This window comes from Citrobacter sp. wls826 (assembly GCF_005281245.1).
Lineage (GTDB): Bacteria > Pseudomonadota > Gammaproteobacteria > Enterobacterales > Enterobacteriaceae > Citrobacter > Citrobacter braakii.
This window is the reverse complement of the sequence record NZ_SZWS01000024.1, coordinates 1-42,993: the sequence shown is the minus strand read 5'-3', so window position 1 is coordinate 42,993 and position 42,993 is coordinate 1. Positions and strand designations below refer to the sequence as shown.

Below are 42,993 nucleotides of genomic sequence, written 5' to 3'. Positions count from 1 at the left end.
CCGCAACGTGTTGCGGGGCTTTTATCCGTTACCGGGACGCGAAAAACTTATTCAGCAACGATGCTGATGAATTTACGGTTTTTCGGGCCTTTCACTTCAAATTTCACTTTACCGTCTGCTTTAGCAAACAGAGTGTGGTCTTTGCCGCAACCAACGTTGGAGCCAGCGTGGAATTTAGTACCACGTTGACGAACGATGATGCTACCAGCCAGAACTGTTTCACCGCCGAAGCGTTTTACGCCCAGACGTTTAGCTTCTGAATCGCGACCGTTACGAGTCGAGCCGCCAGCCTTTTTATGTGCCATTTAATCTGCTCCCCTTAACTTAAGCGCTGATGCCAGTGATTTTTACATCAGTGAACCACTGACGATGGCCCTGCTGCTTACGGTAGTGTTTACGACGACGAAACTTAACGATTTTAACTTTCTCGCCACGACCATGAGCAACAACTTCAGCTTTGATAACGCCGCCATCAACGAAAGGAACGCCGATTTTGACTTCTTCACCGTTTGCGATCATCAGAACTTCTGCGAATTCAACAGATTCGCCAGTTGCGATGTCCAGCTTTTCCAGGCGAACGGTCTGACCTTCGCTTACTCGGTGTTGTTTACCACCACTTTGGAAAACCGCGTACATAAAAAACTCCGCTTCCGCGCACACCTTTTTGATGATTCAGAGTGCGCTATAAATATTCACAATAGGGCGCGAATATTACGCAAAACGCGAGCCTTTGACAAGTGCTACGTCAATACATGAAGAAAAAAAACACAACACGTACGGTAACGTTTATCTATGGCGTTTTTTCAGTACAATCAGCATATATTTATAACCCTAAACCCGACGTTACCTTCCGATACAGTGAGGTAATCGGGGCGAGAAGCCCGGCTTTTGCGATGAATTTAGAAAAAATCAATGAGTTAACCGCGCAAGATATGGCGGGGGTCAATGCGACAATCCTTGAACAGCTCAATTCCGACGTGCAGCTGATCAATCAACTGGGGTACTACATCGTTAGCGGCGGCGGAAAACGCATTCGCCCAATGATCGCCGTACTCGCCGCGCGTGCAGTTGGCTACCAGGAAAATGCGCACGTTACGATTGCAGCCCTCATCGAGTTTATCCACACCGCGACCCTGTTGCACGACGATGTTGTGGATGAGTCCGACATGCGCCGCGGAAAAGCCACGGCGAATGCGGCGTTTGGCAATGCGGCCAGCGTGCTGGTCGGCGATTTTATCTATACCCGCGCTTTTCAGATGATGACCAGCCTCGGTTCGCTGAAAGTGCTGGAAGTCATGTCGAAAGCGGTCAACGTTATCGCCGAAGGTGAAGTCTTGCAGTTGATGAACGTCAACGACCCGGACATCACTGAAGAAAACTATATGCGCGTTATCTACAGTAAGACCGCGCGTTTGTTTGAAGCGGCTGCCCAATGCTCTGGCATTCTGGCTGGTTGCAGCGAAGAACAAGAGAAAGGGTTGCAGGATTATGGCCGTTATCTCGGTACCGCTTTCCAGTTAATTGACGATTTGCTGGATTACAACGCGGATGGCGAGCAACTGGGTAAAAACGTCGGTGATGACCTCAACGAGGGTAAACCCACGCTGCCGCTGCTGCATGCCATGCGCCACGGCACCCCTGAACAAGCACAAATGATCCGCCAGGCTATTGAGCAGGGTAATGGCCGTCACCTTCTGGAGCCTGTTCTGGAAGCGATGAACGCCTGTGGTTCCCTGGAGTGGACTCGCCAACGTGCAGAAGAAGAGGCTGATAAGGCCATCGCTGCGCTGCAGGTACTGCCTGATACGCCGTGGAGAGAAGCGCTGATTGGTCTGGCGCATATCGCCGTACAGCGCGACCGTTAATACCCTGCGGCATCTTTCATCATCCCGTGCCCTGCACGGGATGCTTTTATAAATTCCAATAAATACTTCCCCCTCTCCAGCAATCTTCGCATAAATTTGGCATATTCTGAATATTCTCACACTTTACATGAACATTTTAGAACATTCGTTCTCCGGGCGTTATAGTGTCTCCACAACCGATCGTGGAACCATATAAGTCGATAACCAAAGGAGAGATGAGTTTATGGAAAACAAGCTGATTGACTGGCATCCGGCCGATATCATCGCCGGACTGCGCAAGAAAGGGACCTCAATGGCCGCTGAATCACGTAAAAATGGATTAAGCTCATCAACGCTGGCCAATGCGTTAACACGCCCATGGCCAAAAGGTGAGTTGATTATCGCCCGATCGTTGGGAACCGACCCGTGGGTGATTTGGCCGTCACGCTATCACGATGCAAAAACACATGAGTTTATCGACAGAACGCGGATGATGAGGGGACGCAAAGAGAAACAGAATCCTGAATGAACACTGATGAGTAGTAACCCCCGGCTCACAGAACTGGGGGTTACAAGAGACGTAGACGATTACTCGCCTTTCACGCGCTCAATGTTTGCGCCCAGCGCGCGCAGTTTATCTTCGATGCGCTCATAGCCGCGATCGATGTGATAAATACGATCGACTACCGTCGTACCTTCAGCAATACACCCTGCCAGCACGAGGCTTGCAGATGCGCGCAGATCGGTCGCCATAACCTGTGCGCCGGAGAGCGTTTCCACACCGTGGCAAATCACGGTATTGCTTTCGATTTCTGCGTGAGCGCCCATACGGCTCAGCTCAGGCACGTGCATAAAGCGGTTCTCAAACACGGTTTCCGTGATGAAGCCCGTCCCTTCTGCCACCAGGTTCAGCAACGTGAACTGGGCCTGCATATCGGTAGGGAACGCCGGGTGCGGCGCCGTGCGCACATTGACCGCTTTCGGACGTTTACCGTGCATGTCCAGGCTGATCCAGTCGTCACCGACTTCGATATCCGCTCCCGCATCACGCAGCTTCGCCAGAACGGCATCCAGCGTGTCAGGTTGTGCATTGCGGCAGATAATTTTGCCGCGAGAAATTGCCGCTGCGACCAGGAAAGTACCGGTTTCGATGCGGTCAGGCAGAACGCGATACACACCGCCGCCGAGGCGCTCAACGCCTTCGATGGTAATACGATCGGTACCCTGGCCTGTGATTTTTGCGCCCAGCGCAATCAGGAAGTTCGCGGTATCCACGATCTCCGGCTCACGCGCGGCGTTTTCGATGATGGTAGTGCCTTCGGCAAGCGTTGCTGCGCACATGATAGTGACCGTCGCGCCGACGCTCACTTTGTCCATGACGATATGCGCGCCTTTCAGGCGGCCATCAACGGACGCTTTCACATAGCCTTCTTCAAGCTTAATAGTCGCGCCTAACTGCTCCAGACCAGTAATGTGCAGGTCAACCGGACGCGCGCCGATGGTGCAGCCGCCCGGCAGTGAAACCTGGCCCTGGCCAAAGCGGGCAACCAGTGGCCCAAGCGCCCAGATGGATGCACGCATGGTTTTGACCAGATCGTACGGCGCACAGAAGACGTTCACGTCACGCGCATCAATGTGCACAGAACCATTACGCTCAACTTTCGCCCCCAACTGGCTCAGCAGCTTCATTGAGGTGTCAACATCCTTCAGTTTCGGGACGTTCTGGATCTCTACAGGTTCTTCCGCCAGCAGCGCCGCAAACAGGATCGGCAGCGCGGCGTTTTTAGCGCCTGAAATTGTGACTTCGCCCTGGAGCTTGGTTGGCCCCTGAACACGAAATTTATCCATTATTCTGTTCTCTGTTAAGAATTTATCTTCGCTACCGGCATATCACCCGTAGCTCAAAAACCGTTAAGTTTGCGATCGCGCGCCCATTCCGCTGGAGTAAACGCCTTAATCGACACGGCATGAATGCGGTTGTCCGCAATGTACTCCATCAACGGGCCATAGACCGATTGCTGTTTCTTGACCCGGCTCATGCCTTCAAACATCTCACCCACGGCAATAACCTGAAAGTGACTGCCGTCGCCAGAAACGTGGACTTCCTGGAGGGAGAGTGCATTCATCAGCACGCTCTGAATTTCATTATTTTCCATGGGCTCTTCATTCGTCAGATAGTGAAAACAGCCCAACATCTTAGAGCAAAGTGGCGCTGTCATAAATAAGCAAAAAGCCCCGCTGATAAATCAGACAAGGCTTTAGTGGCAGATCCCCCGCAGAGGAGTTGCCGGATGGCGGCACAAGACCTTATCCGGCTTACAAAAATTAACGCGGAAGAACGTCGTCAGGCAAATTGTAAAGCTGCGCCAGCGTGTACACTTTATCGTTAACGCCAGCGAGCGAAACGCTGTTCCCCTGCTGCTTGCCCTCATTAATCAGGTGCAGCAGTAATGCCAGACCACCGGTATCCACCCGGGAAATCTGGTTCAGGTCGATGCAGGATACCCCTTTCATCGCCTCAACTCGCGCATCCCATAATGGGTTTAACACGTCCTGATCCAGCTCTCCCACCAGCACCAGCTTGTCGCCTTCACGCATCCAGGTGAGTGACTGCGTCATTATTTTTTCTCTTCCAGCGTGATTTTCTGCTGAGAAATAGATTTCAGCTGTGCCGTCAGGCCATCAATACCTTTCGTACGCAGCAGGTCGCTCCACTCATTCTGTTTGGTGGTGATCATACTTACGCCTTCAGCAATCATGTCATACGCCTGCCAGTTACCCGTCTGGGAATTTTTACGCCACTGGAAATCCAGACGTACCGGAGGACGACCGTTTGGATCGATGATGGTTACGCGGATAGGCACGATGGTCGCATCACCCAGCGGCTGCTCAGGGGCAATCTGATAGGTCTGGCCGTGGTACATCGCCAGCGCCTGACCGTAAGCCTGCTTCAGATATTCACGGAATGCGGCGAAATAGGCGTCACGCTGAGCCGGGGTCGCATCTTTGTAGTAGCGGCCCAGTACCAGTGCGCCTGCATACTTAACCTGCACGTAAGGCAGCAGTTCCTGATCGACCACCTGACGCAGGTAATCCGGGTTGGAACGGATTTTAGGTTGCTCGTTCTTCAGACGGTCAAACGTCTTCTGCGCCGCCTCATCCATCAGTTTGTACGGGTTCGTCTGGTCCGCTGCGGTTGCCGCGCTAAGTGGAGCAATCACCAGCATAGCCACCATCATCAATCGTTTAAACATACGTCGATTCTCCTGAGATTATTTCGTTGCGCCCGCAGGCGTAGTGGCTTCATTATTGCCTTCAGTTGCGGCTGGCGCATCGCCAGAATTCTTATTGTCATCACCTTTACTGTTGCTGTTGTAAAGGAACTGACCAATCATATCTTCCAGCACCATCGCAGATTTCGTGTCCTGAATCGTACCGCCATCTTTGAGGATAGACGTTCCCAGCTCAGGATCTTCAAAACCTACGTTCAATGCCAGATACTGTTCGCCCAACAGACCGGAAGTACGGATGCTCAGAGAACTGGTGTCAGGAATATGGTTAAAACGCGATTCAATTTCCAGCGTCACGCGCGGCAGGTACGTTTTCTGATCTAACGAGATGTCCGATACGCGTCCTACCACGACCCCGCCAATCCGCACCGGAGAGCGCTCTCTCAGACCGCCGATATTATCAAAGGTCGCATAAATCGTATAAGTCGGTTCAGTACGCATTGAGGTGACGTTCGCCGCCTTCAGGCAGACAAACAGCGCGGCCAGCAGCGCAACCAGCAGGAATAACCCGACCCAAATTTCATTTTTTTTCGTTTGCATGAACTCAATTCCCAAACATCAGTGCGGTCAGCACAAAATCCAGCCCCAGAACGGCAAGAGAGGCGTGCACTACGGTGCGTGTCGTTGCCCGGCTAATCCCGGCAGAGGTCGGGATAGCATCATAACCATTGAACAATGCAATCCATGTGACCGTAATGGCAAACACCACGCTCTTAATCAGACAGTTGACCAGATCCAGACGCCAGTCGACGGCATTTTGCATAGCCGACCAGAAAAAGCCTGCATCAATACCTTTCCAGCTTACGCCAACCAACGACCCACCCCAGATCCCCACCGCGACAAATATAATCGTCAGCAGCGGCAATGAAATCACACCGGCCCAAAAACGTGGGGAGATCACTCGGCGCAGTGGGTCGACGGCCATCATTTCCAGGCTGGAAAGCTGCTCGGTCGCCCGCATCAGGCCAATCTCTGCGGTTAAGGCCGATCCGGCCCGCCCGGCAAACAACAGCGCCGCAACCACCGGCCCCAGCTCACGTAGCAATGACAGCGCCACCAGCATACCGAGGCTGGTTTCCGCACTGTAGGTCGTCAGCACCAGGTATCCCTGCAACCCCAGCACCATGCCGATGAACACGCCAGAAACAATAATGATCAGCATCGATAAGACACCGACATTATAGAGCTGGCGTATCAGCAGCGGCGCATGTTTGCGAAACTCCGGCTTGCCGACAACTGCATTGAACAACATTAATCCGGCTCGCCCGAACGTCCTGAGGGTTTTTATTCCCCGATGTCCGAGTGATGCCAGCGCATTTAACAACATGGGTGGCTTAACTCCCTGTTTTGAGTAAATCGATGTGGTAGTCGCCCGCCGGGTAACGGAACGGAACCGGTCCATCGGCAATGCCATCGAGGAACTGACGCACACGCGGATCGGCATTTTCTTGCAGCGCCTGAGCACTACCGTAGGCCACTATTTTTTTATCCGCCATAATATAGGCGTAATCCGCAATACTCAGCACTTCTGGCACATCATGGGAAACCACCACGCAGGTGACGCCCAGCGCGCTGTTCAGTTCAGAAATCAGCTTCACCAGCACGCCCATGGTGATGGGATCCTGGCCGACGAACGGCTCATCAAACATAATAAGGTCTGGCTCCAGCGCGATAGCACGTGCTAACGCGGCACGACGCGCCATCCCACCGGATAATTCAGAAGGCATTAATTTTGCCGCGCCCCGCAGGCCAACGGCCTCGAGCTTCATCATTACCGTGCTTTTCAGCAGCGGCGCAGGCAGCGTTGTATGCTCGCGCAACGGGTATGCAACGTTGTCAAACACATTCATATCAGTAAACAGCGCACCAGACTGGAATAGCATGCTCATGCGCTTACGCACGGTAAATAAACGCGAACGGGACATGGCCGGGACATTTTCGCCGTCAAACAGGATCTCGCCCTTATCGGGGGAGATTTGTCCGCCGATCAGACGCAACAGCGTCGTTTTGCCGATGCCTGATGGCCCCATGATCGCCGTCACCTTACCACGCGGCACCGTCAGGGAAATATTATCAAAGATGCAGCGGTCGCCTCGGGAAAAGCTGACATCGCGCATATCGATTAGATTCGCCACAGACTGACCCATTGATTCATCCTTTACTATTGCCTCGTTGATCGAAGAGCTTGGCGCTCAATTTAGCCCTGAACCCAACATATTTACAGATTATTACCTGTCCTGGTTAGCGAAAGCTGGCATTTGTTTTACTTTTTAGCCGCATAAAGTCAAAATTAAGAATTCGTGACGGCTTCCAGAAATCCTTCAAGTGGACCGGCGAGTATACCTGAAGAAAGGACTTTAGATGCTTTTAGCGACGGCGCTGTTAATAATTGGTTTACTTCTGGTGGTCTACGGTGCCGACCGACTGGTATTTGCCGCATCCATTTTATGTCGAAACTTCGGTATTCCCCCCATTATCATCGGGATGACCGTGGTCAGCATTGGTACATCGTTACCCGAGATAATTGTCTCCGTTGCCGCATCGATGAACGGGCAGCTTGATTTAGCCGTCGGTACCGCCATCGGCTCTAACATTACCAACATTCTGCTTATTTTAGGCCTGTCGGCGCTGATTCATCCTTTTACCGTGCATTCTGATGTTCTGCGTCGTGAATTACCGCTAATGTTGCTGGTAAGCATCTTAGCCGCATCGGTCCTGTATGACGGGCAATTGAGTCGCAGCGATGGTTTCTTTCTTCTGCTTCTGGCCGTGCTATGGCTGTTATTCATTGTTAAAATCGCCCGTCTGGCTGAGCGACAAGGTAACGACAGCCTGACCCGCGAGCAGATCGCGGAACTGCCGCGCGAAGGCGGGTTACCGGTCGCGTTTTTGTGGTTGGGTATTGCGCTAATTATTATGCCAATGGCAACGCGTATGGTGGTAGATAACGCAACCGTACTGGCGAACTACTTCGCCATGAGCGAACTCACCATCGGGCTGACGGTTGTCGCCATTGGTACCAGCCTGCCGGAGCTGGCAACGGCAATTGCGGGTCTGCGTAAAGGCGAAAACGATATTGCCGTCGGCAACATCATCGGCGCGAACATTTTTAATATTGTTATCGTCCTCGGACTGCCGGCGCTGATTACGCCGGGGGAAGTTAATCCGATGGCCTTCAGCCGTGACTATAGCGTCATGCTGCTGGTGAGCGTAATTTTTGCACTACTCTGCTGGCGACGTCCGCGCCAGATTGGTCGCGGCGCGGGTGCGCTGCTGACCGGCGGTTTTATCATATGGCTGGCGATGCTGTATTGGTTATCGCCACTTCTCGTTGGATAACTGGAAACGCATTATGTCGCACTTAGAGTTGCAACCGGGTTTTGACTTTCAGCAAGCAGGCAAGGAAGTCCTGGCAATTGAACGTGAAGGCCTGGCGGAGCTTGATCAGTACATCAACCAAAATTTTACTCTCGCCTGCGAGAAAATATTCAGCTGCCCGGGCAAAGTTGTGGTGATGGGGATGGGGAAATCCGGACACATCGGGCGGAAAATGGCGGCCACATTTGCCAGCACCGGCACCCCCTCATTTTTCGTGCATCCAGGCGAAGCCGCACATGGCGATCTGGGCATGGTCTCGCCGCAGGATGTAGTCATCGCCATCTCTAACTCCGGTGAATCCAATGAGATAGCGGCGTTAATCCCGGTGTTAAAACGTCTTCATGTACCGCTTATCTGCATGACCGGTCGTCCGGAAAGCAGCATGGCGCGTGCGGCAGATGTGCATCTGTGTGTTAAAGTGCCTAAGGAAGCTTGCCCGTTAGGCCTGGCGCCGACCAGCAGCACGACCGCAACGCTGGTGATGGGCGATGCGCTAGCCGTGGCATTATTAAAAGCGCGTGGCTTTACCGCGGAAGATTTTGCGTTATCTCATCCCGGTGGCGCACTAGGCCGTAAGCTTTTACTGCGCGTTAACGATATTATGCATACGGGCGATGAGATCCCGCATGTGACTAAAAGCGCCAGCCTGCGTGACGCCTTACTTGAGATCACGCGTAAAAATCTCGGCATGACCGTCATTTGCGATGATGACATGAAGATTGACGGTATTTTCACCGATGGCGATTTACGTCGCGTCTTCGATATGGGCGTTGATGTTCGCCAGTTAGGCATTGCCGATGTGATGACCCCTGGCGGCATTCGCGTGCGTCCGGGCATTCTTGCCGTCGATGCCCTGAATTTAATGCAGTCCCGCCATATCACCTCGGTAATGGTTGCTGATGGCGACCGGTTACTTGGTGTGTTACATATGCATGATCTGCTGCGTGCAGGTGTAGTGTAAGAAACTCAAGGATAAAGAAAATGAGTAAAGCAGGTGCGTCGCTTGCGACCTGTTATGGACCCGTCAGCACAGACGTTATCACCCGGGCAGAGAACATCCGTTTGCTGATCCTGGATGTGGATGGCGTACTGTCTGATGGTCTGATTTATATGGGCAACAACGGTGAAGAGCTAAAGGCTTTTAACGTCCGCGATGGTTACGGAATTCGCTGTGCGCTCACTTCCGGTATCGAGGTTGCCATTATTACCGGACGAAAGGCTAAACTTGTAGAAGATCGCTGTGCCACATTGGGGATCATGCATTTGTATCAGGGGCAGTCAGACAAACTGGTCGCCTTTAACGATCTCCTTAGCAAACTGGCGATCGCTCCTGAAAATGTTGCGTACGTTGGCGATGATCTGATCGACTGGCCGGTGATGGCACAAGTGGGATTAAGCGTGGCGGTGGCGGATGCTCATCCTTTGCTGATCCCGCGGGCCGATTATGTCACCCGCATCGATGGGGGACGCGGCGCGGTACGTGAAGTCTGCGATTTATTACTCCTGGCGCAGGGCAAACTGGACGAGGCCAAAGGGCAATCGATATGAGCAAAACCAGACGTTGGGTTATCATTCTACTGTCGCTGGCTGTCCTTGTGATGATTGGTATTAATCTGGCAGACAAAGACGACACCGCTGAGGTCGTCGTAAATAACAACGAGCCAACCTATAAGAGCGAACATACTGATACCGTTGTGTATAGTCCCGAAGGCGCACTGAGCTATCACTTGATCGCGCAAAACGTTGAATATTATTCGGAACAAGCGGTTTCGTGGTTTACTCAACCGGTATTAACCACATTTGATAAGGATAAAGTACCGACCTGGACGATCAAGGCTGATAAAGCCAAATTGACCAACGATCGGATGCTATATCTGTACGGCCATGTTGAGGTCAACGCCCTGGTGCCCGACTCTCAACTACGCAGAATTACGACCGATAACGCACAGATTAACCTGGTGACACAAGACGTCACTTCCGATGATCTCGTCACGTTATATGGCACAACATTTAACTCCAGCGGACTGAAGATGCGCGGCAACTTACGCAGCAAGAACGCCGAGCTGATTGAAAAGGTTAGAACCTCATATGAAATCCAAAACAAACAAACTCAGCCTTAATCTTGTGCTTGCCAGCGCACTTCTGGCCGCCAGCATCCCGGCATTCGCCGTCACCGGCGATACCGAGCAGCCGATTCACATTGAGTCGGACCAGCAGTCTCTTGATATGCAAGGCAACGTGGTGACCTTTACTGGCAACGTGATTGTGACTCAGGGCACCATCAAAATTAACGCCGATAAAGTCGTCGTAACCCGCCCTGGCGGTGAAGACGGTAAAGAAGTCATTGATGGCTACGGTAATCCTGCAACCTTTTACCAGATGCAGGACAACGGTAAACCGGTTAAAGGCCACGCCTCACACATGCATTATGAACTGGCGAAAGACTTCGTCGTTCTCACCGGTAAGGCTTACCTGGAACAGCTCGATAGCAACATCACGGGCGATAAGATCACCTATCTGGTGAAAGAGCAGAAAATGCAGGCCTTCAGCGATAAAGGCAAACGCGTCACCACCGTTCTGGTACCGTCGCAGTTGCAGGACAAAAACAAGGCTCCGGCAGAGAAAAAAGGTAACTGATTCGTTATGGCAACATTAACTGCAAAGAACCTTGCAAAAGCCTATAAGGGCCGCCGTGTGGTGGAAGATGTCAGTCTGACCGTCAACTCCGGGGAGATCGTCGGTCTGCTCGGTCCTAACGGTGCGGGCAAGACAACGACCTTTTACATGGTGGTCGGCATTGTCCCACGTGATGCGGGCAACATTATCATTGATGACGAAGACATCAGCCTGCTGCCTCTGCATGCGCGCGCGCGTCGCGGCATCGGCTACTTGCCGCAGGAAGCGTCTATTTTCCGTCGCCTGAGCGTGTTTGATAACCTGATGGCGGTGCTGCAAATTCGTGACGATCTTACCAGCGAGCAGCGGGAAGATCGCGCCAACGAGCTGATGGAAGAGTTCCACATCGAACACCTGCGTGACAGCATGGGACAGTCGCTCTCCGGTGGTGAACGACGCCGCGTGGAGATCGCCCGCGCACTGGCCGCGAATCCGAAATTTATCCTGCTGGATGAACCGTTTGCCGGTGTTGACCCGATTTCCGTTATTGATATCAAACGGATCATCGAACATCTGCGCGACAGCGGGCTTGGGGTGCTGATTACCGACCATAACGTTCGCGAAACGCTGGCAGTGTGTGAGCGCGCCTACATCGTGAGTCAGGGCCACCTGATCGCGCATGGCACGCCAACAGAAATACTGCAGGATGAGCACGTTAAACGCGTATACCTTGGGGAAGACTTCAGACTCTGATAGGGTAGAAGACTTCACGTCACCGCAGGAGAGAACAACTCTGAACATGAAGCAAGGTTTGCAACTCAGGCTTAGCCAACAACTGGCGATGACGCCTCAGCTACAACAGGCTATCCGTCTGTTGCAGCTGTCCACGCTGGAACTTCAGCAAGAACTTCAGCAAGCGCTGGAAAGTAACCCACTGCTCGAGCAAACCGATCTTCACGACGAAATTGATACCCAGGAAAAACAGGACAGCGAATCCCTCGACACCGCAGATGCTCTCGAACAAAAAGAGATGCCAGAGGAGCTGCCACTTGACGCCAGTTGGGATGAAATTTACACCGCCGGTACGCCTTCTGGCACCAGCGGGGATTACATCGACGACGAACTGCCTGTGTATCAGGGTGAGACCACGCAATCGCTGCAGGATTACCTGATGTGGCAAGTGGAGCTGACCCCGTTCTCGGATACCGATCGCGCAATTGCGACATCCATTGTTGATGCGGTAGACGAAACCGGTTATCTCACCGTAACCCTGGACGATATTCTCGAAAGCATGGGCGATGACGACGTCGGCATGGACGAAATCGAAGCCGTGCTTAAACGCATTCAGCGTTTTGATCCCGTGGGCGTGGCGGCCAAAGATCTCCGCGACTGCTTATTGATCCAACTTTCACAGTTTGATAAAGCCACGCCGTGGCTGGAAGAAGCGCGCCTGATCATCAGCGATCACCTCGATCTGTTAGCCAACCATGACTTCCGCACGCTGATGCGCGTAACCCGGCTGAAAGAAGATGTGCTGAAAGAAGCCGTCAATCTTATTCAGTCCCTGGACCCCAGACCTGGGCAGTCTATCCAGACCGGGGAGCCAGAATACGTTATTCCGGATGTACTGGTGCGTAAGCATAACGATCGCTGGGTGGTCGAACTCAACGGCGACAGCATTCCACGGTTGCAGATTAACCAGCACTACGCCGCCATGTGCAACAGCGCGCGCAACGACGCTGACAGCCAGTTTATTCGTAGCAATCTGCAGGATGCAAAGTGGCTGATTAAAAGCCTGGAAAGTCGCAATGATACGCTGCTGCGCGTCAGTCGCTGTATCGTTGAACAGCAGCAAGCCTTCTTTGATCAAGGCGAAGAGTTTATGAAACCGATGGTGCTGGCGGATATCGCCCAGGCCGTCGAGATGCACGAATCGACCATTTCCCGAGTGACCACGCAAAAGTATCTGCACAGTCCGCGCGGCATTTTTGAATTGAAGTATTTCTTTTCCAGTCACGTTAACACTGAAGGCGGAGGCGAAGCCTCATCCACAGCTATCCGTGCACTGGTGAAGAAATTAATTGCTGCGGAAAACCCCGCGAAACCGCTGAGTGACAGCAAGTTAACCTCTATGCTGTCAGAACAGGGTATCATGGTGGCACGCCGCACTGTTGCGAAGTACCGAGAGTCTTTATCCATTCCGCCGTCGAACCAGCGCAAACAGCTGGTCTGACCCAACCGATAAGGAAGACACTATGCAGCTCAACATCACTGGAAACAACGTCGAAATCACTGAAGCCTTACGCGATTTTGTTAATACAAAATTCGCCAAGCTAGAACAATATTTCGACCGGATTAATCAGGTCTATATTGTGTTGAAAGTGGAGAAGGTGACACATATCTCGGATGCAACACTGCATGTGAACGGTGGCGAAATTCATGCCAGCGCGGAAGGTCAGGATATGTACGCCGCCATTGACGGTTTAATTGATAAACTGGCTCGGCAGTTAACAAAACATAAAGATAAACTGAAACAGCACTAACTTGTCCGGGCAGTTAGCGGGTGCAGGACGGCCTGTTGTGTAGCACAACGGGCCATTTGTACAGTTAGCGCTTAGGTGAAATTATGACAAATAACGATACGACTCTACAACTGAGCAATGTTCTTAACCAGGAATGTACACGCGCTGGCGTTCACTGCCAAAGCAAGAAACGCGCGCTGGAAATCATCAGCGAACTGGCGGCAAAACAGCTCAGCTTGCCCTCTCAGGTGGTATTTGAAGCCATTCTGACGCGTGAAAAAATGGGCAGTACCGGCATCGGTAATGGAATTGCTATCCCGCACGGAAAGCTGGAAGAAGACACGATGCGCGCAGTTGGCGTGTTTGTGCAACTTGAAACGCCAATTGCTTTCGACGCCATTGATAATCAACCCGTCGATCTGCTTTTCGCCCTGCTGGTTCCGGCAGACCAAACCAAGACGCATTTGCATACGTTGTCGCTGGTCGCCAAACGTCTGGCCGATAAAACCATCTGCCGCCGCCTGCGCGCAGCACAGAGTGACCAGGAGTTGTATCAAATCATCACGGACACCGAAGGTGGACTGGATGAAGCATAACAACCCAATGGCATCCTTTTTTGTCGTTGTGAGGAGAAACAGTACATGGTACTGATGATCGTCAGCGGTCGTTCGGGGTCAGGAAAATCTGTCGCCCTGCGAGCGCTGGAAGATATGGGTTTTTACTGCGTGGATAACCTTCCCGTAGTGCTGTTGCCCGATCTGGCTCGTACTCTGGCCGATCGCCAGATTTCTGCGGCCGTCAGCATTGATGTGCGCAACATGCCTGAGTCCCCAGAGATTTTCGAGCAGGCAATGAACAATCTGCCTGAAGGCTTCTCACCACAGTTGCTGTTCCTTGACGCCGATCGTAACACCCTGATTCGCCGCTACAGCGACACGCGTCGTCTGCATCCTCTTTCCAGCAAGAACTTATCTCTGGAGAGCGCTATCGATAAGGAAAGCGATTTGCTGGAGCCGCTGCGCTCTCGTGCTGACCTGATCGTGGATACCTCCGAAATGTCCGTGCACGAACTGGCGGAAATGTTGCGTACTCGCCTGCTAGGCAAGCGTGAACGCGAGTTGACGATGGTATTCGAATCCTTTGGTTTCAAACACGGTATCCCAATTGACGCGGATTACGTCTTTGACGTGCGCTTCCTGCCTAACCCGCACTGGGATCCGAAGCTGCGCCCGATGACCGGTCTTGACCGCCCCGTTGCCGCCTTCCTTGACAGGCACACAGAAGTACACAATTTTATCTACCAGACTCGCAGCTATCTTGAGCTATGGTTACCCATGCTGGAGACCAACAACCGCAGCTACCTCACCGTAGCTATCGGCTGTACCGGCGGGAAACACCGTTCGGTGTATATTGCAGAGCAGCTGGCAGACTACTTCCGCTCACGCGGTAAAAACGTACAGTCACGCCATCGTACGCTGGAAAAACGTAAATCATGACCGTGAAGCAAACTGTTGAAATCACGAATAAGCTGGGTATGCATGCTCGCCCAGCCATGAAACTGTTTGAATTGATGCAGGGTTTTGAAGCAGAAGTTTTGCTGCGTAATGATGAAGGAACGGAAGCCGAGGCAAACAGTGTTATCGCTCTGCTGATGCTGGATTCCGCCAAAGGGCGTCAGATAGAAGTTGAAGCCACGGGTCCACAGGAAGTGGAAGCCCTGGCAGCGGTGATTGCCCTGTTTAATTCAGGATTTGATGAAGATTAGTCGAGTACCTGAAGCGCTGCGCTCATCAGGCCTACACGGCAACGTCACACTCCCGTAGGCCGGATCCGTATCCGGCAATAAACCCGTTAATACAGCTTATTTTCCCGCATAAACGACTCACCGCCTAGCTGGCGCATTTGGCGCATAATCCACGCCTGACGGCTACGTACATAACCAGAAGGCGCATTCGCTTTAAAACGCAAAGGATTGGGTAATACCGCCGCCAGCAAGGCCGCTTCAGACAGACTCAGCCGACTGGCTGGCTTATGGAAATAGCGCTGCGCCGCTGCCTCCACGCCGAAAACCCCATCACCAAACTCAGCAATATTCAGGTAAACGGTCAGAATACGCTTCTTGCTCCAGACGGTTTCCATACCCAGCGTTAGCCCGGCTTCGAGACCTTTACGCACCCAGCTACGTCCATCCCACAGAAAGAGGTTTTTTGCCGTCTGTTGCGATAACGTCGACGCCCCGCGAATACGGTTTTCATTACGTTCGTTGTGCGCCAGCGCTTTCTCTATGGCGGAAACATCGAATCCCCAGTGCTCGGGAAACTTCTGGTCCTCCGCGGCGATCACCGCCAGTCCCATCCACGGTGAGATCTCATCCATGCTCACCCAGTCTGAGTGCGCCACATAACCGAAATCACCGGACAGCCATGCGCTCAGTTGCCGCTCGACCATCACGGCAGAGAAAGGGACTGGCATCACGCTGAAAAGTGCGATGCCCCCGCCCCAGAATACGGCGAGGACAACGACCGCCCGCAGAAAGATACGTCGCAGAAAGGCGGTAACTCCTTTTCTCATTCAGCCAGCACCAGCACACGTGATACCAGTTTATCGATACCACTCGCGGCCTGAGCGATATCCTGCGCCAGCATATAGGCGGGAGTAGTGACGATTTTGTTGTCTTCATCAACGACAATGTCATCAACCGGACAAGGCACATGCTCAGCGCCCATCTCTTCCAGCACCTCTGCCGTATCAATATCAGTACCGATGGTCAGACGCAGCGGAAAGTCAAAAATTTTAGGTAACATGGCAGGCGCAATGCACATAAATCCCAGCGGCTTACCCGCCTGATGCATAGCCACCGCCAGCGCAGCTAAGTCGCTATCAACCCGGCACTCACTGCCCTGGCTGGCAAAATTGCTCAGATTTTTGGCCGCGCCAAACCCGCCTGGCACGATCAACGCATCCAGTTCCGTTGAGACTGCCTGAGCAAGTGGGCGAATATCACCGCGTGTTATACGGGCGGCTTCAATCAGCACATTACGCGTTTCCTGCATCGGCTCGCCGGTCAGATGATTAATCACATCCGCTTGTTGTTTATCCGGTGCGAAACAGACGGCCTGAGCGCCGTTGCGGGCAATCGCCAGAAGCGTGAGAACAGTTTCATGGATCTCTGCGCCGTCATACACGCCGCATCCGCTGAGCACTACACCCACTTTTTTCATCGTGATACTCCTTTCTCAACTGGCTGAAACATATTAGTTATTATGATTTAAATGCTACGCTTCACACATTTAACTGATTCATGTAACAAATTATTTAAGATTTGCTATCTTAACTGCGTGCGGCCTGAAAATTAGGGCTGCGCCCTTGTAAACAATGATAATAATTTACGGCGCAGCCACGATTTCCCTGGTGTTGGCGCAGTATTCGCGCACCCCGGTCAAGCCGGGGTCATTTTTTTTCCACGCTCGCCACCCAGGCCTTCAATACCGCCACGTCGTGCTGCCACTCCTGCTTCATCTCTTCAATCCATTCAGCAACATTATCTTCCCAGGCTGGAAGATCTGGCGACTGGATTTGCTGACCTAACTGTTGCAGGTGGCGCAGCCCCACGGAACCTGCCGCGCCTTTAATTTTATGGCCTTCCTCAACAACGCCTTTTTTATCCCGTGCGGTCAGATTGGACTCCAGCACGCTCAAATATCCCGGCATCATCTTCTCAAACACCGCCAGCCCGTCGGTTATTAACTTCGGTCCCACCAGCTCGAGGTATTGTTCCAACATAGGAATATCTAACAGCGCTTGCGATTTACTGCTCTCTTCAGATGTCACAGTGCTCTCCTCTTTGTTTCGGGTATCCCAGTATTTTTTGATCATGGCGGTTAACGCCGGAACCGACAGCGGCTTACTCAGCACGTCGTCCATTCCCGCGTCCAGATACTCTTTTTTATCTTTCAGAACGTTGGCGGTAAGCGCAACCAGCGGCGGCAGGTCCTCACGGGCGTATTTTTGCGTCAGCTCGCGCGAGATATCCAGACCGGTCATATCCGGTAGCTGAATATCCAGCAGCACCAGGTCATATTCGCCCGGCGTGAACATTTCCAGCGCGGCTTTCCCGGTCATGGCGACATCCACGCTGTTGCCCAGTTTTTCCAGCACTGAACGCGCGACAATAACGTTCAGTTCGATATCTTCCACCAGCAGCACATTCAGGGCTGGCAGCGGCATGTCGTCGTCTTCAAAGGCGTCTTCAATCTCTTCCGCTACCGCAGGCGCATGCACGGTCAGCGTAAAGATGGAGCCTTTGCCAGCCTGGCTGGAGACCGTAATATCACCGCCCATGTTTTTCGCCAGACGCTTCGATACGGCCAGTCCAATCCCGGTTCCCGTTGCCGGTTTGCCGCCATTGCTGTCCTTCACCTGATAATACATGGCGAAGATTTTATCTTGCTCATCCTGCGGAATACCGATCCCGGAATCTTCAACTTCGAAATGCAGTATATTCCCCTGGTCATAGCGCGCCCGCACGGTTACCTGCCCCTGCTGGGTAAACTTCACGGCGTTGCTGATCAGATTCCACAGAATCTGGCGCAAACGCGTGCCGTCGGTAATGACCTTATGCGGCAGTGGTAACGTCGGCTCAAGTACAAAACGCAGCCCTTTTTGCTGCGCCTGCAGGCCAGAGAGGTTTTCCAGATCCGCCATAAAGCTGGTGAAATCGATCGGCTGGTTATCGAGCTGAACTTTACGTCGCTCCATTTTATCCATGTCGATAATATCGTTGAAAATATTCCCCAGCGTCACGGCAGAGACGTGGATTGTTTTCAGGTATTTTTCCTGCTCAGCGGTCAGATCCGTATCCAGCAGGATCCGGCTTAAGCCGACAATGCCGTTAAGCGGGGTGCGCAGTTCGTGGCTGATGGTAGAAATGAAGGTGGTCTTATCGCGGCTGGCGCGCTCTAACGCATCCTGATAACGCTTACGCTCGGTAATATCGCGCCCAAACCCCATCAGACCATGCCGCTTACCTACGCGGTCATAGTAAGGTACTTTGCGAATTTCAAAGCAGGCTTTGCGCCCGTCAGGATAGTCCAGCCACTGTTCGTAGGTGAGCGAGACGTTATGACGGAACACCTTCTCGTCGGTTTCAATGACCTTTTCTGCCGCCTCAGGGGAGTAAACATCAGCCGGTTTTAAATTCACCAACTGCTTTTCGCTCTTGCCGGTCAGCAGTTCCATGGCACGGTTACAGCCGGAAAATTCTTTATCTTCATTACGATAAAAAACCAGATCCGGCGAGGCATCAAGGAAAGAGCGTAAAAAGGAAGACTGCTGCTCAAGCTGAATCTGCGCTTCTTCGCGCTCTTTGATTTCAACCTTCAACTGCTCGAACGTATCCTGGCGCTCCGCTTCGGCTTTTTCGCGCTCAACAATTTCCTGATTAAGCTGGGCAATATTATCTTTTAACTGCACATTGAGCTTGAGATCGCGCTCGCGCATCTCTTCCAGCTTTTGTACCAGTCGTGACAAGCGTTGCCGGGACTCTTCCAGTTGCTCCACCACCACTGACAGAAAATAGACGGCCCAGGGGGTAATCAACAGACCAAAAAAGATAGAGCGGATAACATCAATGCTTTCTACCTGGCCATGCAGCACCATGGTGACAGCCATCTGCACCACAATCGCCAACACGACCAGCGCCAGCGCCAATAACAGCGAAAAGCGCACCAGACCCAATTTCATCATCAGGTCGACGTAATATTGCGCCAGCATACGGATTTGCTTCATAGAGGGTTCCTTCACGACAACTTGGCACAATAATACTCAATTCTCAGCGTGACGTTGAAGATTGTGCAAGAAATGCGGAGGTTATCGGTGAAATGACCGAGGAGAGATTCAACGTGGGCCTGATAAGCGTAGCGTCATCAGGCAAGCAGGCGCAGATTGCCGGATGGTTAGCTCCCAGGCTGAATCCACGGAGTGCCAAGCGCAGAGCCTTGAACACCATGAGCATTGAGATAGCGATCCAGTTCGACCATCCCGGTCCAGCGGTTTTCACACCATAGCGGAGCCAACAGCATTGGGCGACGCGCGCTGGCAGAGATTCGATGATAAATCACCTCTGGCGGCGTATGGCGGATCATCTCCCCGGCGGTAACCGTGTAGTCGTCCAGTTCAATTCCGTTCAGCCGTCCAGCTTCCCAGGCCTTTGCCATCGTACTGCCTTTCACAATATGCAGCGGATGCAGCTTAATACCGTCAACGCCCGTCTCCACCACTCGTTCCATGGTTTGCAGACAGTCTGCCTGTCCTTCTCCCGGCAGACCAACAATCAGGTGTGAGCACACTTTCAGCCCGCGCTCGCGCGCCAGCCGCGTAGTGTTCTGATAGCAGGCAAAATCATGGCCGCGGTTAATCCGGTGCAGAGTTTTGTCATGCGCGGTTTGCAGACCGAGCTCCAGCCATACCTCATAGCCGAGGTCTTTATACTCACAAAGCAGATCGAGTACCGCATCCGGCACGCAGTCGGGGCGCGTCCCAACGCATAACCCGACGATGTTGGCCTGGCTGACCGCCTGTTGATACATCGAACGCAGCACCTGTACTTCCGCAAAGGTGCTGGTATAAGCCTGGAAATAGGCCAGATAGCGTCTGGCGCGATTGACCAACTGCGCCTGATGCTCAAGCTGCTCGGCAATTGAATGGTGCTGCTGTGCTTCATCGGCAAACGAGGCGACATTACAGAAAGTACATCCGCCGCGTCCGATGGTGCCATCACGGTTTGGACAGCTAAAGCCGCCGTGCAGCGTGAGTTTATGAACCTTTTGCCCATAACGGCGAGAAAGATCCCCACCAAACATATTGACTAATTTCTGTAACTGCATAATCTGGTAGACCGCGCCTTGAAAAGAGGCCAAAGCCTGCCATTTTTTGCCCCAGTCGGCGATGACCTGGATCAATCGCCCTGGCGAGCCTTTATTTATTGCATAACAAATCAAAATAATCGAAATTCCATTCACTCAAAATATAATTACTTTTCCTTATATCCAGCTGTTTTTTTTATCTTCTTATACTCTCCGCGTAAAAACAGTATCTTTAAGACGCCAAAACTCTAAAAACCAGCATAAAATGCCAAGTATATCGATAAACAAAGGGAGGACGAGAGATATCCGGCCTCTCTTACAGTGAGACAGATCACACTTCCCAGGGCATCCTCCTCAGGTTATATCAATGTATAAAACCCTTTTATTTCAATATTTTCATAAAGTTAATTGCCCAATAGCACATTTTTGCATAAATAAGATTGCCATTTGACCTGTGTGTGGATTCCCGATAACTTGGAAATCCGCTGGAAGCTTTCTGGATGAGCAGTCTGCTCATCATATTTATGCAGTAATTGAGATTCCCTCTGAAGCAAGTCCTCAAACTTGTTTGACCTGTGCGAAAAGGATAAAGAGGGCGAATGCGAGGTAAGCGTATGACACGCAAACCCCGTCGCCATGCTCTTGGTGTGCCCGTGCGCAACGGTCCAGATGGGAATCCCGCAGAGCCTGGGGAGGTTCACTGATATGTTGTACGATAAATCCCTTGAGAGGGATAACTGTGGTTTCGGCCTGATCGCCCACATAGAAGGCGAACCTAGCCACAAGGTAGTGCGTACCGCCATACACGCACTGGCCCGCATGCAGCACCGTGGCGCAATTCTTGCCGATGGAAAAACCGGCGATGGTTGCGGCCTGCTGTTACAAAAACCTGACCGCTTTTTCCGCATCGTAGCGCAAGAGCGCGGCTGGCGTTTAGCCAAAAACTACGCCGTCGGCATGATCTTTTTAAATAAAGACGCTGAGCTGGCAGCGGCTTCTCGTCGCATTGTAGAAGAAGAATTACAGCAGGAGACCCTGTCGATTGTCGGCTGGCGCGACGTGCCGACTAACGAAGGTGTTCTCGGTGAAATTGCGCTCTCCTCCCTGCCTCGTATCGAGCAAATTTTTGTTAATGCCCCTGCGGGCTGGCGTCCGCGTGATATGGAGCGTCGCCTGTTCATCGCGCGCCGTCGTATCGAAAAACGCCTCCAGGAAGATAAAGACTTCTACGTCTGTAGCTTGTCGAACCTGGTCAATATCTATAAAGGTCTGTGTATGCCGGCGGATCTGCCGCGCTTTTACCTGGACCTGGCGGACCTGCGTCTGGAATCGGCCATCTGCCTGTTCCACCAGCGCTTCTCCACCAACACCGTACCACGCTGGCCGCTGGCGCAACCGTTTCGCTACCTGGCGCACAATGGTGAAATCAACACCATCACCGGCAACCGCCAGTGGGCGCGCGCTCGTACCTATAAATTCCAGACGCCGCTGATCCCTGATCTGCACGACGCCGCACCGTTCGTTAACGAAACCGGCTCCGACTCCAGCTCAATGGATAACATGCTGGAACTGCTGCTGGCTGGTGGGATGGATATCATCCGCGCCATGCGTCTACTGGTGCCGCCGGCCTGGCAGAATAACCCGGATATGGACCCGGAGCTGCGCGCGTTCTTCGACTTTAACTCCATGCACATGGAGCCGTGGGATGGTCCGGCGGGTATCGTTATGTCCGACGGTCGCTTTGCCGCCTGTAACCTTGACCGCAACGGCCTGCGTCCGGCGCGCTACGTCATCACCAAAGACAAGCTGATTACCTGCGCTTCTGAAGTCGGGATCTGGGATTATCAGCCGGATGAAGTGGTTGAGAAAGGTCGCGTCGGCCCTGGGGAGTTGATGGTTATCGATACCCGTAGCGGGCGCATTCTGCATTCAGCTGAAACCGATGACGATCTGAAAAGCCGCCACCCCTACAAAGAGTGGATGGAGAAGAACGTCCGCCGTCTGGTGCCTTTCGAAGACCTGGCTGACGATCAGGTCGGCAGCCGTGAACTGGACGATGACACCCTCGCCAGCTACCAGAAACAGTTTAACTACAGCGCTGAAGAGCTGGATTCCGTTATCCGCGTGCTCGGTGAAAATGGTCAGGAAGCGGTCGGTTCAATGGGTGATGATACCCCGTTTGCCGTGCTCTCCAGCCAGCCGCGCATCATTTATGACTACTTCCGCCAGCAGTTTGCCCAGGTCACCAACCCGCCGATCGACCCGCTGCGTGAAGCGCACGTCATGTCGCTGGCCACCAGCATCGGTCGTGAGATGAACGTCTTCTGCGAAGCCGAAGGTCAGGCGCACCGTCTGAGCTTTAAGTCGCCGATCCTGCTGTACTCCGATTTCACCCAGCTCACCACCATGAAAGAGGAGCATTATCGCGCTGACCGACTGGATATCACCTTCGACGTGACTGAAACCACGCTCGAAGAGACCGTCAAAGCATTGTGCGATAAGGCTGAACAGATGGTGCGTAACGGCACGGTGCTGCTGGTGCTCTCTGACCGTAATATCGCAAAAAACCGCTTGCCGGTTCCGGCACCGATGGCCGTTGGCGCAGTACAAACACGTCTGGTAGAACAAAGCCTGCGTTGCGATGCCAACATCATCGTTGAAACCGCCAGCGCCCGTGACCCGCACCATTTTGCCGTTCTGCTCGGTTTTGGCGCGACGGCCATTTATCCGTATCTGGCGTATGAAACGCTGGGACGTCTGATCGACACTCAAGCGATTGCCAAAGATTACCGGACCGTGATGCTGAACTACCGTAACGGCATCAACAAGGGTCTGTACAAAATCATGTCCAAAATGGGCATCTCGACCATCGCCTCTTACCGCTGCTCGAAGCTGTTTGAAGCCGTTGGTCTGCACGATGATGTTGTGGCTTTATGCTTCCAGGGCGTGGTCAGTCGCATCAGCGGCGCGGGTTTTACCGACTTCCAGCAGGATCTGCTGAACCTCTCCAAACATGCCTGGCTGGCGCGTAAGCCTATCAGCCAGGGCGGTTTGCTGAAGTACGTCCACGGCGGCGAATACCACGCCTACAACCCGGACGTGGTGCGCACGCTGCAACAGGCAGTACAAAGCGGCGAGTACAGCGACTATCAGGAATATGCAAAGCTGGTCAATGAGCGTCCGGCGGCCACGCTGCGCGATCTGCTGGCGATTACACCTGGCGATGAAGCCGTAAGCATTAGCGAAGTAGAACCCGCAACCGAACTGTTTAAACGCTTTGATACCGCAGCGATGTCTATCGGGGCATTAAGCCCGGAAGCACACGAGGCGCTGGCCGAAGCCATGAACAGCATCGGCGGTAACTCGAACTCCGGTGAAGGCGGCGAAGATCCGGCGCGCTACGGCACTAACAAGGTGTCGCGCATTAAGCAGGTGGCTTCCGGTCGCTTTGGCGTAACCCCAGCGTACCTGGTCAATGCTGATGTCATTCAGATTAAAGTCGCTCAAGGCGCGAAGCCGGGCGAAGGCGGTCAGTTACCGGGTGATAAAGTCACCCCGTACATCGCCAAACTGCGTTATTCGGTGCCGGGCGTGACGCTGATCTCCCCGCCGCCGCACCACGATATCTACTCTATCGAGGACTTAGCGCAGCTGATTTTCGACCTGAAACAGGTTAACCCGAAAGCGATGATCTCGGTGAAGCTGGTTTCCGAACCGGGCGTCGGCACTATTGCGACCGGCGTGGCGAAAGCCTATGCGGATCTGATTACCATTGCCGGTTACGACGGCGGTACCGGGGCAAGCCCACTCTCCTCGGTAAAATACGCGGGCTGCCCGTGGGAGCTGGGGCTGGTGGAAACTCAGCAGGCGCTGGTGGCTAACGGTCTGCGTCACAAGATCCGTCTGCAGGTCGATGGCGGTCTGAAAACCGGCGTCGATATCATTAAAGCGGCAATTTTGGGTGCAGAAAGCTTCGGTTTCGGCACCGGCCCCATGGTCGCGCTGGGCTGTAAATACCTGCGTATTTGCCATCTGAACAACTGCGCAACCGGCGTGGCAACTCAGGATGACAAACTGCGTAAGAACCACTATCACGGCCTGCCGTTCAAAGTGACTAACTACTTTGAATTTATCGCCCGCGAAACCCGCGAGCTGATGGCGCAACTGGGCGTGAAACGTCTGGTGGATCTGATTGGTCGTACCGACCTGCTCAAAGAGCTGGAAGGGTTTACCGCCAAGCAGCAGAAGCTGGAGCTGTCTCGTCTGCTGGAAACCGCTGAACCGCATCCAGGTAAAGCGCTGCATTGCACTGAAAACAATCCGCCGTTTGATAACGGCGTGCTGAACGCCCAGCTGTTACAGCAGGCGAAACCGTTTGTCGATGAGCGCCAGAGCAAAACCTTCTGGTTCGATATCCGCAACACCGACCGTTCCGTCGGCGCATCGCTGTCGGGCTATATCGCTCAGACGCATGGCGATCAGGGGCTGGCATCTGACCCGATTAAAGCGCACTTCAGCGGTACCGCAGGCCAGAGCTTCGGCGTGTGGAACGCGGGCGGCGTGGAGCTGTATCTGACCGGCGATGCCAACGACTATGTCGGTAAAGGCATGGCGGGCGGCCTGCTGGCAGTGCGTCCTCCGGTTGGCTCTGCTTTCCGTAGCCATGAGGCGAGCATCATTGGTAACACCTGCCTGTATGGTGCTACCGGTGGCCGCCTGTTTGCTGCGGGTCGTGCGGGTGAGCGTTTTGCGGTGCGTAACTCCGGCGCTATTACCGTGGTTGAAGGTATTGGCGACAACGGCTGTGAATATATGACCGGCGGCATCGTGTGTATTCTCGGCAAAACCGGCGTCAACTTCGGTGCAGGCATGACCGGCGGATTCGCCTACGTGCTCGACGAAGACGGTGAATTCCGCAAACGCGTGAACCCGGAACTGGTAGAAGTACTGAGCGTGGACTCGCTGGCTATTCATGAGGAACACCTGCGCGGTCTGATTACCGAGCATGTACAACATACCGGTTCTTCACACGGCGAAGAGATCCTGGCGAACTGGCCAGCATTCTCGGCGAAATTCGCGCTGGTAAAACCGAAATCCAGTGATGTGAAAGCACTGTTGGGTCACCGTAGTCGTAGCGCAGCAGAGCTGCGTGTGCAGGCGCAGTAAGGGGTAGCAGCAATGAGTCAGAACGTATACCAATTTATCGACCTGCAGCGCGTTGATCCACCGAAGAAACCGCTGAAGATCCGTAAGATCGAATTTATCGAGATCTACGAGCCGTTTTCCGAAGGCCAGGCCAAAGCACAGGCTGATCGCTGTCTTTCCTGCGGCAACCCGTACTGCGAGTGGAAGTGCCCGGTACATAACTACATTCCGAACTGGCTTAAGCTGGCGAATGAGGGACGTATTTTTGAAGCGGCAGAACTGTCGCACCAGACTAACACTCTGCCGGAAGTCTGTGGCCGAGTGTGCCCGCAGGATCGTCTTTGTGAAGGATCCTGCACGCTAAACGATGAGTTCGGTGCGGTGACTATCGGCAACATCGAGCGCTATATCAACGATAAAGCGTTCGAGATGGGCTGGCGTCCGGATATGACTGGCGTTCGCCAGACGGACAAGCGCGTGGCGATCATCGGTGCAGGTCCGGCGGGCCTGGCCTGTGCTGATGTGCTGACCCGCAACGGCGTGAAGGCGGTGGTATTTGACCGCCACCCGGAAATCGGCGGTCTGCTGACCTTCGGGATCCCGGCATTCAAGCTGGAGAAAGAGGTCATGACCCGTCGCCGTGAAATCTTCACCGGTATGGGCATTGAGTTCAAACTAAACGTGGAAGTGGGCCGCGACGTGCAGCTCAACGATCTGCTGAAGGATTACGATGCCATGTTCCTTGGCGTAGGTACCTATCAGTCGATGCGCGGTGGGCTGGAAAACGAAGACGCTCCCGGCGTATTTGATGCCCTGCCGTTCCTGATCGCCAATACCAAACAGTTGATGGGATTTGGCGAAAGCAGTGACGAGCCGTACATCAGTATGGAAGGCAAACGCGTCGTTGTTCTCGGCGGTGGCGATACCGCGATGGACTGCGTGCGGACCTCGGTTCGCCAGAACGCGGCACACGTAATCTGCGCCTATCGCCGCGACGAAGAGAACATGCCGGGTTCCAAACGCGAGGTGAAAAACGCGCGTGAAGAAGGCGTCGAGTTCCAGTTCAACGTCCAGCCTTTAGGCGTGGAAGTGAATGCCAACGGTAAAGTGTGCGGCGTGAAAATGGCGCGCACCGAAATGGGCGAACCGGATGCGAAGGGGCGTCGCCGCGCGGAGATCGTCGCCGGTTCCGAGCACGTTGTTCCAGCTGATGCGGTGGTACTGGCGTTTGGCTTCCGCCCGCACAGTATGGAGTGGCTGAAAGAGCACAGCGTCGAGCTGGATTCTCAGGGCCGTATTATTGCTCCGGAACGCAGCGATAACGCCTTCCAGACCAGCAACCCAAAAATCTTCGCTGGTGGCGACATCGTGCGTGGTTCGGATCTTGTAGTCACCGCGATTGCCGAAGGTCGTAAAGCGGCAGACGGTATCCTGAACTACCTGGAAGTGTAAGTAAGCGTCCTCTGGCATCTCATCTTCAAACGCTGATGAGATGCCAGATTCCTCGCAATACCCCTGCCCCCTCCCCTCTATCAACACCGTGAAAGAGAACTAAAAAAACATACGGAAACGTTTGCTTTATTCTGAGAACTGTATATTATGCGGCGGATTTTTTGGGCAAAATTCATGGAGGCGTTGTGTCGCAGGACAACAATTATAGCCAGGGCCCCGTCCCTCTGGCGGCGCGGAAGGGCGTGATTCCACTAACGTTTGTCATGTTGGGACTCACATTTTTTTCCGCCAGTATGTGGACCGGTGGCACACTCGGTACCGGTCTTTCCTATAATGATTTCTTCCTGGCAGTTCTCTTCGGTAATCTTCTCCTCGGTATTTACACTGCATTTCTCGGTTTTATCGGCGCAAAAACAGGGCTCTCAACCCACCTTCTGGCACGTTACTCATTTGGTTTGAAAGGTTCATGGCTTCCCTCACTGCTCTTAGGCGGTACACAGGTAGGCTGGTTTGGCGTTGGTGTGGCCATGTTTGCTATCCCGGTTGGCAAAGCGACGGGGATTGACGTCAATATTCTGATTGCGGTTTCCGGTCTGTTGATGACCCTGACTATCTTTTTTGGCATCTCGGCGCTGACCGTTTTATCTATCATCGCCGTACCAGCCATCGTCGTTCTTGGCAGCTACTCCGTCTGGCTGGCGGTGAGCGATGTTGGCGGTTTAGACCATTTAAAAGCGATAGTGCCGCAGACACCGCTGAATTTCTCCACCGCACTGGCGCTGGTGGTCGGCTCATTTATCAGCGCAGGCACGTTAACCGCCGACTTTGTCCGCTTTGGCCGCAACGCCAAAGGTGCGGTACTGATTGCCATGGTGGCATTTTTCCTTGGCAACTCGTTGATGTTTATCTTCGGCGCTGCGGGTGCCGCCGCTGTTGGACAGGCGGACATCTCTGACGTGATGATTGCTCAGGGCCTGCTGCTGCCCGCGATTGTGGTGCTCGGCCTGAATATCTGGACCACCAACGACAATGCGCTCTACGCTTCAGGTTTGGGATTTGCCAATATTACCGGCCTTTCCAGCCGTTCGTTGTCGGTGGCTAACGGTATTATCGGCACACTGTGCGCGCTGTGGCTTTACAATAACTTTGTCGGTTGGCTGACATTTTTGTCGGCAGCGATTCCTCCAATTGGTGGAGTGATTATCGCCGACTATCTGCTGAACCATCGCCGATATGCCGACTTCAGCAAAGCACAATTTATTTCCGTAAACTGGATAGCTATCCTGTCCGTTGCACTGGGCATTGCCGCCGGTCACTATATTCCCGGTATTGTACCCGTCAACGCCGTACTCGGCGGCGTATTCAGCTATATCCTGCTGAACCCACTTTTCAATCGCAGCCTTGCTAAATCACCAGAGGTCAGCCATGCAGAATAATAACATCACCATTCGTCAGGCGCGTTTACAGGGACGCGAAGGATTGTGGCAGCTCACGGTTGAAAACGGACGCTTCAGCCGAATTGAGGCTCAGGACGCCGCTACGTTGCCGCAGGGGGAAGTGCTTGATGCCGAAGGTGGCCTGGCAATCCCACCGTTCGTAGAGCCACATATCCACCTGGATACCACGCAAACCGCGGGGGAGCCGAGCTGGAACCAGTCTGGTACGTTATTTGAAGGCATTGAGCGCTGGGCCGAACGTAAGGCAATGCTCACTCACGATGACGTGAAAGCGCGCGCCATGCAGACTCTTAAGTGGCAGATGGCCAACGGCATCCAGTATGTCCGCACTCACGTTGACGTTTCCGACCCAACGCTGACCGCGCTGAAAGCCATGCTGGAGGTGAAGCAAGAAGTCGCTCCGTGGGTAGAGCTACAGATTGTCGCGTTCCCGCAAGAGGGCATTCTTTCTTATCCCAACGGTGAAGCGTTATTAGAGGAAGCCGTGCGTTTGGGGGCCGACGTCATTGGCGCTATCCCCCACTTTGAATTTACGCGTGAATATGGCGTGGAGTCGTTGCACAAAATTTTCGCCCTCGCGCAAAAATACGACAGACTTATCGACGTGCACTGTGACGAAATTGACGATGAGCAATCACGCTTTGTTGAAACCGTCGCGGCGCTGGCCCATCGCGACAATATGGGCGAGCGCGTGACCGCCAGCCATACTACGGCAATGCACTCCTATAACGGCGCGTATGCTTCCCGTCTTTTCCGCCTGTTGAAAATGTCCGGCATTAACTTTGTCGCGAATCCACTGGTGAATATTCACCTGCAAGGGCGCTTTGACACGTATCCTAAACGCCGCGGCGTTACACGCGTCAAAGAGATGCTGGAGGCAGAGATCAACGTCTGCTTCGGCCATGATGATGTCTTCGATCCGTGGTATCCGCTAGGCACCGCGAATATGCTGCAAGTACTGCATATGGGGTTACATGTGTGCCAGCTAATGGGATACGGACAAATTAACGATGGCCTGAATCTGATCACCACCCACAGCGCGAAAACCCTGCACCTGCAGGACTACGGTCTGAGCGTGGGGAAATCCGCGAACCTGGTGATTTTACCGGCAGAGAATGGGTTTGACGCGGTTCGTCGCCAGACGCCTGCACGTTATTCCATTCGTCACGGGCGAATCATTGCCGAGACTGTGCCGAGCCAAACGACGCTGCATCTGACGCAGCCGGAAGCGGTGACGTTTAAGCGCTAGGTTGTAATATCCGGTGTCGGATGGCGCAAGCCTTGCCATCCGACACCGTCACTCTCATCGTCAGGTGTGTAATAAACTGGCGCGCACCTTGATCACCACCTTTTTGATGTCCATCGGAGCCTGTACCACGCAGCCCGGCTTATGCGGCTCGCCCGGCATAAAAATCACAAATCTTCCCGGCTTCAGTACCATCGCCTGCTCATCGGCAATCTGGCTACACAGCTGATAATCATCCTCAACGTGCATCTCTTCGCACTGACGAGCAGAATCAGCCATCCCGAACAGAATGCGTTCTTCACCAGATAACAGCACCTGAATATCAATGTACTCCCTGTGCAGTTCCGCTTTCTTTTGCTCCGGGCTCTGCGTTGCAAATTGCATAACATTCATAAAAATATTATCGCCCTGCAACTCGTAGCGCCCTGGCGTTTTCTCCTGCGGATTCGCCGCAACAGCCAGCGTTAACGCCTGCTGCAAGACCGGATGTAATCCGGCAGAAGGCAATGAACGCAACTCATCTGACATCATAATCAATCTCCCTGGGCCAACAGCGCGGCCCCCAGTAATCCAGCGTCATGACGGTAATGCGCCGCCCGTAACTCTACGTGGTAAGCCGAAGGCTCTTGTGCCAGATAGTTCTCCACCAGCGCCAGATACCCTTCTGCCAGCCCCACGCTGCCGCCAATCACCACAATCTGGCAATCGATCGTGGCCTTCACATCGGCGACAAGCCTTGCCAAAGTACGTGCCGAACGATGGATCAACCGACTGGCCTGCTCATCACCCTGCCCGGCGCGGCTAAAAATGGTTTTGGCGTCGCATCCAGCAAGCGTGCCTTCGGCAGCCGTCGCGATCCCACGACCGGAAGCGATCGCCTCGACACAACCCACACGCCCGCAACCGCACACCGGCCCATGCGGATCAGCCAGCGTATGTCCCAGGTGCCCGGCCAGACCGCCAATCCCGGTCAGCAACTTCCCATCACTTACCACCCCGCCGCCTACACCGGTGGAGACGGTGATAAACACCATATCGCGATACTCTCCGCCAAGCGCATGATACTCAGCCCACGCCGCGGCCTGCGCGTCATTGACTGCCAGCGTCGGCAAAGCGGTGAGATCTTTTAGCGTTTGCACCAGAGGAAAATGCAGCAGCCCGCCGAGGTTGTGCGGGTTCAGCGCCAGTAGAGAACCGTCGCGGATAATCCCCGTTGAGGCGATCGCCACCCGCGTTGCCTGCCCCTGTAGCGGCGCAACCAGTGCTTGTAACGCAGCACGCAGAGCATCCGGTGTTTTGCTGGCGGGCGTCGGCAATTCATGACGCTCTTGAATTTGCAGGCTGCTGTCTACCAGTGCGACAGCCAGTTTGGTGCCGCCAATATCAATCGACAGCGTGGTCATAGCACCGCCTTTTTAAGCGCTGTGTTGTACCACTGGCAAATGTGCTCCAGCCGGGTAATGGCTGAGCCGACTGTCACCGCCCAAGCGCCATGACGCATCGCCTCAGCGGCCTGCGCTGGCGTGTTGTAACGTCCTTCAGCAATCACCCGACAACCCGCGTCGCTTAAAGAGTTCACCAGAGCCAGATCCGGCTCTTCGGGCGTTTCTGGCGTGGTATAACCAGAAAGGGTAGTGCCAATGATTTCGGCACCGAGTTTCTGGCAGGCCATGCCATCCGCCATGGACGAACAGTCAGCCATCGCAAGGCGTTGGTGATGATGAATACGTGCCAGTAAGGTTTCTACAGGTACCGGACGTACGCGATCGGTACCGTCGATGGCGATGATGTCAGCGCCTGCCTGCGCCAGCGCATCAACATCCTCCAGATATGCGGTGATGCGGACCGGAAAGTCATCAAGGTCACGTTTGAGAATGCCGATAATCGGCACCGAAACTACCACCCTGGTCGCTTTCAGGTTTTCCACCCCTTCAATGCGTAACGCCACCGCGCCAGCCTGTTCTGCGGCCAGCGCCATCGCCGCAACAATTTCCGGTTTATCTAACGGGCTGTCAGGAACAGGCTGGCAGGAGACAATCAGCCCGCCGTTCGCGGCAATCTTGATATCCAGTTGTTCAAGTAACGACATGCTTATTCCCTTATGACTATTGCCCGGCGCAGGACCGGGCAAACGGATTAACTTTTGGATTTCACCATGGTGCTTTTGTCGCCGCCGAACGGCACGGCCCCGCTAAACGGTTTGCCATCAATGGCATCATGCGTACGCAATGCTTCAGGCCGCAGCCAGCGCTGTACGCGAGACGGCATATCGAGACCAATCAGCAGGATCACCACAAATGTCAGGCCGAAAGAGAGCGATCCCAACGCGGTGCCCAGATCCAGTCGTTGGGCAATCAGCGCACCGATGATCGGTGCCAGCGCCCCACCCAGTGCACCCACGTTGTAGGTGAAGCCCAGACCCGCCGCACGCTGGTCGGTATCGAAATAGCCGCCAATCAGTTTGGGTAAGATCCCGGAGATCCCCTGACCGAGCATTTGCTGGAAAAACAGCAGTAAACCCAGTACCCAGACGTTTGAGCCGCCAATCGCAAACACTGGAATAATCAGCAACTGCGAAGCCAGCAGACTGCAGACATAGGCCTTACGCGTGCCCAGCCAGTCGCCAAGAAAACCACCGACGCAACAACCGACCGCCGCGCCAAAGCCGCTGAAGAAGAGCACCCTGGCGACAGTGGAAGGGTCATACAGCAATTCGGTTTTCAGATAGGTTGGCAGCAGCGCCTGAATCGGCCATGAGTAAAGGAAGGCAAACAGCACAACCACCATCAGCATGACGCCCGTCGGCCAGCGTTTCCCGCTGCTTTGCACCATAAAACTAATGAAGATAAACGCGCATATCAGGCCAAGGACCGCCACGATAGCCGCATTTTGCAGGTTGCCTGCAAAGCAGAACCACAGCGCGGTTGCGGCGGCAAGAGTCATCACAATATTGATAACCCGATGTTCGCCCCGGTAGAGAATGTCCACCATCGTGCGTACCGGCGCTTTGCCTTCGTGTTTCTCTTTCCAGTCTTCCGCCTCCGGAATATTTTTACGCAGCCAGAGGGCGAAGATAATCGGCAAAATGCCGATGAAGAACAGCGCGCGCCATCCCCAGACCGGGACCACCAGGCTGTAGACCTGGGCGGCGATCACTGCGCCTACAGAGAAGCCGGAAATCAGGAAGCCGCTGGCTTTGTTTCGCAGGTGCCTGGGCCAGCTTTCAATAACATAAGTTGCGCTGGAGCCGTACTCACCAGCCATCCCCATACCGATAACCAGGCGGGCGATAAACATGGTGGTGTAGCCCGGCGCGAAGCCGCAGGCCAGCGTCCCCACAGAGAACAGAATGATACTGGTGACCATCGCCAGACGGCGTCCATAACGGTCGCCCATCGCGCCCAGCATTAACCCACCAAACCAGCGGGAGATAAAAGCGGCCGAGATCAGACTGGCCGCCTGCACCGTCGTCAGTCCGAATTCGCCTTGTACTTCCGTCAGCACAAGGGCGATTAATACAAAATCAAAACCATCAAGCAAATATCCCAGCCAGGCGGCGGAAAATGCCCGCCATTGCGCCCGATTGAGATGGCGATACCACGGGATGCTCTGGGTAGAAGTACTCATTTTACTCTCCCGACGATCTTTATTTTCGTTGTGGTGCCGGATGGCGGATTCGCCTTATCCGGCCTACGAGTCTTGTTTTTGCAGGCCGGATAAGCATTGTGCTATCCGGCGTCCGATCAGCCGCGTTCCAGCATTAATTGCTGGGCCAGCGTTTTCAGTTCCGGCAGATATTGTTCATCTACCGGGGCAAATGGTTTACGGCACAGCGGAACAGAAACCACGTCCATATAGTGCAATACCGTCTTCAGGCCGCGGAACACGCCAACCTTAATGAGCAGATCGATAACCTTATTGCACTCGGTTTGCAGCTTTTGCGCAGTCCGGATGTCGCCTTCTTTGAGCGCTTTCACAATTCCCTGATAACGCCATCCCATAATGTTGTAAGTGCTACCGATACCGCCATCAGCGCCCGCCAGCAGACCAGAAGCGAAGATCTCGTCATAACCGTTATAAAGCACCAGATCGGGGTGAGCGCGGCGGATCTGTTCCATCTGATAGAGATCGCCTGAGGTTTGCTTCAGCGCGCCAACGCCCGGCAACGTCACCAGCGTGTTGATCTGATCCAGCGTCAGTTTTACGCCGCTCAGCGCCGGGATGTTATAGACCACCATCGGCAAGCCATCAGCGGAATCAATAATTGCGCGGTAGTGATCGCAGTGCTCTTCAAAACTGAACGGATAGTAAAACGGTGTGACGGCTGAAACCGCATCAAAGCCGTAGCGATGCGCGGCACTCGCCAGCTGTTGGCTCTCTTCGGTACTCACTGTGCCAACGTGAGCGATCAGCGTCACCTTGCCTTTCGCTTCTTCGGCAACAATTTCCAGTACCTGCTCTCTCTCAACGCGGTTTTGGACAAATGCCTCACCCGTAGACCCACCGACATACAGCCCGTCGATCCCTTGCCCAATGTTGAAACGCACCAGGCGGCGCAGGCTCTCAATGTCCAGTCGCTGTTGGCTATCGAATGGGGTTAACAACGCTGGCATTACGCCTTTTAAATCTCTTGCCATAGCTACCTCTGATGATGATTAGTGTTATCTGACTACATACCTTTATACCTGTTATACCAGATCAAATAAGCAGCAATACAATACAGAACGCTTATAGTGCGATCTGCCTCACTAAACGATCGTCAGGATCGCGATTACTTACGCATTTTTTTACTTTTGCTGAAGGCGTGCCAGGTAGCGGAAACGCTGTTGAGATGTTCTTGCAGTGCGCGGTCAGCTTCCTCAGGGTCGCGCTGACGAATCGCGTCGACAATAGCGATATGCTGCTGATAACTCACGTTATTGTGCTCATACAACTCTTGGTCGGCTACGGTCGGACGGGCGGCAATCAGCCAGTCTAACAGCGCAACATGGATAGCCATAAAGATGGGATTGCCCGGGATCTCCGCCAGTATGCGGTGAAAATCAACGTCCGAGCGAATGAACAGCGTATTGTCATCGAGTGACTGGCTGTTGATCTCCAGTGCTTTCGCCAGTCTGTCGATTTGCTCATCCGTCGCATGTTCTGCGGCGTATCGTACCAGGCTGGATTCAAAGAACAGTCGCAGCTGTTCGAAGTGGGCAATGCCGCCGGGATGCGCGAGGAAATCTTTCGCCATACCGGACAGCTCGCTGATAATGGTATCAGCTGAAGGACGCGAAACGCGGGCGCGCTCGCCATTGTTGATTTGCACCAGACCTTTGCGTTTTAACGCTGCCAGCGCTTCTCGTACAGAAGGACGGCCCACGTTAAAGAAGGCCATCAGTTCCCGCTCAGACGGTAACTGTTCGCCCTCGCCAAATTCCCGACGACGAATCATCTGCTCCAGTTCTTCTTCAACCATTTCAGACAGCTTTTTACGCGCCAGCGGGCGGTTGCGTAAGCTACGGCCAATGGTGGATGGAGAGTCTTCAGCTTGCGAATCAAATGCGTTCATAGGGCCCATTCAGCTAAGTCGTGGTGACAAATAACAGCGGGTTTATCCTAACACAGGATCGAAAGCAGGGTGAAATGATGGTCAATCAGACTGTCGGGCTTATTGGCGGTCTAACGCATCCGGATATTTTGTTACGCTAAAACATTCAGCTTATCTTTAATTGAAAACAATCATATTCGCTTCGTGAAATTTATGAATATGAACGTGATAAATTATCATAACCATCTATTTTATAACGATAAATAATTTAAACATCGAATTAAAAATAAGATATTCACTCCATAAAAATCGCCCGAAAAAATATAACATCCGTTTGGACAACAGCGTTATTACCGGATTTATCTTCTTCTCTGGCATGGAGTGAAACAATGTTCGGCATCATTATCTCTGTCATCGTTTTATTAACGATGGGTTACCTGATCCTCAAAAACTACAAACCGCAGGTAGTGCTGGCAGCCGCAGGGATCTTCCTGATGCTCTGCGGCGTCTGGCTAGGCTACGGCGCGCTGGTCGATAACGACAAGAGCAGCGGCTATCTACTGGTCGATATTTACAACGAAATTCTGCGTATGCTTTCCAATCGGGCGGCCGGACTAGGGTTATCAATCATGGCGGTAGGTGGTTATGCCCGTTATATGGACAGGATGGGGGCCAGCAGAGCGATGGTTAGCCTGTTAAGCCGTCCGCTTAAGCTAATCCGCTCACCCTATGTTGTTCTTGCCGCCACCTATGTGATTGGTCAGATCATGGCGCAGTTCATCACCAGCGCTTCCGGGTTAGGCATGCTGCTGATGGTGACGCTGTTCCCGACGCTGGTCAGTCTTGGCGTGAGCCGTTTATCCGCGGTGGCGGTCATTGCCACTTCAATGTCAATTGAATGGGGCATTCTGGAAACCAACTCTATTTTTGCCGCGCAGGTGGCGGGCATGAAAATCGCTACCTACTTCTTTCACTATCAATTACCCGTCGCATCGTGCGTTATCGTCGCCGTCGCTATTGCACATTTTTTCGTTCAGCGGCAGTTTGATAAAAAAGCATTCCCGGAAAGCAACGGATTCGCTGAACAAAAGACGCTGGAAAACGTGCCACCTCTCTATTACGCCATTCTACCCGTCATGCCGCTGCTTCTGATGTTGGGCTCGCTTGCCCTGGCACATATGGGGTTAATGAAAACAGAGCTGAATCTGGTGGTGGTCATGCTGATGAGCATGACGCTGACGATGTTTGTCGAGTTCCTGCATAAACATAATCTGCGCGAAACGATGGATGATGTGCAGGCCTTCTTTGACGGCATGGGAACCCAGTTTGCCAACGTTGTCACGCTGGTGGTCGCCGGTGAGATCTTTGCGAAAGGGTTGACGACTATCGGGACTGTCGACGCCGTAATAAAAGGTGCAGAGCATTCCGGCCTTGGCGGTATCGGCGTGATGATCATCATGGCCGTGGTCATTGCCGCCTGTGCGATTGTCATGGGGTCAGGTAACGCGCCGTTTATGTCTTTTGCCAGCCTGATTCCAGATATAGCAGCCGGACTACATATTCCTGCGGTAGTGATGATTATGCCGATGCATTTTGCTACTACGCTGGCCCGGGCGGTATCCCCCATTACAGCGGTCATTGTGGTGACATTCAGGTATTGCGGGCGTATCGCCCTTTGAAGTGGTAAAACGTACGGCCATCCCGATGGCGGTGGGATTTGTGGTCAATATGATAGCCACCATCACGCTGTTTTACTGATCCCGAAGGCAGAAAACAGAACAGGCCCCAAAGGGCCTGTTTTTTTATTTCACTACGCGTAGCGCTGGACGCCCACCGCGAGGCGGCGGCGGAGTGTCATCCGGATCGTTGTCGTCGCCATTGTCAGGCTTATCGCCATCAATGACCGACATGACCGTTTCACTCTCAAAACCAGGTGCGTCGTTGTCGTCATCATTTAAGCTGGCGACATCTTCGTCGTAGGCGGCTTCCGGCTCGAACATAGTACCGGCGCCATTTTCACGAGCATAAATTGCCAGAACTGCCGCCAGCGGTACAGAAACCTGACGCGGCACACCACCGAAGCGCGCGTTAAAGCGCACTTCATCGTTAGCCAGTTCCAGGTTACCCACCGCACGCGGTGCGATATTCAGAACAATTTGCCCATCACGCGCATATTCCATAGGAACCTGCACGTCCTGAAGCGTCACATCCACCACCAGGTGCGGCGTAAGCTGGTTGTCTAACAACCACTCATAGAATGCGCGCAGCAGATACGGACGGCGTGGTGTTAGCTGTGGCAAATCCATACAGGTTAACCCCGGCCCAGACGCATTTCACGTTCAGGCTCAGTCAGAGAAGCCAGGAAAGAATCACGTTCAAAGACGCGAGTCATGTACCCTTTCAGTTCTTTCGAACCTGCACCGTTGAATTCAATGCCCAGCTGCGGTAAACGCCACAGCAGCGGCGCCAGGTAGCAGTCTACCAGGCTGAACTCATCGCTCAGGAAGTAAGGTTTCTGGCCAAATACTGGTGCAATTGCCAGCAGTTCTTCGCGCAGACGCTTACGCGCGACTTCGGCTTCAGAAGCAGAACCGTTCACGATGACGTTCATCAGCGTGTACCAGTCTTTTTCAATACGCTGCATGTACAGGCGGCTTTCACCACGCGCAACCGGGTAAACCGGCATCAGCGGCGGATGCGGGAAGCGCTCATCCAGGTATTCCATAATGATGCGAGATTCCCACAGGGTCAGCTCACGATCCACCAGTGTCGGTACGCTCTGATTCGGGTTGAGGTCGATCAGATCCTGCGGTGGATTGTCCTTCTCCACATGCTCAATCTCGAAACTAACACCTTTCTCAGCCAGCACAATGCGGACCTGATGGCTATAGATGTCAGTAGGACCAGAAAACAGCGTCATTACCGAACGTTTGTTGGCAGCGACAGCCATGAAAACCTCCAGGTATATTCAGAATTTTTACTGCTACCAGCCACTAAGTGGCCAGCCAGAAGTGATGTCACCCATATTCGGGAAAGCCATTACTGTTCAAAATACAAACAAAAAATGAACGATACCGGACATTTGGGCAGAAAATTGGATGATAGTTTACCAGATTTTGTGACCTTTGTGGTGAGTCGATTCTTGAAATGGGGAAAAAGAGGTGGCAATCAGCGGATTACCGTGGTTATACGGAGAGCAGTAACGATAAAAAAACCCGCCGAAGCGGGTTTTTTCGCAAATTGTTGTCTGCCGAAGCAGAGTACAATTAACGTTTGGAGAACTGAGGACGACGACGTGCTTTACGCAGACCGACTTTCTTACGTTCAACCTGACGAGCATCACGGGTAACGAAGCCAGCTTTACGCAGTTCGCCACGCAGGGATTCGTCGTACTCCATCAGAGCGCGGGTGATACCGTGACGGATCGCACCAGCCTGACCAGAGATACCACCACCTTTAACAGTGATGTACAGATCCAGTTTCTCAACCATGTCGACCAGTTCCAGCGGCTGACGAACTACCATGCGGGCAGTTTCACGACCGAAGTACTGTTCCAGAGAACGTTGGTTGATTACGATTTTACCACTGCCCGGTTTGATGAAAACGCGAGCTGCGGAACTTTTGCGGCGACCAGTGCCGTAGTATTGATTTTCAGCCATTGCCTATAATCCCGATTAGATGTCAAGAACTTGCGGTTGCTGTGCCGCGTGGTTGTGCTCGTTGCCAGCGTAAACTTTCAGTTTACGGAACATAGCACGACCCAGCGGGCCTTTTGGCAGCATGCCTTTAACCGCGATTTCAAGCACACGCTCAGGACGGCGAGCAATCATCTCTTCAAAGGTCGCTTGTTTGATACCGCCGATGTGACCGGTGTGGTGATAGTACACTTTGTCAGTACGCTTGTTGCCAGTTACAGCAACTTTGTCAGCGTTCAGAACGATGATGTAATCACCGGTATCTACGTGCGGAGTATATTCCGCTTTGTGCTTACCGCGCAGGCGCAGAGCCAGTTCGGAAGCCAGACGGCCCAGAGTTTTACCGGTCGCGTCAACAACATACCAGTCGCGTTTTACGGTTTCTGGTTTAGCTGTAAAAGTTTTCATTAAAAGCTTACCCAAATAAATAAGTTACACGTTGGTGAACACCCAAACGTTTTGTCAGTTGAGGTTCACACGACATTGTCCAGCAAACCTACCCCTTCGAATAGCCTATGCCGGCGCATAGAAAGTTTTGGGAAAAAAACTCTCTCGTAACGTGGGGTCGCAAGATTATAGAGAAGTCAGGGTCAAAGATCGACCCCTTTATGTGATTTGCGGCAGGTTTAACCGGCTAAATGTTCCCGCTTCAGATACTCTTCGCTTTGCATCTCCTGCAAACGCGACAAACAACGCTGAAATTCAAACTTCAGACGCTCGCCCTGATAAATTTCATAAAGTGGTGAGGCCGCACTGACCACCAGCTTAACGTGGCGTTCGTAGAACTCATCCACCAGTGCGATAAAACGCCGCGCTTCGCTCTCCATCAGCGTCGTCATGACCGGCACATCAGACAACAGCACCGTATGAAAAAGACGCGATAGCGCAATGTAGTCATGCTGACTACGCGCATCGACACAGAGCGTGGTGAACGACACCGCCAGCGTTTGGTTTTCGACGGCCAGCGTCTGCATCGGACGATGATTGATCTCCAGCGTCGGCGCATGTTCACTTTTCGTTCCCGCTAATGCCAGCCAGAGCTTATCCATCTGCTGGCGGGTTTCCTCATTCAGTGGTGACAACCACAAATGCGCCTGCGTTAAGGTGCGCAGACGATAATCGACGCCAGCATCGACATTCATGATGTCACAATGCTGTTTGATGGCATCAATGGCAGGAAGAAAACGCGTGCGTTGCAAACCGTTGCGATACAGCTCATCAGGCGGAATATTGGAGGTTGCCACCAGCGTAATACCACGGGCAAACAGCGCCTTCATCAGACCCCCGAGCAGCATGGCGTCGGTGATGTCAGAAACAAAAAATTCGTCAAAGCACAGCACGTCCGTTTCGGCCTTAAAGCGGTCGGCAATGATTTCCAGCGGATCGCTCTGCCCCTGCAGGGCCGTAAGCTCTTCATGGACGCGCAGCATAAAACGGTGAAAGTGCAAACGCTGTTTACGCCCGCCCGGCAGGCTATGGTAGAACAGATCCATCAGCCACGTTTTTCCTCGCCCGACTCCGCCCCACATATACAGACCACGCACCGGCGCGTTGGTCGGTGACTCACGCTTTCCCAGCAATTTGCCAAAACGCGCCATCAGTCCGCTCTCCTGCGGCGCAGGACGTGCTGGCGTCGAAAGCGCCTGGAAAATTGTTTCCAGTCGATTCACTGCTTCTTGTTGTACGTTGTCGGGCTGATGACTGCCGTCTTTGAGGGCTTGCTGGTAACGCGATGTCGGGGAAAGGCTTTGCATGATGTTATTGTTATTCCTTGAGAATCGATGTGCCGTCGCTCACGGTTGACGAAAAAAAGGCCGTTCTACATTACGTGATATAAACACGGGATTCCACTTCTACGGGATTAGCGGTTATAGTGGCATAATCAGGCGCAGGCATGGAGCCTAAAGCCAACACCCTACGGAAACACAAGACAACGGGAGATGTTCATGACCTGGGAATATGCGCTAATTGGGTTAGTCGTCGGTATCATTATTGGTGCTGTAGCCATGCGTTTTGGTAATCGTAAATTACGCCAACAGCAGGCATTGCAGTACGAACTGGAAAAAAATAAAGCTGAGCTGGAAGAGTACCGCGAAGAGCTGGTGAGCCACTTTGCCCGCAGCGCTGAACTGCTGGATAACATGGCGGACGATTATCGTCAGATCTATCAGCATATGGCGAAAAGCTCCAGCAACCTGCTGCCGGGTATGTCACCGGAAAATAATCCGTTCCGTAATCGTCTGGCAGAATCCGAAGCGGGTAACGATCAGGCGCCGGTTCAGATGCCGCGTGACTATTCTGAAGGCGCATCTGGCCTGCTGCGTAGTGGCGCAAAGCGCGACTAACTGCACATCGTTAAGAAATTTATTGGGCGCAGCAATTGCGCCCTCCGCTTCTCTTCCTGTCCCAGCTATTATTTAGTCGTTAGCCTCATTGTGACCAAACCGAAAATTCAATAACATCAAACTGTTTTGAATCATCTTCCGTTTACTCAAGGTACGAGAGCAGGATCCATGAAAAAACACACCCAGCTGTTGAGTGCATTAGCGTTAAGTGTCGGGTTAACTCTCTCGGCGCCATTCCCAGCCGTAGCGTCGATTCCCGGCCAGGTTCCCGGTCAGGCTGCGCTCCCCAGCCTCGCACCGATGCTGGAGAAAGTGTTACCTGCCGTGGTGAGCGTAAGGGTCGAAGGCACCGCCGCTCAGGGGCAGAAAGTCCCGGAAGAGTTCAAAAAGTTTTTTGGTGATGAACTTCCCGATCAACCTGCACAACCTTTTGAAGGGCTGGGTTCCGGGGTCATCATTGATGCCGCCAAAGGCTACGTCCTGACCAATAATCACGTCATCAATCAGGCGCAAAAAATCAGCGTTCAGCTTAATGATGGCCGTGAGTTCGACGCTAAGCTTATCGGCAGCGACGACCAGAGCGATATCGCTCTGCTGCAAATTCAACACCCCAGCAACCTGACGCAAATTGCCATTGCCGACTCCGACAAACTCCGCGTCGGTGATTTCGCGGTGGCCGTGGGTAACCCGTTTGGTTTGGGGCAAACGGCCACCTCCGGCATCGTATCGGCTTTAGGTCGCAGCGGGTTGAACCTGGAAGGTCTGGAAAACTTTATTCAGACCGACGCCTCCATCAACCGGGGTAACTCCGGCGGCGCGTTGCTTAACCTCAATGGTGAGCTGATTGGCATTAACACCGCGATTCTGGCCCCCGGCGGCGGTAGCATCGGTATTGGTTTTGCGATCCCGAGCAATATGGCACGCACGCTGGCGCAGCAACTGATGCAGTTTGGTGAAATCAAACGTGGTCTGCTGGGAATTAAAGGCACCGAAATGACTGCCGATATCGCCAAAGCGTTCAAACTGGACGTGCAGCGCGGCGCGTTTGTCAGCGAGGTTCTGCCTAACTCAGGCTCCGCAAAAGCAGGTGTGAAGTCTGGTGATGTCATTACCAGCCTCAACGGCAAACCGCTCAACAGCTTCGCCGAACTGCGTTCACGCATAGCGACAACCGAACCAGGGACCAAAGTCAAACTGGGCCTACTGCGTAACGGTAAACCGCTGGAGGTTGAAGTAACCCTGGATACCAGTACATCATCGTCCGCCAGCGCGGAGATGATTGCTCCTGCGTTGCAAGGGGCTACGCTCAGTGACGGTCAGCTTAAAGACGGCACCAAAGGCATCAAAATTGATAACGTTGAAAAAAGCAGCCCAGCCGCGCAGGCCGGTCTGCATAAAGATGACGTTATCATTGGCGTTAACCGCGATCGTGTAAACTCGATCGCCGAAATGCGTAAAGTGCTGGAAACGAAACCGTCGATCATTGCTCTGCAGGTAGTGCGCGGTAACGAGAGTATTTACCTGCTCCTGCGTTAACGCATGCAACCGGACATCAGCCCCCCGTGTGATGTCCGGTAAACTCGTGATATGCTGCTGCCGTTCCCTTT

General features: G+C 53.3%; 43 protein-coding genes and 1 pseudogene. 20 read left to right on the top strand and 24 right to left on the bottom strand.

The window, feature by feature from the left end; genetic code table 11:
- Nucleotides 1–47: 47 nt before the first annotated feature.
- Complete coding sequence (gene rpmA / locus FDW87_RS05260; RefSeq protein ID WP_003025030.1) at nt 48–305, bottom strand: 50S ribosomal protein L27; 258 nt, start codon at nt 303–305, stop codon at nt 48–50.
- Nucleotides 306–324: 19 nt separating this feature from the next.
- Entirely contained in the window at nt 325–636 is a 312-nt protein-coding gene (gene rplU, locus FDW87_RS05255; protein WP_003025032.1) for a 50S ribosomal protein L21, read from the bottom strand.
- A gap of 257 nt (nt 637–893) precedes the next feature.
- Here rplU and ispB point away from each other — a divergent pair, with 257 nt between their 5' ends.
- Together ispB and sfsB are read left to right on the top strand one after the other, a co-directional pair.
- Complete coding sequence (gene ispB, locus FDW87_RS05250) at nt 894–1,865, top strand: octaprenyl diphosphate synthase (RefSeq protein WP_019077785.1); 972 nt, start codon at nt 894–896, stop codon at nt 1,863–1,865.
- A 223-nt stretch (nt 1,866–2,088) separates the two neighbouring features.
- Complete coding sequence (gene sfsB, locus FDW87_RS05245) at nt 2,089–2,373, top strand: DNA-binding transcriptional regulator SfsB (protein WP_016154679.1); 285 nt, start codon at nt 2,089–2,091, stop codon at nt 2,371–2,373.
- A 59-nt stretch (nt 2,374–2,432) separates the two neighbouring features.
- Here the strand turns inward: sfsB and murA are convergent, their stop codons facing one another.
- The 7 genes from murA to mlaF all read right to left on the bottom strand — a co-directional run bounded on the left by murA (nt 2,433) and on the right by mlaF (nt 7,281).
- Nucleotides 2,433–3,692 (bottom strand): UDP-N-acetylglucosamine 1-carboxyvinyltransferase, encoded by a 1,260-nt coding sequence (gene murA / locus FDW87_RS05240; protein WP_003839949.1) that lies wholly within the window; start codon nt 3,690–3,692, stop codon nt 2,433–2,435.
- A gap of 53 nt (nt 3,693–3,745) precedes the next feature.
- Entirely contained in the window at nt 3,746–4,000 is a 255-nt protein-coding gene (ibaG, locus tag FDW87_RS05235; RefSeq protein ID WP_003025040.1) for a BolA family iron metabolism protein IbaG, read from the bottom strand.
- A gap of 169 nt (nt 4,001–4,169) precedes the next feature.
- Nucleotides 4,170–4,463 (bottom strand): lipid asymmetry maintenance protein MlaB, encoded by a 294-nt coding sequence (gene mlaB, locus FDW87_RS05230; RefSeq protein ID WP_016154680.1) that lies wholly within the window; start codon nt 4,461–4,463, stop codon nt 4,170–4,172.
- Nucleotides 4,463–5,098 carry a phospholipid-binding protein MlaC gene (gene mlaC / locus FDW87_RS05225; RefSeq protein WP_016154681.1) on the bottom strand — a complete coding sequence of 212 codons (636 nt, stop codon included), beginning with the start codon at nt 5,096–5,098 and terminating at the stop codon, nt 4,463–4,465. The genes mlaB and mlaC overlap by 1 nt, the downstream gene beginning before the upstream one ends.
- Before the next feature lie 18 nt (nt 5,099–5,116).
- Entirely contained in the window at nt 5,117–5,674 is a 558-nt protein-coding gene (gene mlaD, locus FDW87_RS05220) for an outer membrane lipid asymmetry maintenance protein MlaD (RefSeq protein WP_016154682.1), read from the bottom strand.
- Nucleotides 5,675–5,678: 4 nt separating this feature from the next.
- The gene (gene mlaE, locus FDW87_RS05215) at nt 5,679–6,461 is read right to left on the bottom strand and encodes a lipid asymmetry maintenance ABC transporter permease subunit MlaE (protein WP_003025053.1); all 783 of its coding nucleotides are present in this window, start codon (nt 6,459–6,461) and stop codon (nt 5,679–5,681) included.
- A gap of 7 nt (nt 6,462–6,468) precedes the next feature.
- Nucleotides 6,469–7,281, bottom strand: coding sequence for a phospholipid ABC transporter ATP-binding protein MlaF (mlaF, locus tag FDW87_RS05210; RefSeq protein WP_016154683.1), 813 nt, complete (start codon nt 7,279–7,281; stop codon nt 6,469–6,471).
- A 214-nt stretch (nt 7,282–7,495) separates the two neighbouring features.
- Between mlaF and FDW87_RS05205 the strand changes: the two genes are divergently transcribed.
- The 11 genes from FDW87_RS05205 (at nt 7,496) to npr (ending at nt 15,415) form a co-directional block, all read left to right on the top strand.
- The gene (locus tag FDW87_RS05205) at nt 7,496–8,473 is read left to right on the top strand and encodes a calcium/sodium antiporter (RefSeq protein ID WP_016157573.1); all 978 of its coding nucleotides are present in this window, start codon (nt 7,496–7,498) and stop codon (nt 8,471–8,473) included.
- Between the two features lie 13 nt (nt 8,474–8,486).
- Nucleotides 8,487–9,473 carry an arabinose-5-phosphate isomerase KdsD gene (gene kdsD / locus FDW87_RS05200; RefSeq protein ID WP_016154685.1) on the top strand — a complete coding sequence of 329 codons (987 nt, stop codon included), beginning with the start codon at nt 8,487–8,489 and terminating at the stop codon, nt 9,471–9,473.
- Nucleotides 9,474–9,493: 20 nt separating this feature from the next.
- Nucleotides 9,494–10,060, top strand: coding sequence for a 3-deoxy-manno-octulosonate-8-phosphatase KdsC (kdsC, locus tag FDW87_RS05195; protein WP_016157574.1), 567 nt, complete (start codon nt 9,494–9,496; stop codon nt 10,058–10,060).
- Nucleotides 10,057–10,632: an LPS export ABC transporter periplasmic protein LptC gene (gene lptC / locus FDW87_RS05190; protein ID WP_016154687.1), complete on the top strand. Its 576-nt coding sequence runs from the start codon at nt 10,057–10,059 to the stop codon at nt 10,630–10,632. The genes kdsC and lptC overlap by 4 nt, the downstream gene beginning before the upstream one ends.
- Nucleotides 10,601–11,149 carry a lipopolysaccharide ABC transporter substrate-binding protein LptA gene (gene lptA / locus FDW87_RS05185; RefSeq protein WP_016154688.1) on the top strand — a complete coding sequence of 183 codons (549 nt, stop codon included), beginning with the start codon at nt 10,601–10,603 and terminating at the stop codon, nt 11,147–11,149. Before lptC ends, lptA begins: the two co-directional genes overlap by 32 nt.
- 6 nt (nt 11,150–11,155) lie before the next feature.
- Nucleotides 11,156–11,881, top strand: coding sequence for an LPS export ABC transporter ATP-binding protein (gene lptB / locus FDW87_RS05180; protein ID WP_003025073.1), 726 nt, complete (start codon nt 11,156–11,158; stop codon nt 11,879–11,881).
- 46 nt (nt 11,882–11,927) lie between these two features.
- A complete protein-coding gene (gene rpoN / locus FDW87_RS05175; protein ID WP_016154689.1) occupies nt 11,928–13,361 on the top strand; it encodes an RNA polymerase factor sigma-54 in 1,434 nt (477 codons plus the stop codon).
- 22 nt (nt 13,362–13,383) lie between these two features.
- The gene (hpf, locus tag FDW87_RS05170; RefSeq protein WP_003025078.1) at nt 13,384–13,671 is read left to right on the top strand and encodes a ribosome hibernation promoting factor; all 288 of its coding nucleotides are present in this window, start codon (nt 13,384–13,386) and stop codon (nt 13,669–13,671) included.
- Nucleotides 13,672–13,754: 83 nt separating this feature from the next.
- Entirely contained in the window at nt 13,755–14,246 is a 492-nt protein-coding gene (gene ptsN / locus FDW87_RS05165; protein ID WP_016154690.1) for a PTS IIA-like nitrogen regulatory protein PtsN, read from the top strand.
- Nucleotides 14,247–14,291: 45 nt separating this feature from the next.
- Nucleotides 14,292–15,146 (top strand): RNase adapter RapZ, encoded by an 855-nt coding sequence (gene rapZ / locus FDW87_RS05160; RefSeq protein WP_003025085.1) that lies wholly within the window; start codon nt 14,292–14,294, stop codon nt 15,144–15,146.
- A complete protein-coding gene (gene npr, locus FDW87_RS05155; RefSeq protein ID WP_003828770.1) occupies nt 15,143–15,415 on the top strand; it encodes a PTS phosphocarrier protein NPr in 273 nt (90 codons plus the stop codon). The genes rapZ and npr overlap by 4 nt, the downstream gene beginning before the upstream one ends.
- Nucleotides 15,416–15,501: 86 nt before the next feature.
- Here npr and mtgA read toward each other — a convergent pair whose 3' ends face one another.
- The 4 genes from mtgA to FDW87_RS05135 all read right to left on the bottom strand — a co-directional run bounded on the left by mtgA (nt 15,502) and on the right by FDW87_RS05135 (nt 20,534).
- Complete coding sequence (mtgA, locus tag FDW87_RS05150; RefSeq protein WP_016157575.1) at nt 15,502–16,221, bottom strand: monofunctional biosynthetic peptidoglycan transglycosylase; 720 nt, start codon at nt 16,219–16,221, stop codon at nt 15,502–15,504.
- Nucleotides 16,218–16,871, bottom strand: a complete 654-nt coding sequence (elbB, locus tag FDW87_RS05145; RefSeq protein WP_016154692.1) for an isoprenoid biosynthesis glyoxalase ElbB — start codon at nt 16,869–16,871, stop codon at nt 16,218–16,220. Before elbB ends, mtgA begins: the two co-directional genes overlap by 4 nt.
- A 229-nt stretch (nt 16,872–17,100) precedes the next feature.
- Nucleotides 17,101–19,437 carry an aerobic respiration two-component sensor histidine kinase ArcB gene (arcB, locus tag FDW87_RS05140; RefSeq protein WP_016154693.1) on the bottom strand — a complete coding sequence of 779 codons (2,337 nt, stop codon included), beginning with the start codon at nt 19,435–19,437 and terminating at the stop codon, nt 17,101–17,103.
- Nucleotides 19,438–19,604: 167 nt separating this feature from the next.
- Nucleotides 19,605–20,534 carry a TIGR01212 family radical SAM protein gene (locus FDW87_RS05135; RefSeq protein ID WP_049040958.1) on the bottom strand — a complete coding sequence of 310 codons (930 nt, stop codon included), beginning with the start codon at nt 20,532–20,534 and terminating at the stop codon, nt 19,605–19,607.
- Nucleotides 20,535–21,218: 684 nt separating this feature from the next.
- Between FDW87_RS05135 and gltB the strand changes: the two genes are divergently transcribed.
- The 4 genes from gltB (at nt 21,219) to FDW87_RS05115 (ending at nt 29,816) form a co-directional block, all read left to right on the top strand.
- On the top strand, nt 21,219–25,679 hold the full coding sequence (gene gltB, locus FDW87_RS05130) for a glutamate synthase large subunit (RefSeq protein ID WP_049040924.1): 4,461 nt from the start codon (nt 21,219–21,221) through the stop codon (nt 25,677–25,679).
- A 12-nt stretch (nt 25,680–25,691) separates the two neighbouring features.
- Complete coding sequence (locus FDW87_RS05125) at nt 25,692–27,110, top strand: glutamate synthase small subunit (RefSeq protein ID WP_137379507.1); 1,419 nt, start codon at nt 25,692–25,694, stop codon at nt 27,108–27,110.
- A gap of 185 nt (nt 27,111–27,295) precedes the next feature.
- Nucleotides 27,296–28,546 (top strand): cytosine permease, encoded by a 1,251-nt coding sequence (gene codB, locus FDW87_RS05120; RefSeq protein WP_047358527.1) that lies wholly within the window; start codon nt 27,296–27,298, stop codon nt 28,544–28,546.
- Nucleotides 28,536–29,816, top strand: a complete 1,281-nt coding sequence (locus tag FDW87_RS05115) for a cytosine deaminase (protein WP_075848828.1) — start codon at nt 28,536–28,538, stop codon at nt 29,814–29,816. The genes codB and FDW87_RS05115 overlap by 11 nt, the downstream gene beginning before the upstream one ends.
- A 60-nt stretch (nt 29,817–29,876) precedes the next feature.
- On the opposite strand, the gene nanQ is transcribed toward FDW87_RS05115, so the two are convergent.
- From nanQ to nanR, 6 genes are all read right to left on the bottom strand, one after another.
- Complete coding sequence (nanQ, locus tag FDW87_RS05110; RefSeq protein ID WP_047358529.1) at nt 29,877–30,344, bottom strand: N-acetylneuraminate anomerase; 468 nt, start codon at nt 30,342–30,344, stop codon at nt 29,877–29,879.
- Nucleotides 30,345–30,346: 2 nt separating this feature from the next.
- Nucleotides 30,347–31,216 (bottom strand): N-acetylmannosamine kinase, encoded by an 870-nt coding sequence (gene nanK / locus FDW87_RS05105; protein ID WP_016157579.1) that lies wholly within the window; start codon nt 31,214–31,216, stop codon nt 30,347–30,349.
- On the bottom strand, nt 31,213–31,902 hold the full coding sequence (locus tag FDW87_RS05100; RefSeq protein ID WP_075848826.1) for an N-acetylmannosamine-6-phosphate 2-epimerase: 690 nt from the start codon (nt 31,900–31,902) through the stop codon (nt 31,213–31,215). The genes nanK and FDW87_RS05100 overlap by 4 nt, the downstream gene beginning before the upstream one ends.
- Nucleotides 31,903–31,949: 47 nt before the next feature.
- On the bottom strand, nt 31,950–33,440 hold the full coding sequence (gene nanT / locus FDW87_RS05095; RefSeq protein ID WP_016154702.1) for a sialic acid transporter NanT: 1,491 nt from the start codon (nt 33,438–33,440) through the stop codon (nt 31,950–31,952).
- A gap of 116 nt (nt 33,441–33,556) precedes the next feature.
- A complete protein-coding gene (gene nanA / locus FDW87_RS05090) occupies nt 33,557–34,450 on the bottom strand; it encodes an N-acetylneuraminate lyase (RefSeq protein ID WP_137379506.1) in 894 nt (297 codons plus the stop codon).
- 134 nt (nt 34,451–34,584) lie between these two features.
- A complete protein-coding gene (nanR, locus tag FDW87_RS05085) occupies nt 34,585–35,376 on the bottom strand; it encodes a transcriptional regulator NanR (protein WP_094169259.1) in 792 nt (263 codons plus the stop codon).
- A gap of 359 nt (nt 35,377–35,735) precedes the next feature.
- Here nanR and dcuC point away from each other — a divergent pair.
- Nucleotides 35,736–37,104 (top strand): annotated as a pseudogene (gene dcuC / locus FDW87_RS05080) (anaerobic C4-dicarboxylate transporter DcuC).
- 44 nt (nt 37,105–37,148) lie between these two features.
- Here dcuC and sspB read toward each other — a convergent pair.
- The 5 genes from sspB to zapE all read right to left on the bottom strand — a co-directional run bounded on the left by sspB (nt 37,149) and on the right by zapE (nt 40,795).
- Nucleotides 37,149–37,652, bottom strand: a complete 504-nt coding sequence (gene sspB, locus FDW87_RS05075) for a ClpXP protease specificity-enhancing factor (protein ID WP_016154706.1) — start codon at nt 37,650–37,652, stop codon at nt 37,149–37,151.
- Between the two features lie 5 nt (nt 37,653–37,657).
- Nucleotides 37,658–38,296: a stringent starvation protein SspA gene (sspA, locus tag FDW87_RS05070; protein WP_003025132.1), complete on the bottom strand. Its 639-nt coding sequence runs from the start codon at nt 38,294–38,296 to the stop codon at nt 37,658–37,660.
- Between the two features lie 316 nt (nt 38,297–38,612).
- Nucleotides 38,613–39,005: a 30S ribosomal protein S9 gene (gene rpsI / locus FDW87_RS05065; RefSeq protein ID WP_003025138.1), complete on the bottom strand. Its 393-nt coding sequence runs from the start codon at nt 39,003–39,005 to the stop codon at nt 38,613–38,615.
- A gap of 15 nt (nt 39,006–39,020) precedes the next feature.
- Nucleotides 39,021–39,449 (bottom strand): 50S ribosomal protein L13, encoded by a 429-nt coding sequence (gene rplM / locus FDW87_RS05060; protein ID WP_003025141.1) that lies wholly within the window; start codon nt 39,447–39,449, stop codon nt 39,021–39,023.
- A gap of 218 nt (nt 39,450–39,667) precedes the next feature.
- Nucleotides 39,668–40,795, bottom strand: a complete 1,128-nt coding sequence (gene zapE, locus FDW87_RS05055; protein ID WP_049268666.1) for a cell division protein ZapE — start codon at nt 40,793–40,795, stop codon at nt 39,668–39,670.
- A gap of 192 nt (nt 40,796–40,987) precedes the next feature.
- Here zapE and zapG point away from each other — a divergent pair, with 192 nt between their 5' ends.
- Nucleotides 40,988–41,386 carry a Z-ring associated protein ZapG gene (gene zapG / locus FDW87_RS05050; RefSeq protein ID WP_003025147.1) on the top strand — a complete coding sequence of 133 codons (399 nt, stop codon included), beginning with the start codon at nt 40,988–40,990 and terminating at the stop codon, nt 41,384–41,386.
- A 168-nt stretch (nt 41,387–41,554) separates the two neighbouring features.
- Complete coding sequence (gene degQ, locus FDW87_RS05045; RefSeq protein ID WP_049268664.1) at nt 41,555–42,922, top strand: serine endoprotease DegQ; 1,368 nt, start codon at nt 41,555–41,557, stop codon at nt 42,920–42,922.
- Nucleotides 42,923–42,993: the final 71 nt, after the last annotated feature.

Bases quoted from the DNA above. Each gene is read 5' to 3' on its own strand.
- rpmA (WP_003025030.1), bottom strand. From the start codon at position 305: ATGGCACATAAAAAGGCTGGCGGCTCGACTCGTAACGGTCGCGATTCA.
- rplU (WP_003025032.1), bottom strand. From the start codon at position 636: ATGTACGCGGTTTTCCAAAGTGGTGGTAAACAACACCGAGTAAGCGAA.
- ispB (WP_019077785.1), top strand. From the start codon at position 894: ATGAATTTAGAAAAAATCAATGAGTTAACCGCGCAAGATATGGCGGGG.
- sfsB (WP_016154679.1), top strand. From the start codon at position 2,089: ATGGAAAACAAGCTGATTGACTGGCATCCGGCCGATATCATCGCCGGA.
- murA (WP_003839949.1), bottom strand. From the start codon at position 3,692: ATGGATAAATTTCGTGTTCAGGGGCCAACCAAGCTCCAGGGCGAAGTC.
- ibaG (WP_003025040.1), bottom strand. From the start codon at position 4,000: ATGGAAAATAATGAAATTCAGAGCGTGCTGATGAATGCACTCTCCCTC.
- mlaB (WP_016154680.1), bottom strand. From the start codon at position 4,463: ATGACGCAGTCACTCACCTGGATGCGTGAAGGCGACAAGCTGGTGCTG.
- mlaC (WP_016154681.1), bottom strand. From the start codon at position 5,098: ATGTTTAAACGATTGATGATGGTGGCTATGCTGGTGATTGCTCCACTT.
- mlaD (WP_016154682.1), bottom strand. From the start codon at position 5,674: ATGCAAACGAAAAAAAATGAAATTTGGGTCGGGTTATTCCTGCTGGTT.
- mlaE (WP_003025053.1), bottom strand. From the start codon at position 6,461: ATGTTGTTAAATGCGCTGGCATCACTCGGACATCGGGGAATAAAAACC.
- mlaF (WP_016154683.1), bottom strand. From the start codon at position 7,281: ATGGGTCAGTCTGTGGCGAATCTAATCGATATGCGCGATGTCAGCTTT.
- FDW87_RS05205 (WP_016157573.1), top strand. From the start codon at position 7,496: ATGCTTTTAGCGACGGCGCTGTTAATAATTGGTTTACTTCTGGTGGTC.
- kdsD (WP_016154685.1), top strand. From the start codon at position 8,487: ATGTCGCACTTAGAGTTGCAACCGGGTTTTGACTTTCAGCAAGCAGGC.
- kdsC (WP_016157574.1), top strand. From the start codon at position 9,494: ATGAGTAAAGCAGGTGCGTCGCTTGCGACCTGTTATGGACCCGTCAGC.
- lptC (WP_016154687.1), top strand. From the start codon at position 10,057: ATGAGCAAAACCAGACGTTGGGTTATCATTCTACTGTCGCTGGCTGTC.
- lptA (WP_016154688.1), top strand. From the start codon at position 10,601: ATGAAATCCAAAACAAACAAACTCAGCCTTAATCTTGTGCTTGCCAGC.
- lptB (WP_003025073.1), top strand. From the start codon at position 11,156: ATGGCAACATTAACTGCAAAGAACCTTGCAAAAGCCTATAAGGGCCGC.
- rpoN (WP_016154689.1), top strand. From the start codon at position 11,928: ATGAAGCAAGGTTTGCAACTCAGGCTTAGCCAACAACTGGCGATGACG.
- hpf (WP_003025078.1), top strand. From the start codon at position 13,384: ATGCAGCTCAACATCACTGGAAACAACGTCGAAATCACTGAAGCCTTA.
- ptsN (WP_016154690.1), top strand. From the start codon at position 13,755: ATGACAAATAACGATACGACTCTACAACTGAGCAATGTTCTTAACCAG.
- rapZ (WP_003025085.1), top strand. From the start codon at position 14,292: ATGGTACTGATGATCGTCAGCGGTCGTTCGGGGTCAGGAAAATCTGTC.
- npr (WP_003828770.1), top strand. From the start codon at position 15,143: ATGACCGTGAAGCAAACTGTTGAAATCACGAATAAGCTGGGTATGCAT.
- mtgA (WP_016157575.1), bottom strand. From the start codon at position 16,221: ATGAGAAAAGGAGTTACCGCCTTTCTGCGACGTATCTTTCTGCGGGCG.
- elbB (WP_016154692.1), bottom strand. From the start codon at position 16,871: ATGAAAAAAGTGGGTGTAGTGCTCAGCGGATGCGGCGTGTATGACGGC.
- arcB (WP_016154693.1), bottom strand. From the start codon at position 19,437: ATGAAGCAAATCCGTATGCTGGCGCAATATTACGTCGACCTGATGATG.
- FDW87_RS05135 (WP_049040958.1), bottom strand. From the start codon at position 20,534: ATGCAGTTACAGAAATTAGTCAATATGTTTGGTGGGGATCTTTCTCGC.
- gltB (WP_049040924.1), top strand. From the start codon at position 21,219: ATGTTGTACGATAAATCCCTTGAGAGGGATAACTGTGGTTTCGGCCTG.
- FDW87_RS05125 (WP_137379507.1), top strand. From the start codon at position 25,692: ATGAGTCAGAACGTATACCAATTTATCGACCTGCAGCGCGTTGATCCA.
- FDW87_RS05115 (WP_075848828.1), top strand. From the start codon at position 28,536: ATGCAGAATAATAACATCACCATTCGTCAGGCGCGTTTACAGGGACGC.
- nanQ (WP_047358529.1), bottom strand. From the start codon at position 30,344: ATGATGTCAGATGAGTTGCGTTCATTGCCTTCTGCCGGATTACATCCG.
- nanK (WP_016157579.1), bottom strand. From the start codon at position 31,216: ATGACCACGCTGTCGATTGATATTGGCGGCACCAAACTGGCTGTCGCA.
- FDW87_RS05100 (WP_075848826.1), bottom strand. From the start codon at position 31,902: ATGTCGTTACTTGAACAACTGGATATCAAGATTGCCGCGAACGGCGGG.
- nanT (WP_016154702.1), bottom strand. From the start codon at position 33,440: ATGAGTACTTCTACCCAGAGCATCCCGTGGTATCGCCATCTCAATCGG.
- nanA (WP_137379506.1), bottom strand. From the start codon at position 34,450: ATGGCAAGAGATTTAAAAGGCGTAATGCCAGCGTTGTTAACCCCATTC.
- nanR (WP_094169259.1), bottom strand. From the start codon at position 35,376: ATGGGCCCTATGAACGCATTTGATTCGCAAGCTGAAGACTCTCCATCC.
- sspB (WP_016154706.1), bottom strand. From the start codon at position 37,652: ATGGATTTGCCACAGCTAACACCACGCCGTCCGTATCTGCTGCGCGCA.
- sspA (WP_003025132.1), bottom strand. From the start codon at position 38,296: ATGGCTGTCGCTGCCAACAAACGTTCGGTAATGACGCTGTTTTCTGGT.
- rpsI (WP_003025138.1), bottom strand. From the start codon at position 39,005: ATGGCTGAAAATCAATACTACGGCACTGGTCGCCGCAAAAGTTCCGCA.
- rplM (WP_003025141.1), bottom strand. From the start codon at position 39,449: ATGAAAACTTTTACAGCTAAACCAGAAACCGTAAAACGCGACTGGTAT.
- zapE (WP_049268666.1), bottom strand. From the start codon at position 40,795: ATGCAAAGCCTTTCCCCGACATCGCGTTACCAGCAAGCCCTCAAAGAC.
- zapG (WP_003025147.1), top strand. From the start codon at position 40,988: ATGACCTGGGAATATGCGCTAATTGGGTTAGTCGTCGGTATCATTATT.
- degQ (WP_049268664.1), top strand. From the start codon at position 41,555: ATGAAAAAACACACCCAGCTGTTGAGTGCATTAGCGTTAAGTGTCGGG.